This window comes from Kitasatospora sp. NPDC087314 (assembly GCF_044744365.1).
GTDB lineage: Bacteria > Actinomycetota > Actinomycetes > Streptomycetales > Streptomycetaceae > Kitasatospora.
Genome location: NZ_JBIUYE010000003.1, coordinates 398,315 through 453,400 on the forward strand (window position 1 = coordinate 398,315; position 55,086 = coordinate 453,400).

Below are 55,086 nucleotides of genomic sequence, written 5' to 3' on the forward strand. Positions count from 1 at the left end.
CAGGCAGACGGCGGCGCGCTCCAGCGGGGTGGCGGCGGCCCAGCCGGGCCGGGCGGCGCCGAGCGCGGCGATCAGCGCGTCCGACTCGGCGTGCGGGTAGCCGATGCCCAGCTCGATGCCGTACGGGGAGGCCTCGCCGCCGACCAGGTCGCCGTCGGCGGGGTGGCCGTCGAGGGTGAACGGCTTGCCGAGCAGGGCGTCGAAGGCGGCCTTGCCGTCCGTGGGGCCGCTCTCGCCGTACGCCTTCGGGAACTCGGGGTAGGGCGACCAGTAGTCGCGCTTGGCGGCGGCGTCGAGGGCGGCGTCCAGGGTGGCCTGGTGGCGCTCGACCAGCTCGCTGACGAGGGGGTGGGTGACCGCTGCGGACATCTGTGCGCTCCTCAGGAGGGAGGACGGGACACGTCACAGAGTAACCGAACGATCGGTCGGCTCACGAGGGTGCGGGGGGACGGAATCCGGGAGAACGCGCGGGACGGAGCCGGGAGAACGCGCGGGACGGAGCCGGGAGAACGCGCGGGGGCGCGTCCGTGGCGGACGCGCCCCCCGGGGCCGGTTCGGGCAGGGTCTACGGCACGCCCAGCTCGAAGATGACGTACCCGGCGTACCAGCCGGAGGCGACCGCGCCCGAGCCCAGTACCGCGGCCAGCACCGGCCAGCTGAGCTTGCGCATCGCCACCGCGAGCGCGATGAGCAGCGGGAACGCCGGCAGCAGGTAGCGCGAGACGTTGCCGAAGATGCCCAGGCTCCCGAGCACCGAGACGATCGTGGCCAGCGTGTAGGCGGTCAGCACCAGCGGCGGGCGCAGCCGGACCAGCAGCACGATCAGCACCGGCAGGGTGAGCACGATCAGGGTGGCGAAGAGGTCCGGCACCGGGAACGCGAACGGGTAGTCGTTGCGGCCCAGCAGCACGCCGCGGATCGCGTGCCAGGTGCCCTGGCCCCAGTCGAAGTAGTGCAGCCAGGCGTCGTGCTGGAGCCGGAAGTAGCCGCCCCACTCGCCCATCCGCCAGCCCACCCAGGCCACGTAGCCGAGCAGGCCGACCGGGGCCATCAGCATCGCCGCCAGCGGGCGGACGACGCCGCTCTCCCGCCGGTACAGCTCGACCAGCGCGGCCAGCCCGACCGCGCCGATCAGAGCCGCGGCGGTCGGCCGGTTGAGCCCGGCGACCAGGGTGATCACACCGGCCGCGACCCACTGCTTGGTCATCACGCAGTAGCAGGCCCAGGCGGCCAACGCGACGAAGGTGGAGTCCGAGTAGACCGCCCACTCGGCGCCCGAGCCCGGGGCGATCGCCCAGATCCCGGCCGCGATCACGCCCGCCCGGGGGCCGGCCATCCGGTCCACCACGGCGTAGATCCCGGCGGCGGCGAACAGCGAGGCCACCACCGACACCAGCATCCCGGCGCCGTACAGGCCGAGGCCGGTGACGTCCGAGGTCATCCGCATCAGGCCCGGGTAGAGCGGGAAGAAGGCGGCGGAGTTCTGCTCGACGGAGAAGCCGACCGGGCCGTTCGGGATCTCGATCAGCGCCGGGTGGTAGCCGAACTGGGCCACCTGCTGGTACCACCAGCCGTCCCAGCTGGCCAGCACGTCCCAGGGGTTGGCGCCGCCGCCGAAGCGGGCGGGCTTCTTGAGGTACTCGCCGGAGAAGGAGAGCAGCTTCATGAAGACGGTGAAGCCGATCAGCTTCAGCACCGCGTAGCACCACACCGCCGGCCCGAACCGGACCACCAGGGCGCGGGCGCCTTCCCGCCAGGCCCTGCCGGGCACCCCCTCCGCTTCCTCGCTGCGCTGCTCGGGCGCGTCGGAGGCGACGGCCGGTATTGCGTTCATCGGACTGGACCCCACCCTGCTGGACGTGGACGATCGTCCGCCGAGTCTAGGGCGTGTCCGAGAATTCCCGCCTGCGCGGTGACGCCGGGGCACGGGGACTGGTGTGGACCAACCGGACCCGACCGCGTAGGGCTGCGGGCGGCCGGGGATACTCGGAGGATGGCCGATCACACCACGCGTACCGCCTACACCGTGGAGTCACTGCTCGCGGTGACCGTCGACGTGTTCAACGAGCGCGGCTACGACGGCACCTCGATGGAGGACCTGTCCCGGGCCGCCGGGATCTCCAAGTCCTCCATCTACCACCACGTCCGCGGCAAGGAGGAGCTGCTGCGGCTGGCCGTCGGGCGGGCGCTGGACGGGCTGTTCGGGATCCTGGCCGAGCCGGCGGCGGTGCGGGGCCCGGCGGTGGAGCGGCTGGAGCACGTGGTGCGGCGCACCGCCGAGGTGCTGCTCGCGGAGCTGCCGTACGTGACGCTGCTGCTGCGGGTGCGCGGCAACACCGCCACCGAGCAGTGGGCGCTGGAGCGGCGCCGGGAGTTCGACCACCAGGTCGCCGAGCTGCTGCGGGCGGCCGTCGCGGACGGCGCGCTGCGGGCGGACGTCGAGCCGCGGCTGGCCACCCGGCTGCTGTTCGGGATGATCAACTCGATCGTTGAGTGGTACCGGCCGGGCCTCAAGGCCGCCGACGGCGTCGCGGACGCGGTCGTCCACCTGGCCTTCGACGGGCTGCGCGCGCGGTAGCGGGCGGTCGGGCGGTCGGTCTGGCTTTCGGTCCGGGCGGTCCGGGCGGTCAGTCCGGCGGGACCTGGTCGGTCTCCTCGAAGATCAGCATGGTCCGGGTGCCGAGCACCTGGGGGATGGACTGGATGCTGCCCAGCACCAGCTCCCGCAGAGCGTGGTTGTCGGCGGTGTGCACCAGTAGCAGCACGTCGAAGTCCCCGCCGACCAGCGCGATGTGGGCGACCCCCGGGAGCTTCAGCAACTGCTCCCGGACCGTACGCCAGGAGTTCTGGACGATTTTCAGGGTGATGTACGCGGATGCGCCCTGACCTGCCCGTTCGTGGTCGACCCGGGCGGTGAAGCCGCGAATGACGCCGTCCTCGACCATCCTGGAGATCCGGGCGTACGCGTTGGCCCGGGACACGTGCACCCGCTCGGCCACCGAGCGGATGGAGGCGCGGCCGTCCTGCTGCAGCAGCCGCAGGATCGAACGGTCGACCCGGTCGAGTCTGGACATCTGTTCAGCCGACATGACCCCCCACCCTCGCCGATTGGACGTACTGCCACCAGTCGACCGCCGCTCAGGCCGAATGTCCACCACCTTGTCACGCTTCTGGTCAAGATGAACAGACGACCGAACAATCGGTAGGGAGCCCCCGCCACCCCTGGAGGTGCCCCGAGATGACCGTTCTCGACCACAGACACCACACGGCGGTGCCCGGCTGGATGCCGGGGGCCACCGCCCCGCGCACCGACCCGGCCCCCCTGCTCCCGGACGCAGCCCCGGTCCGGGTGCTCGGCACTCCCGCGCTGGAGAAGCAGGACCCGGCGCTGCTGCGCGAGCTGTACCGCCGCCTGGTGGTCGGCCGCCGCTACAACCAGCAGGCCACCACCCTCACCAAGCAGGGCCGGCTCGCCGTCTACCCGGCGTCCACCGGCCAGGAGGCCTGCCAGGTCGCCGCCGCGCTGGCGCTCGGCGAGCGCGACTGGCTCTTCCCCAGCTACCGCGACACCCTCGCGGTGGTCTCCCGGGGCGTCGACCCGCTGGAGGCGCTGACCCTGCTGCGCGGCAACGCCCACACCGGCTACGATCCGCGCGCCACCCGCACCGCCCCGCTCTGCACCCCGCTGGCCACCCAGGCCCCGCACGCCGTCGGGCTGGCCCACGCCGCCCGGCTGGGCGGCGAGCCGGTGGTCGCGCTGGCCATGCTCGGCGACGGCGGCACCAGCGAGGGCGACTTCCACGAGGCGCTGAACTTCGCCGCGGTGCTCCAGGCCCCGGTGGTCTTCCTGGTGCAGAACAACGGCTACGCGATATCCGTCCCGCTCAGCGCGCAGTCCGCCGCGCCCACCCTGGCCCACAAGGCCGTCGGCTACGGCATGCCGGGCCGGCTGGTGGACGGCAACGACGCGCCCGCCGTGCACGGCGTCCTGGCCGAGGCGGTCGAGCGCGCCCGGACCGGCGGCGGCCCGACCCTGGTCGAGGCGCTGACCTACCGGGTCGAGGCGCACACCAACGCCGACGACGCGACCCGCTACCGCACCGAGCCCGAGGTGGCCGCCTGGCGCGAGCACGACCCGATCCTGCTGATGGAACGCTCGCTGCGCGGACTCGGCGTCCTCGACGACGCGCTGGTGCGGGAGGCGGCGGACGAGGCGGAGGCGCTGGCGGCCCGGATGCGGGCCGAGTTCCACGCCGAACCCGAGCTGGACCCGATGTCGCTGTTCACCCACGTCTTCGCCGAACCGACCCAGCAACTGCGGGAACAGGCCGCCCAGTTGTCCGCCGAACTGGCCGCCGAAGCCGAGGTGCAGCAGTGAGTACGGCAACCCCGACCCGCACCGCCACGATGGCGCAGGCCCTCAACGCCGCGCTGCGCGACGCCCTGCGGGAGGACCCGGCGGTGCACGTGCTCGGCGAGGACGTCGGCGCGCTCGGCGGTGTCTTCCGGATCACCGACGGGCTGACCGCCGAGTTCGGCCCGGACCGCTGCCTGGACACCCCGCTGGCCGAGGCCGGCATCCTCGGCACCGCGATCGGCATGGCGATGTACGGGCTGCGCCCGGTGGTCGAGATGCAGTTCGACGCCTTCGCCTACCCCGCGCTGGAACAGCTGTTCTCGCACGTCGCCAAGATGCGCAACCGCACCGCCGGGAAGCTCCCGCTGCCGATCACCGTCCGCATCCCGTACGGCGGCGGCATCGGCGGGGTCGAGCACCACAGCGACGCCTCCGAGGCGTACTACGCCGCCACCCCCGGGCTGCACGTGGTCACCCCGGCGACGGTGGCCGACGCGTACGGGCTGCTGCGCGCCTCGATCGCCTCCGACGATCCGGTGGTGTTCCTGGAGCCCAAGCGGCTCTACTGGGGCAAGGCCGGGTTCGACCCGGCGGCGCAGGTCGAGCCGATCGGCAAGGCCGTGCTGCGGCGCACCGGCACCTCCGCCGTGCTGATCACCTACGGGCCCTCGCTGCCGGTCTGCCTGGACGCGGCCGAGGCGGCCGCCGCCGAGGGCTGGGACCTCGCGGTGCTGGACCTGCGCACCCTGGTGCCGTTCGACGACGAGACGGTCTGCCGGGTGGTGCGCTCGCTCGGCCGGGCCGTGGTGGTGCACGAGGCGAGCGGCTTCGGCGGCACCGGCGCGGAGATCGCCGCACGGGTCACCGAGCGTTGCTTCCATCACCTGGCCGCGCCCGTGCTGCGGGTGACCGGCTTCGACATCCCGTACCCGCCGCCGATGCTGGAGCACCACCACCTGCCCGGGGTGGACCGGATCCTGGACGCGGTCGCCCGGCTGCAGTGGGAGGACCGAGGATGATGCCCGTCGTGCGCGAGTTCCGGCTGCCCGACCTCGGTGAGGGTCTCACCGGGGCGGAGGTGGTGCGCTGGATGGTCGAGGTCGGCGAGGTGATCGCGATCGACCAGCCGGTGGTGGAGGTGGAGACCGCCAAGGCCGTGGTGGAGGTGCCCTGCCCGTACGGCGGGGTGGTCACCGCCCGGTACGGCGAGCCGGGCGAGGAGGTCGCCGTGGGCGCGCCGCTGGTCACGGTCGCGGTGGCCCCGGCGGAGGGGCCGTTGGCGGCCGGGTCGCCGGCAGGGTCTTCGGCGGGTTCTTCGTCCGGGGCTTCGGTAGGGGCTTCGGCGTCTTCGGCGCGGGTCGAGGCGGCGGCGGAGGTGGAGCGGCCGCTGGTCGGCTACGGGGTGGCCGAGCCCGGGAAGGGCGGGCGGCGGCGCCGGGTGGGGGTGGCCGCTCCTGGGCTTGCGTCTGCTCCTGCTCCCGTGGTGCGGATCGTCCCGGTCGTGGTGCCGGTGATCTCGCCGCTGGTGCGGCGGTTGGCCCGGGAGCAGGGGGTCGACCTGGCCGCGCTCGCGGGCAGCGGTCCGGACGGGCTGATCATGCGTGCGGACGTCGAACGGGCCGTCGCGGCCCAGGTGGTGGCGCAGGCGGCCCCGGCGCCGATGGCGCGGGAGGACGTCGTCCCGCTGCGCGGCCTGCGCAAGACGGTGGCCGAGAAGCTCAGCCGCAGTCACCGGGAGATCCCCGCCGTGACCTGCTGGGTGGATGCGGACGCCACCGAACTGATGTCCCTGCGGCGGCAGTTGAACGCCGCGCCGGGCCCGAAGGTGAGCGTGCTGGCGCTGCTCGCCCGGATCTGCACGGTCGCGCTGGCGCGCTTTCCCGATCTCAACTCCAGTGTGACGGACGATGGTTCGGGCATCGTCCGGCACTCGGCGGTGCATCTGGGCTTCGCCGCGGAGGGCCGACGGGGCCTGGTCGTCCCGGTGGTACGGGACGCCCACACCCGGACCACCGGCCAACTCTGCGAGGAGCTGGGACGGTTGACCGAGAGCGCGCGCGACGGATCGCTCTCCCCGGCCGAACTGACCGGCGGCACCTTCACGTTGAACAACTACGGGGTGTTCGGGGTGGACGGCTCCACCCCGATCCTCAACCACCCCGAGGCGGCGATGCTCGGGGTCGGCCGGATCGTGGCCAAACCCTGGGTCCACGAAGGGGAGTTGGCGGTGCGCGAGGTGGTGCAGCTCTCGTTCACCTTCGACCACCGGGTCTGCGACGGCGGGACGGCGGGCGGCTTCCTGCGCTTCGTCGCGGACTGCGTCGAGCGGCCGGGGACGTTGCTGCGGCAGCTCTGAGCACGGCCGGGTCGCCCTGGGTGCGGGGAACGCCACCCAGGGCGACGGGTCGCGAATCGGGTGAGAGTAGCGCGTCCCGGGCCCAGGTGTCCGGGCTTCGCGTGATTTGTCGGATGAGCAGTTCGGGCGTGCCACGCTGCCTAGGCGTCAGCAGAGACAAGCCAGGTGGTGGCGCAGGCCGGCCGGAGGCGAAACGATTCTCTTGGGTACTCGAAACGTTGCGGTGAAGTCCCGCAGAACACTTCTGGTCCGTACCGGGCACGGCTCGGCGGGGGTCGCCTCCGTCCCGGGCCTGCCGGAGTCCCCGCCGGCCGCGGTGGCGGGAGGGCCGGCGGGCGGGGTGGCGCCCGAACGGCCGCCGATGCCGCTGGACCCGCCCGCCCTCCCGCCGCAGGCTCCGGCGGAGGCGCCCACGGCCGTCCTCCCGGTGGTGCCGGACCACGCGCCGGTGCCGGTGTACGAGGCGGCCCCCGCGTCCGCGCACCCGGCGTTCCCCGACCCGCCGGCCCAGCCGCCGGCCGTCCCCGCGCCCAGCTACCCGGAGCCGCCTGTCGCTCCGCCCGCCGCGCCCGCGTTCCGTCCGCTGTTCACCGACGCGCCCGGGCTCAACTGGGCTGGTCCCGGAGACAGTTGGAGTCGATCCTGGGAGGCTCGGCCACTCGCCGACGGTCGGCCGGCCCCGCTGCCCGCGCCCGACCGGAGCAGCTCCGCCGTCGAGCAGCCGCCCACCGCACGGGACGTCGAACTGATCCGGGCCAGCCTGGCGGTCGTCGAGCCGGTCGCCGACCGGGCCACCGCGCACTTCTACGCGTTGATCTTCCTGCACCACCCCGAGGTCCGGGCGCTCTTCCCGGCCGCCATGGACGTCCAGCGCGACCGCCTGTTCCGCGCCCTGCTGGCCGCCGCCCGCAGCGCCGACGACCCGGACGGCCTGCGGGTCTACCTGAGTGCGCTCGGTCGGGGCCACCGCCGGTACGGCACGCTGACCGGCCACTACGGCCCGGTGGGCGAGTGCCTGGTGCAGGCGCTGGCCAGGTACGCGGGCTCCCGCTGGGACGCCGAGACCGAGCTGGCCTGGCGCCGGGTCTACCGGCTGGTCTCCTCGATCATGATCGAGGCCGCCGAGGAGGCCGCCCGCACCTCGCCGCCGTGGTGGCAGGGCGAGGTGGTGCGGCACGAGCGCCGTACCCGGGACGTCGCGGTGATCACGGTCAGGCCGGACCAGGCGTACCCGTACCGGGCCGGGCAGTACACCAGCCTGGAGACGCCCTGGTGGCCGCGGGTCTGGCGGCACTTCTCGTTCGCCTCGGCCCCCCGCCCGGACGGGCTGCTGACCTTCCACGTGAAGGCCGTCCAGGCCGGCTGGGTGAGCAACGCGCTGGTGCACCGGGCCGCGCCCGGGGACGTCCTACGGCTGGGCCCGGCGGCCGGCTCGATGACCTTCGACCACGCCGCCGGTGCGGACCTGCTCTGTCTCGGCGGCGGGACGGGCATCGCGCCGATCCGCGCGCTGGTCGAGGAGGTGGCCGAGCGCGGCACGCCGGTCCGGGCCGTCGACGTGTTCTACGGGGCCCGCCGCGCCGCCGACCTGTACGAGCTGGACGGGCTGGACGAGTTGGCCCGGCGCCATCCGTGGCTCACCGTGCGGCCGGTGCTCTCCGGCATCGGGCCGGCCGACGGCGCGCTGACCGGCGAACTGCCGGAGGTGATGGGCCGGTTCGGGCCGTGGGCCGGTCGGGAGGCGTTCCTCAGCGGGCCGCCCGCGATGGTCCGCCGGGGCGTCGGGGTGCTGCTGCGGTCCGGCGTGCCGGCCGAGCGGATCCGGCACGACCTGGTGGGAGACCTCGCAGCGGTCTGACCGGCGGGGCCGGTCACCCCAGGTCCGGGGCGAGCAGTGCGCGGATGCCCTCGATGTTGGCCGCCAGGTACGCCCGCAGCCGGGGCGGGACGACGTTGACGGAGGTCACGCCCTCGCGCGTGAACGGCAGCCGGACCACCTCGTACTCGCCGTTGGGCTCGTCCACCTCGGGCCCGTGCCGCCGGCTGAGGTCCATCGAGGCGAGCCGGCAGACGAAGAAGTGCTGCACCTTGACCCCGTGCGGGTGGAGCAGCGTGCCGTCGTCGTGGTGGGTGTGGCTGATGGTGTCGACGAAGGCGGGCACCACGTCGACGATCTTGCCGCCGAGCTCCTCGTCCACCTCACGGTGCAGGGCCTCGACCACCGTGCGGTCGCCGCGTTCGACCCCGCCGCCGGGGGTGATCCAGTACGGCCGGGGCGAGCCGGGCCGGACCCGCCGGATCAGCACGATCGAGGCCGGGCCGTACGGGTCCTGCGGGTCGAGCTCCAGCAGGATCGCCCGCGCGGTGCGCTTCACGACCGGGCGGGGCGGCGGGGTTCGGTTGTCGGGGCCCATGGCGACCTCCGGGGCTGGAGCGTTGTGCGGGAGTCTCCCGCGGGGCGGTCCGGGCGAAACCCGTCCGAACCGGTGCGTCCGTTCGGGGGCAGGGAGTAACCAGGGATGGATCTTGGATAACGAAGGTGAATCTTAAACCGATCTTGCAATTATTGATCGATTCTGACAATTTACCTTTGATTTGAAGGATTTTGCCGAGTGAACTGCATGAGAGTGATTGCAGGGAGGTCGTCCCTGTGCTGCAATGAGCCACTATCGGGCAGATCGGAGTGCTTCGCTCCGGATGCCCTTTCTGTGCATTGACTCGGGCTGGGGGATGGACGTGGCCATGGATCAGATCGCAGAGCCGTCCAGGACGGTCCGCACCGGGCGCGTCGCCAGGTCGCCGACGCCCACCTCGCCGCCGGGCAAGAAGGGCCGCGGCCCCACCCTGATCGGCTCCGTCCAGCGGGCGCTGCGGCTGCTGGAGGCGGTCGGGGGCTTCCGGCAGGGCGCGACCGCCAAACAACTGGCCCGCGCCGCCGGGCTGCCGCTCGGCACCGCGTACCACCTGCTGCGGACCCTCACCCACGAGGGCTACCTCCGGAGGGTCGACGGCCGGTTCGTCTACGGGGAGTCGGTGGACGGCATAGGTCGGGCCGAAGGCCGGCAGGCCGACCGGTACGACCTGCGGGCGCGGATGCAGCGGTTACGGGACGAAGTCGGGGCCGCCGTCTACTTCGCGCTCTACCGGGACGGTGAGATCCACGTGGTGGACATCGTGGACGACCCCGGCCGCCCCGCCGTCGAACCCTGGGCCGACCTCCGGGCCACCGCCCACGCGCACGCCATCGGCCAGTGCCTGCTCGGCCAACTGCCCGAGGAGGAGCGCCGTGACCACCTCACCCGCCACCCGCCGACCGGGCTCACCCCCTCCACCCTCACCAGTGGGGCCGCCGTGCTCCGCCGCCTCGCCTCCCTGCGGCCGACCATGCCCGTCCTGGAGCGCCAGGAGTACGCGCTCGGCACCGTCTGTGCGGCCGTCCCCATCACCATCGGGCCGGTGGTCGCCACCATCGCCCTCTCGCTGCCGGTCGAACAGGCCGACCGGCTGACCGCCGTGGCCGGCCAACTGCGGCGCAGCGTGGGCGCGATGAGCCCGTCGTTCGTCCTCTGACGCTCCTTGCGCCAGCGCGGATCCCGTTCGTTCACCATTTGAAAAAGCACACCTTGTCCACTACGTCCCCAAACATGGACGATGAGGATCGAACAGGGATCGGTTGCACAAAACCGTCAAAAAGGCCGGACGACCCACCCGGCCGCTCTCACCCCACATCCCGGCGAAATGTCAGCGAACTGCATGTCCGGCCGCCGGCGGACCCACAGCACGCCAACGGTCGGGCAGAACGAGAGGTACTGGCGCCATGCAGCAGAGCACAGTCCAGGGTCACCTGGTGATGAACCTCGTGGTCTCGCACGAGCTCTCCTTCCGCATCGTGGTGGACCTGGAGTACGACCCCGGTGACCCGTACGCCCTCCGGTTCACCTTCCACCTGCCCGGCGACGAACCCGTCACCTGGGTGTTCGCACGCGAGCTGCTGCTCGACGGCTTCAGCCGGCCCTCCGGCGAGGGCGACGTGCACATCCACCCGGTCGGCGGGGAGCTCGCGGAGGTCTGCGTCGTGCTGCACTCCCCCGACGGGGACGCCCTGCTGCGGGCCCCGGTGCCGCCGCTGATCGCCTTCCTGACCCGCACCGACCGGCTGGTGCCGATGGGTCAGGAGATCACCGGGAGGGAACTCGACGCCCAGCTCGCGGACATCCTCAGAGGATGTGAGAACGCGGGGTGAGCGGCCGCGCCGCCACCACCGACGAGGGGCCCGCGCCGGGTGGTCCACCCGGCGCGGGCCCCTCTCGTGTTCGGTCTCGTGTCCGACCGGACTCAGTCGTCGTCCAGGGCCAGGTGCAGGCCCCAGGAGACCAGGCTGATGATCAGCGAGCCGAGCAGCGCCGGCACGAAGCCGGTGACGTGGAAGTCCAGGTTCAGCTTCCCCGACGCCCAGGAGGTCAGCCAGAGCATCAGGGCGTTGATCACGAAGGTGATCAGGCCCAGGGTGAGGATGAACAGCGGGAACGAGAACAGCTTCACGACCGGCTTGATCAGGAAGTTGACCACGCCGAAGACCAGGGCGACGGCGACCACCGTCAGGGCCTTGTGCTGCCAGTCGGCCTTGCCGTCGGTGAGTTGGATACCGTTGACGATCCAGGCGGCGACCCAGATGGCCACCGCGTTGATCAGTGTCTTGATGAGGAAACCCTTCATGACGCCCAAGCCTGGCAGGCGCCGCCGTCCCGGGGGAAGCTCTCCTCGGCCATGTTGGCGCCGGTGGTGTTGGATGCCCCTGGCGGAGGGCAGCCCGGACAGCGGACGGACGAAGGAGGAGGGCAGCGGTGCAGCTGTTCCGGCTGGACGAACTGGACACCGAACGCGCGGCGAACGACGGCGCGTACCTGCGCTTCCTGCGCGAACCGCGGATGTCCGCCGGGCTCTACGCGCTCTCCCCCGGCGACACCGACCCGCAGACCGCGCACGACCAGGACGAGATCTACCAGGTGATCAGCGGCCGCGCCGAACTGACCGTCGGCGCCGAGACCGCCACGGTCGGGCGCGGCACCGTCGTCTACGTCCCGGCCGGCACCCCGCACCGCTTCCACCACATCACCGAGGAGCTCCGGGTGCTGGTGGTGTTCTCCCCTCCGGAGGCCTGACCGTCCGGGGCCTGACCGTCTAGGGTCCTGGGCATGAGCAAGAGCCTGACGGAAGAACTCTGGGCGGCCATCGAGCCGGTGTACGCCGAGATCCTCGCCCACCCCTTCATCGGCGGCCTCACCGACGGCACCCTGCCGCGCGCGGCCTTCCGCCACTTCGTCGTCCAGGACTCGCACTACCTGCGCGACTACGCCCGCGCGCTCGCCGTCTGCGCCGCCAAGGCGCCCGGCGAGGAGGACGTGCGGGCCTTCGCCGACGACGCGGTCGGCGCGCTGGCCGCCGAGCAGGGCATGCACGCCGAGTTCCTGACCGCCTTCGGCGGCAGCGCCGAACAGGCCGCCGCCGAGCCGGTGCTGCCCACCACCCGCGCCTACACCAGTTACCTGCTGGCCACCGTCTACGGCGGCTCCTTCGCCGAGGCCGTCGGCGCGGTGCTGCCCTGCTACTGGATCTACGCCCGGGTCGGCGAGGCGCTGCTCGCCCAGGGCTCCCCCGACCCGCTGTACGCCAAGTGGATCGCCACCTACGGCGACGAGGCCTTCCAGTCCGTCGTCCGCCGGGTACTGGCACTCACCGACCGGCTCGGTGAGGAGATCTCCCCGGCCGAACGGCGTCGGGTCGTCGAGCACTTCACGACCACCTCGCGCTACGAGTGGATGTTCTGGGACGCGGCCTGGCGCGGGGAGCGCTGGCCGGTCTGACCAGCTCATGGCCGGGTGGGCCCGGGGCCGGGACGGTCAGGGTCGGGGCCTCGGGGGTGGTGACGGTGCGGTCAGGCGTGGCTGAATCCCCCAAGTAGCCGTGGTGCAGGGGCAGTTCCGGAGAGTCCGACATCTCCTGGACGCGTGGGGCCGGCCCGGTTCTCAGGTCGCTCCGAGGATTTCCCGGGGGCCTTCCCGGAGGTCCGGGCGGGGTCTTTCCCCGGGGCCCGGGTCGGGGTGATCTAGGGGTTCTCTCCGGGCCGTCGGGCCTCGTTACGGCACTGGCGTCCCCGTACGATCGAAGTACCGAAGCAAGCGGGATGCGGCACCGGACGGCAGCCGACCCCACGGGGAGAGAAGGAACGGACATGGCTGAGCTCTGGAAGTCGCTGCCCGCCTGGGTGCGCAACATCGTCATCCCGGTGCTGGTCCTGGTGCTGCTCTGGAACATCGTGGGATTCGTCTTCGGTGTCGTCGGTGCGCTGCTGAGCATAGTGATCAAGGTGCTGGTGGTCGTCGGTATCGCGGCCGCCGTGGTGGTCCTGGTGAAGAAGGCCGCCAAGGGCTGAGGGAACGCCCGAGGCCCGGCACCCCGCGACGGGGCGCCGGGCCTCGGGCGTTTCGGCGTGCTGCCACCGGCTGCCGGATCCCCTCCGTGGACCCCCTCTGGACCTGCGGCGATCGGCTCGCTACCGTGTTGGGCGTCGTGTGCAGGCAACACCGCCTGTGGACGCGGGAGCTCGGAGCACCGGGCTGAGAGGGCGCTGACCGGGACGTCGACGGACGGACCGACGGCTGCGTCGACCGCAGGAACCTGACCGGGTAATGCCGGCGTAGGGAGTAGAGGTCAGATGACCACGTTCGAAGCACAGCCGCAGTCTGCCCGGAACAGCGCCGTCACCAGCGCGGGCACCGGCTACCCGACCCCGGCCTGGCGCAAGGCCTACCGCGAGGGGTCCCGGCCCGACCTGCGGGTCCCGTACCGCGAGGTGCAGCTCACCAACGGCCGGACCGTCCCGCTGTACGACACCTCCGGCCCGTACACCGACCAGGCCTACGAGCCCGACGTGCGGCGCGGCCTGCCCGCCCTGCGCGACGCCTGGATCCGCCAGCGCGGCGACGTCGAGGAGTACGACGGCCGCGAGGCGCGCCCCGAGGACGACGGGATCAAGCACACCTCGCCGCGCGGCGGAAACCTGCGCAACCTGGACGCGGTGTTCCCCGGCCGCCCGCGCCGTCCGCTGCGCGGCCGCGGTGGTGCCGCCGTCACCCAACTCGCCTACGCCAAGCGGGGCGTGGTCACCCCCGAGATGGAGTTCGTGGCGCTGCGGGAGGGCCTCGCCCCCGAGTACGTGCGGGCCGAGGTGGCCCGCGGACGGGCCGTCATCCCGGTCAACGTGAACCACCCCGAGGTGGAGCCGGCCGTCATCGGCACCAACTTCCTGGTGAAGATCAACGCCAACATCGGCAACTCCGCCGTCACCTCCTCGATCGAGGAGGAGGTGGAGAAGATGACCTGGGCCACCCGCTGGGGCGCCGACACCGTCATGGACCTCTCCACCGGCCGCAACATCCACACCACCCGCGAGTGGATCCTGCGCAACTCCCCCGTGCCGATCGGCACCGTGCCGCTCTACCAGGCCCTGGAGAAGGTCGACGGCAAGGCCGAGGAGCTGAGCTGGGAGGTGTACCGGGACACCATCGTCGAGCAGTGCGAACAGGGCGTCGACTACATGACCGTCCATGCCGGCGTCCTGCTGCGGTACGTCCCGCTGACCGCCCGCCGCAAGACCGGCATCGTCTCGCGCGGCGGCTCGATCATGGCCGCCTGGTGCCTGGCGCACCACCAGGAGAACTTCCTCTACACGAACTTCGAGGAGCTCTGCGACATCCTCGCGAGCTACGACGTCACCTTCTCGCTCGGCGACGGCCTGCGTCCTGGCTCCATCGCGGACGCCAACGACGAGGCGCAGTTCGCCGAACTGCAGACCCTCGGCGAGCTCGGCCGGATCGCCCGCGAGCGCGACGTCCAGGTGATGATCGAGGGCCCGGGCCACGTCCCGATGAACAAGATCAAGGAGAACATGGATCTCCAGAAGGAGATCTGCGACGAGGCGCCGTTCTACACCCTCGGCCCGCTCACCACCGACGTCGCCCCCGGCTACGACCACATCACCTCGGGCATCGGCGCCGCCATGATCGCCTGGTGGGGCACCGCGATGCTCTGCTACGTCACGCCCAAGGAGCACCTGGGCCTGCCCAACCGCGACGACGTCAAGACCGGCGTGATCACCTACAAGATCGCCGCCCACGCCGCCGACCTCGCCAAGGGCCACCCCGGCGCCCAGGCCTGGGACGACGCCCTGTCCGACGCCCGCTTCGAGTTCCGCTGGGAGGACCAGTTCAACCTGGCCCTCGACCCGGAGACCGCCCGCGCCTTCCACGACGAGACCCTCCCCGCCGAACCCGCCAAGACGGCCCACTTCTGCTCCATGTGCGGCCCGAAGTTCTGCTCGATGAAGATCAGCAAATCCATCAATGAGAAGTTCGGCGGCGGCGAGGCCTCGCCGGAGTACGACGAGGCCGCTGTCGAGGGCATGAAGGCCATGTCCGAGGAGTTCAAGGCTCAGGGGAACAAGGTCTACCTGCCGATGGCGGACTGACACACCACACCCGAGTGCCGCCCTGAGAGCTCTACGCTTCTCGGGGCGGCGCTCTGCTGTCGCTGGGCCGCACGGCGTTGATGTTGTTCGGATTTCGGCGGAGACGGTCATCAAGGGTGATGTGGGTGGCCCCGGAAGTTGCCCCCTCCCCCCGCACCCGCGCCGTGCGGAGGACCTCATCGTCGCTGATGGTCGGCGTTCGGAGTCGTGCACAGAGCGTCGTCGACCAGCCTGCTCTCGGCCTGTTCCACGCGTAGGACGTCGTCCGCGGAATCGGCTTGGACACCCGACAGTGAGACGGTGACGCTGCGCTGGCCGTCGGCGGTGACGCCGTCGGCGGTGATCCAGCCGGAATCGCCGCCCTCGTGGCCCCAGTACACCCCGCCGCAGGACAGCGGGCGTGAGAAGAGTCCCAACCCGTCACGGGCGCCCGGCATGAGCTGCTCGAATTCCTTGCTGACCGGGACGGTCTGTTCCATCAGCGTCAGCTGCGCCGGCGGCAGGAGCCGGCCGCCGAGCAGGGCACGGAAGAATCGGTCGAGATCGGCGGTGGTGGAGACGAGCCCGGCCTCCCCGTTGGTGCCCTGGCCGACCTGCTCGGTGACGTCCACGAGCGGCTCGCCGGCCTTGAACCTCTGATAGGTCTCGGCATGTGGCTGGGGCAGTGTGGGTGAGGTACCCGGCCAGAAGGTGTGATCGAGGCCGAGCGGCCGGACGATCCGGTCCATTACCTCCTCATGCCAGGGGTGCCCGGTGACCCGCTCGATGATCATGCCGAGCAGGACGTAGCCGGTGTTGCTGTAGCTCCAGCCCGCGCCGGGCTGGAAGTCCGGGCGGTGGAACATCGCCCGGGCGACGGTCTGCTCGGGTGTGTAGGTGTCGTACCGGTGCTGGCGGAAGTCTTCCGCCGAGGTGTAGTCCGGGTAGTCGTCGTGGATACCGCTGGTGTGCTGGAGCAGTTGGCGAATGGTGATCGCGCGACCGTCGTTACCGTTTCCGGACACCAGGCCGGGCAACCAGCGCTCGACCGGGTCATCCAGGGAGAGCCTGCGGTCGCCGGCGAGTTGCAGGGTCACTGTGGCCACGAACGTCTTGGTGACGCTGGCTATCCGGAAGTAACCATCCCGGGGGACCGGCTGGCCGGCTGTCAGGTCGGCGGCGCCGCTGGTGACGGTCAGGTACCGGTTGTCCGAGGTGACCAGGAGGGACTGCACTCCCGTCACGCCGACCGCGGTGATCGCGTCCGCGTCGCGCTGGAGCTGGGTTTGGTCGTCATGTGGCACGGCGGCCCGCTCGCCGGGTGCACAGGCGGAAAGGGTTCCAGCCACGACAGCGGCCAGCGCCAGGCTCCGTCCGATGGATCGGCCGCGCCGCCGTGGTGGACGAGTCGGTGAACTTGTCATGGGCGTTGACCCTAGGTCTGGCTGAGGTGCGCAGGCGCTACCGCTCACCAGTGTGAAAAAGGGGTAGTGGGCTGTAGTGTCGGGATAGGTGACGATAACTCAGACTCGTGTGAGTGAATCACCAAGAAACCAGAGGGTTTTCGGCGATGTGGCGCGGTCTGGGTTATCTCCTGGGAAGCCTGTCGACCGCTGTGGTCGCCCTGTTCGCGTTGCCCGTGCTCATCGTCCCGACGGCGACTCGCGCCTGGGCGTCCTGGCATCGTCGCCGCGCTGACCGGCTGCTGCTCTGCCCGCGTTCCGATCCCGTCCGTTGCGGTACCTGGCGCGTTCTCGCGTGGTTGTGCACACACATCATGACCAGTCTGGCGTTCGGGGTCGTCGTGGCGCTGTGCGCGGGCAACGCGGTAGCCACAGCCGTCACGGTGCCCTTGTGGTGGGCCTTGCCCGCCGGCACCCGCGCGGGCGGCTTCGCCGCCGGTGCTCCACTGTCCGGGTGGGGCACGGCATTGACCCTGGGGACCGCACAAGCCGTCGTCTTCGCGGCCCTGACCTACTGGTTGGTTCCACCGCTGGCGCGCCTACACGCCCGGATCTGTGGTGTGTTGCTGTCCCCCTCGGCCACCGAGAGATTGGCGCGGCGCGTGGAGACGCTGGCCGAGACGCGGGCCGACGCCATGAAGGCGCACGGCGCGGAACTCCGCCGGATCGAACGTGACCTGCACGACGGCACCCAGGCCCGGCTGGTGGCCATCGCGATGCGGCTGGGCGTGGCCCGTGAGGTGCTGAGCGAGGACCCCCAGACGGTGGCCAGACTCTTGGAGGAAGCGCATGAGAGTACCGAGGAGGCCATGGCGGAGCTTCGTGCGGTGATCCGGACGATCTACCCGCCGATCCTCGCCGATCGCGGCCTCGCCGGGGCGCTGGCCGCACTGGGGGCCCGATCGGCGATCGACACCACCCTCGACATCGGCAATCTCGGCGCGATACCCGCCGCGGTCGAGGCCGTGGCGTACTTCACGATCGCCGAGGCGCTCACCAACGCTGCCAAGCACGGCCGGGCCACCCAGATCAACGTCCGTGTCGCACGCGACGATGACCGGCTGTCGATCGAGGTCACCGACGACGGAGTCGGCGGCGCCGACGAGACGCTGGGTACCGGCATCGCCGGAATCCGCCGGCGCGTCCTGGCGCTCGATGGCACCACCCGTATCCACAGCCCCGGCGGCGGCCCCACTGCGATCACCGTGAGCCTGGCGTGCGGGTCGTGATCGCCGAGGACAACATTCTGTTGTCCAATGGGCTGGAACTCCTGTTGACCGCCAAGGGTTTTCACGTTGCCGCGATCACCCAGGACGCCCCCGGCTTCGTCGCCGCCGTCACCGAACACCGACCGGACGTCACCATCGTCGACGTACGGCTACCGCCGACCTTTCGCGACGAGGGTATCCACGCCGCCATCCACGCCCGCCGCCGGCACCCCGGCCTGCCTGTGCTCGTTCTCTCCCAATACGTCGAGCAGCAGTACGCCGGCGAGCTGATCTCCGATGGACGCGGCGGCGTCGGCTACCTTCTCAAGGACCGGGTGAGCAGGGTCAGCGAGTTCATCGACGCGCTGCGACGGGTCGCCGCCGGCGGTACTGTCATGGACCCCGAGGTGATCGGGCAGCTCCTCACCCGCCCCGCCCACGACCCGATTGCCGCCCTCACGCCACGCGAACGCGAAGTTCTCGCCCTGATGGCCGAAGGAAAGGACAACGCCACGATCGCGGCCCGGCTCGTCATCACCGACAACGCCGTCCACAAACACATCGGCAACATCTTCGCCAAGCTCGGACTCTCGCCGACCGACAGTGGCCACCGCCGCGTCTTGGCAGTCCTCACCTATCTCAGCCGCCATTGACCGCTTCTGGCGTCCAATGTGCCCTCTTCGGACTGAAGTTGTCGTCGATGAAGATCCGCGACGAGCACCGCGACGGCTCCACCGCCGTGGACACCGGGTACGACGCGGAGGCCGTGGCCGGCATGAAGGCCAAGCCGGAGGAGTTCGCGGAGTGCGGCAACCGGGTGTACCTCCCGCTCGCCGACTGACATCGCAAACCGTACGGGCGGCCGTTCCGGGGATCGATGCCCTGGAACGGCCGCCCGTACGTGGTCAGCTCAGGTGCCCGGCCATGGGTGCTGGGCCGTTCACCGACCGGCCACTGATCTTCCGGTCTTCGAGCGCGATGAGGACGTGTGCCGGGACATCGCCACACCGACGAGTCCCTTGATCAGGGCGCCGGTGGACCCGGTCGTCGTTGTCGGCCATCACGCCGTGGATCGGACAGCCCTAGGCCGGATTCCCCCGGAGTGTCTTGATCAACTCCTCGCGTGCCGCCATGTGCGGGTTCTCTCGACAGATCAGGCAGGCAGCAGATCGGCCGATGCCGCTTGATGGAGATCTCGCAGAAGATCCGCGACGAGCGCGGCGACGGCTCCACCGTGGTGGCCACCGAGTTCGACGCCGAGGCCGTGGCCGGCATGCGGGCCATGTCCGAGGAGTTCAAGGCCCAGGAGGTCGGGCCCACCTCCCGCTCGCCGACTGGCGGCAGGTGCCGAGGCGATGGGCTGGGATCCCGGAAGGGGTGTCCGGCGCAGCGCCGCCGGGACGCGGCCAAGAGGAAAAACGTTACTGCTGTTGCGCTGGTGACGGCCTGGGCAGCCGGCGGCGGACGGCGGACGCGGAGGGAACCCGGCATTCGGCATGCAGGCGAACGACATGCTGGAGCGGGGGAAATTCCGCGATCGGCGCTGGTGCGTCACTCCGTTGCATCTTTACGAGTCTCTTCCTTTTATGTTGTTGTAGCGCAGTGTAGTGCGTCGGTGACTCTCCATCACTTCGCCTGGCTGGCAGTCGCTCTTCGTGGCCCCTCCGGCGCGAGTGCGAGGGCGTGTTGCCGGATCGGGAACTCACCAGCGGTGCTCTGAATCCCCTCTTCGGGTGACGGAGTTCAGTGGCGACAAGAAAGGTCTTTGTCCTATGGCAGTCGATGCCATGTTGTCCGCTCCACCAGGACGAGGGCGTAAACGCTCTCGGCTCGCGGGGGCGTCCGTCCTGCTGTCCGGATTGACGTTGCTTGCGTCGGCCGGTCTGGTCACGAGTCCCGCGCATGCCGCAGCGGCACCAGTGGGGCTGGGGACCGACACCAGCTATGCGGTCCTGGCGGGCTCAACCGTCACCAACACCGGCTCCAGCACCATCAACGGCGACCTGGGGCTCTTCCCGGGCACCAGCGTCACGGGCTTTCCGCCCGGAACCGTGAACGGGGTCCAGCACGTCAACGACGCGCAGGCTGGGCAGGCCCAGTCCGACCTGGTCACCGCCTACAACGACGCCGCCGGTCGGGCCCCCACGGCCATCCTGACCTCTCCCGGCGACATCGGCGGACTGACGCTGACGCCCGGCGTCTACAAGGCGAGCTCGTCGCTGAACCTCACCGGGACCGTCACGCTCGACGCCATGGGCGACCCGAACGCCGTCTTCATCTTCCAGATCGGCTCCACCTTGATCACGGCTCCGTCGAGCGTCGTCAGCCTGGTCAACGGAGCACAGCCCTGCAATGTGTTCTGGCAGGTGGGTAGCTCCGCCACCATCGACGTCAACTCCTTCTTCAAGGGCAACATCCTGGCCCTCACGTCCATCAGTGTGAACCACGCCTCGGTGATCGAAGGTCGCGCCCTGGCGCGCAACGGCGCCGTCACGCTCGACGACAACACCATCACGCGGGCGGCCTGCACCGTCGGCCCGCCTGGACCGAGTGGTCCGCCTGGACCGAGTGGGCCTGCCGGCCCTCCTGGTGCTGCCGGTTCTCCGGGTGCGCCTGGTCCTAATGGTGCGCCTGGTCCTAACGGTTCGCCGGGCGCTCCGGGTGCGCCTGGTCCTAATGGTGCGCCTGGTCCTAACGGTTCGCCGGGCGCTCCGGGTGCTCCCGGTCCCAACGGCGCACCGGGTGCTCCTGGCGTCCCCGGTGCGCCTGGTCCTAATGGTGCGCCTGGTCCTAACGGTTCGCCGGGCGCTCCGGGTGCCCCCGGTCCCAACGGCGCACCGGGTGCTCCTGGTGCCAATGGCTTGCCCGGTGCAAACGGTGCTCCTGGTGCCAATGGCTTGCCCGGTGCAAGCGGTTCGCCCGGTGCCAACGGTTCGCCCGGTGCCAATGGCTTGCCCGGTGCAAACGGTTCGCCCGGTGCCAACGGTTCGCCCGGTGCCAATGGCTCGCCCGGTGCAAACGGTTCGCCCGGGCCTGCCGGGCCCGCCGGCCCTGCTGGCCCTCCTGGCCCCGCCGGTCCGGCAGGGCCGCCCCAGCATCCAGGCGGTCACGGCGGTCATGAGCACGGCGGTCATGAGCACGGCGGCCATGAGCAAGGTGATCACGGCAACGGCCAGGGCAACCACGGCAACGGCCAGGGCGGTCACGGCAACGGCCAGGGCGGTCACGGCAACGGCCAGGGCAACCACGGCAACGGTCAGGGCGGTCACGAGCAGGGTGGACCGGCCGGACATCCGAAGGAGGCGGGGCAGGTACTCGCCGCCACTGGTTCCGGCACATCGATTGGCATGGCGGTTGGTTCGGCGGCCGCCATCGCCCTTGGAGGCTCGGTCCTCATCCTCGTGAGGCGTAGCGGACGAGCTGCAGCCCGCCGCCGGCACTAGCCCTCGCAGGGATGAGCGTCGAGCGTCCCGAGCGGATCCACTTCCCGCCGCCGGACTGACGTGTCAGCTGACGGGCGCTGTTCCGCAGGGCTGTGCAGGCCTCTCGGAGCAGCGCCCCGTCGGCTTGTTCGAGCATCATCCATCAGTCAGCCAACAGTGATGTCTCCGTCGGGCGTACCAATCCCCCCATGCGCGGCCTGAAGTGCCCAACTTGACCAGGTAGCCGCAGACTCGGTGCCGATTGCGCGGGCGAGGCGGGTTGTCCCGGTTCGGTTCATGTTCTGCTCGATGAAGATCAGTCAGAAAATCCGCGACGAGCACGGCGACGGTTCGACGGCCGTCTCCAGCGGCTTCGACGCCGAGGCCCTGGCCGGCATGCAGGCCAAGTCCGAGGAGCACGCGGAGCGAGGCAACCGGGTTTACCTCCCGCTCGCTGACTGATCACTGCCGCACGACGGGGTGCTGGCGTGGGGTGCCCGAGATCCCCGGAGAGCACCCCGTCGCGTCTTCGGGGGCTTCTGCCGGTACGGTGCTTCTTCGGGGCCGGGGAAGCCCGGCCCCGCGACGTGGCTCGGCGTGCAGTGGGCAGTCGGGCTGTGCACCGTCTACGACGTCGCCACCGCCGGCGAAGCGCGTGACGGTCGCTCAGCTCCCGGCGTTGTCGGCCGGGCGGCCCCGTTGGGCGGGCACCCGCGGCGTCGCGGTGTTCTGCTCCTCGCCGGGCTGGCGGGTGGGCGGGACTCCGAACCGGGCACGTAACGCGTCGGCTTCGGCCAGGGCCTGCGGGGACGGCGGACGCGGTGTGTTCCGTCGGCAGAACGGGGCGTCGGTGGGCGCCGGTGTCGGGTGCCGCTCCAGTACGGCGATGGCGCTGCTGGGATCGACGACCGTCAGCCCGGCCCCCGCCGGGGCGAGCAGGCAGCGGGCGATGACGGCTCCGGCGGGTGTGGCGATGGACAGGTGGGGCTGGTCGAGGCGCTGGTGGACCTCCACCGGGGCGCCGGCCAGGTGGTCCGGGATGGCGTAGAAGTTGCCGCGGAAGGGCACCAGGCCCTGGGCGGTGACGGTACGGCGGGCTCGGACGCGGACTGGGTAGGGCGTGGCGGGCAGCTCCCGAAGTGCTCTGGTGCCTGTGTGCGGGCCGCCGACCGCAGGGTGTGCGTCGTCGGTGCTCCCGCCCCGGGTGTTCAGGCGCGCGGCGAACCGGCCCAGGCTGTGCCAGGCGTCCTGGAGGGTGCTGTCCTTCGTCTCCGCGCGCCACCAGGAGCGGAGTGCCTCGTCCAGGGTCCGGCGCGTGTACGAACGGCGTTCGGCCGGCAGGCGACACTCGACGCGCACGCCGTAGTGTCTGGCCACCTGCCCGAACGCCGGTGTCACCCGGTCGGTCCGCGGGCACCACACGGTCGGCGTCCGGCCGAACCGCCAGCACCCGGCGGTGCCGCCGAGCCGTCTCAGCACGAGGTCGACGGCTTCCACGAGGTGGGGCAGTTCCTGGTCCTCCGCCAACGCTACTGACCAACGGCCGATGCCGTTGCCGAGGCCCGTACCGGTGAGCGAGCCCAGTAGCAGGCACGCCCGGTTGCCGTAGCCCCAACTCGCCGGCGGCTCGGGAAGCCGCAGCCAGTCGAACTCGACGGCCACCTCGCTCCGCTCGGAAGCGGATCGGCTGCTCGCGGCCGTAGCCGCATCCTGGCACTGCTCGCAGCGCGGCCGGGCCTGGTGTCTCCGCAGGGCCCGGGTGAGCGTCGAATAGGCGCCCGGATAGCCGAGGTCGACGACCTCGTCGAAGAGGACGGTCGCGGCAAGGTGCGGGTCCTCCGCAAGGCGCTGGCGGCAGTACGGCAGGAACCGGAGGAAGCCGTCCTGGGAGGAAATTCGGATGCCCGGGGTCCGCTCGCCGTGAAGGTAGGACCTCACCGTTTTCCGATCACGCCCGAGGTGTCGGGAGATCCTGATTATCGACCATCCTTGGCGATGAAGCCTCGCCGCTTCCAGATATTCCTTCCAGCTGAGCAAGAAGCCTCCCAGGGGCGAAGTCGGCTCGGCGCAAGTCGATGAATATGCCAAGGGCAAACTGGAAACATAGCACCTCGCAAAAAGGAGAAACGTTTCTCTTGTCATGGTTTTGCATGGGGATTTTCGGAGAGCATCGTCGATGGCGAGTATAGAATTACCTTCGCTCTGCCTCTTTGGGTGAGTTCTGTGGTCGACGGAAAAATATTCACCCCTCGCGCCCCCTCCTGGGTAGTTTCGTAGAGCATCTCCGGTATCGAATATGGAAGGACGCCCGGATGCCGTAAGAACCGAGCTCGCCGCTTCTCGTTGATGAACCCGTGACTTCACCATGCCTGCCCTACGCCTCGTCGCTTCCCGTGCGGGAGCCGGTCGCTCCGCTCGGGACATGGCTCTTCGTCCCCGACCGCCGGAACGCCGTGGGCGACGTGTCCACCGGCTACCTGTCGCGCAACGGCGAGCGCGTCGTCCTGTCGTACACCTCGCGCCCGTTGGCCGACCTCGTACGGACGATCAGCCAGTTGGAGAGCGACTTCGCCACGCGGATCGGCTCCCTGCTCTTCTCGGACGAATCATGACGCCGCCGGTCGCACCGAGATCCCCGGCACTGGCCCGGGCCGGTGACCGGATCAAGCCGCAGCCAGGCGACCGCGTGGGGAGCATGCCGTGTACGACCGTGTGACCGGGCTTCTCAGCCCATACGGGGACCGTGGCTACGGCGAGCCGGATGACGAGGCATGGACCACGCCCCGTGACCGTGTCCGCGAGGCGACCCGTCCGGCGGACGACTGGTACGACGGCGGCTTCGCCCGTGACCTCGGCCTCGCGTACGGCGACGCGCAGGCGTTCAGCTCCATCGTCACATCGGCCGGCAATTGGGAGGACGAGACGGCGTTCGTGCCGCCTCCGCGAGCACCGGTCGACCCGTCCGGCTCGCCCGGGGCCGGTCGACCGGTCGGCCCGTCGGCCTCTCGGCATCGCCGACGGTCTGCTCTTCCCCGCCCGGCCTGGCCCCACCTGATCAGCTCCGTGTTCGGCGCACTGACGGCGGTGACGGTGACCGCGGCCTGCGTACTGGGCTGGGTGTTCTCCTACGGCCCCTTGCAGGAACTGGCGTTCTCAAGCGTGCCGCGCGGACTGTCGCAGTTGTGGCCGGTGGTCGTTTACGGACCGTGGCTCGCGGGTTGTCTGTCGGTCCTGCGCGCCGTCCAGCACGGACGTCAGCCGTTCCACGCCTGGGTCGTAGTCGTGCTCTTCTCCGGCCTCGCGGCCGGACTGTGCGTCGCCGGCGTCCCCTGGACGCTGTCCGCCGTCGTCGTCGCCGGGCTGCCCCCGATCACCGGCGTCATCTCACTCCATCAGCTGGTGCGCCAACTCACCGCCGCCCGGGGCGCGCGCCAAGGTCTCGACCGTCAGGCCGGGCACAGGGCGCGCCGGTGAACCGCGGCAACCGGTCGCAGGTCGACGGCTGAAGCCGCGGTCGAAGGTCCGCCGGTGTCCGTGATCAGTTGCCACTCGGTGGTTGCTCAGCCGACCTCGATTCTTCAGCCGCCCGCGGTCGGTGATCGTCTCGGCGGTTGGCCCGTAATGTCACGATGTTCGACGCCGAGGCCGAGGCGGGCGTCCCTACCTGTGGGCGAGCCCTCTTCCGGAAGCCGGGAGAGGGCTCGCCGCTTGAACCGGTGCCGGCCCGCTCCGGGAGCTGGATGGGCTTCCCGGAGCAGGGTCTGCCGGGCTGTCCTTCACCAGGAACGAAGCCGGAACGGGTACCGGAATGCGGGATGCCCTGGATCACTTCGAGCCTGCTCCCGTGGCGAGCGGCCCGGGGAGGACCGCTGCGGAGTAGCGTGGGAGACAACCGAGGACATTTCGCACACCGGCATCAGCGCCGACGTCGCCCTGGGTCGTGATGGGTCCCTCGTGGACCGGACGGGCGGCTTCGTATGATGCCGATTCCTTTCCCCACCTTCTCCTCTCCCGGGTCGTGGTCGGTGCCCGGCACCCCGCTGCTGCCGCGGCTGGAACTGGAGCCGACGATGTCGCGGGAGGGCGTCTTCGACGGCGCCTGGTGGCCCCGCTCGAACCACGTCCTCGCCGAACTGCCGGACCTGATCACCGCGCTCGGCGCCCACTTCGGGCGCATCGTCCGGGTCGGCCTCGACACCACGGCCTGGGACGGCGTGCCCCGGTCCGTCGCGGCGAACGGCCTGACGATCAGGATCAACTGGTTCCCCGGCAGCGATGCGACGATCAGCGTCACCCGGGGCTTCCAGGACCACTTCCTGCTGCTGGTGGTACCGCCCGGCACCGACCCGGTGACGGCCGCCTCGGCGATGGTCGGCGCCTCGGCGACCGGAAACCACACCCCGGCGGCAGAACTCCTGGTCGGCTGACCGACGGCCGTCATCGCGCCCGGGCGGATCCAGGGCCGAAGCCGTGCTCGATGAAGATCAGCAGATCCCGCCGGCCGACCGACACGCTCTGAGCGCCGTCCCGAGGGTGTCTCCGATCCCCGGGGCGGCGCTCAGCCGTCGTGTCATCGAGCCGAGGCCGAGGCAGGGGCCGGCCCGGTCGGGTCCGGTCCGGTCGGGGCCGAGGAAGCGGCCTCCAGCGTGCGGCGGATCACCGCCGAACCGTGCTCGACGAACTCGGCGATCGGTGCGGCCAGAGCGTCGGGCAGGACGTCGGTGTGCCAGACGAATCTCGTGCGACCGCCGGCCTCCGGAAGGGCCTGCATGGAAGCGTGGTGGTGGGACGGGTGGAGGCTGCCGCCGATGACCGTGTAGGCGACCCGCATCGCCTCGTGGTCGAGGTCGACGAGCCGTTCGAGCACGATCGTGCCATCGGCGAAGGCGACGGTGCGGGTGTCCGAGCTCAGACGGGTGTCGGTGACGAACCCGGGCACCAGCCGCTCGTGCACCGCGCCGTAGTCGCTGAGCACCGCCCACACCGCTTCGGGGCGGGCGTCGATGACGAGTTCCTTGTGGATCGAGGCCATGGGTGATCGACTCCTGGTCAGGCCGAAGCGATGCAGAACAGGTGGCCCTCGGGGTCGGCGAGAACGGTCCACTCGCCTTCGCCGGGTTGGAACTCCGGCTTGGTCGCTCCCGCCGCGAGCAGTTCCTTCACCGCGACCTCAGGATCGGCGACCGTGAAGTCGAGATGGGCGTGCTTCGCGGCGTCGGGCCAGCCGGGCCCCCGGTAGCCGGTGATCCGCTGGAAGGCCAACCCGACTGGCCCCCTGCCGAGTTGGACGAAGTCGTCGTCGGCCTGCCCGACGTCCCAGCCGGTGACCTTGCGGTAGAACTCGGCGAGGGCCCGGGGATCGGCGCAGTCGATGGTGATCGCGGTGAGCTCTGCGTGGACGGCCATGGATGGCTCCCTTCGTGTCGTCACGTGGGTCCCAGCATCCGGGGCGACGGCGCCGAAGGTCTTGAAGATCCTTGCGGGCCGTTCTGTCCTACCCGGCCGGTACCGTTCGCGGCATGCTGTCCGCTTCGATCCTCGCCGCCCGGCCGGAGTTCACCGTGGCAGTGGTGGGGTGCCGCTCCGACCACACGCGGTGGTCACAGCCGGAGACCCGCGACGACCACCGCCTGGTGCTGGTGCAACGCGGTAGGTTCCGGCGATCGGCCGACGGCACCGACGCCGATCTGGACCCGACCATGGCCTACTTGGGCGTGCCCGGGGAGGAGGAGCGCTTTGCGCACCCGCTCGGCGGTGACGTCTGCACGTCGGTCAGCTTCGAGCCCTTCCTCCTCGGGCGCCCGTCCGCCGTGACGACGGTGTACGTGGACGCGCGCGTCGATCTCGCCCACCGCCGTCTGGTCGCCGCCGCGGGCACCGGCGACATCGACTACGCGGTGACGGAGGAACTGCTCCGCCTCGTGGCGGCCGCGGCCGGCGAGTCGGCTGTCCGCTCCCGGCCCGCCGATCGGGAGCTGGCCGCCGCGGCGCGGGAGGCGATCACCGAAGAGGTCCCGGAGGCCGGAGGGCTCTGCGCACTGGCCGCGCTGTTGGAGGTGTCGCCCTACCGACTGAGCCGGGCGTTCTCGCGGGAGACGGGTGTCTCGCTGACCCGCTACCGCAACCGCGTGCGCGTCACCCGGGCCATGGACCGGATCGCCGAGGGCGCCCCCAGCCTCGCCGATCTGGCGGCACAGCTCGGCTTCGCCGACCAGGCGCACCTGACCCGCACCATCCGCGAGCACGTGGGGCACACACCCACGGTGCTGCGTCGGCTGCTCGCCCCCGGTTCGCGCCCGTCGTGAGCCAGGGACGGGTGAATGTGCTGTCCACAGGCTGAAGTTGTCGTCGATGAAGACGGATGCGCCGTGTTGGGACGTGCAGGGGCTTCCCGGCACTGCGCTCAGGCTGCCTGCCCGGCGCCGTAAATGATCGTTATGGGCAGGTGCCGCCCGTCGAGGCGGTTCGCATCCCCGGCTTCGCTCGCAGCCACGACGGGGTCGCGCCCGCCTCTGCCGAACGTCCTGGGAACGGCCGGTACCCCGGGCGGCCTTCGCTGTCCGGGGCACCGGTGTCGGTCAGTTCTGGGCGGTGGAGGTGGACGGGACGGGGGTGCCGTCCACGGTCACCAACGCCTTCACGGTGGTGTCGACCGGGCCCTGGTCGGTGTCCGGAGCGAGGCTGAGCCAGTCGGAAGTGAGGATGACCCCCTGCTGCACGGTGAAGTCGGCGAGTGACAGCCGCACCTTGTAGTGCTGGCTCGCACCCTTGCCGAGACCGCCGACCACCGGCGGCAGCTTCCAGACGTTGTCCGAGCCGGGGACCGTGACCCACCGTCCGTCCTGCAACACGTCCAGCTTGAGGGTGGCCGGGCTCGGGCGGGAACCGTCGCCGAAGCGGAGCGTCGGGTTGATCGTCGAGTCGATGCCCGCGCCGTTGTTGGTCAGGTTGAGATCGGTCTCGAACGACTGCTTGTACGAGACGGTGCCCCAGTTGGTGAAGTTTTGGACGAGGGCGCCGGTGGGGGAGGCGACCGGCAGCGTCAGCGGGTCGCTGTTGGTGCTGTCGTTCAGGTCGTTCGCCAGCCCGACCTTCACGGCGGTGTCGTCCGCCGGGAGGGCGGCTTTCAGCTTGAAGGAGACCGCCCAGCTATAGGTCGCGTGGGCCGGCACCGTGAAGGGCGCGGAGGACATGTGGTTCTCGGGCACGACGGCGCCGGCGAAACCGTTGGAGCCCCAAGTCGCCACGCCGGAGGTGGCCGGCGCGGAGATCGCCTTGGCGCTGAAGTCGATCCAGTTCCATCCGTTCGGGGCGGAGCCCACCGGCGTGACGGTCACCGCCGGGTGGAACGGCTGGTCCTGGTCGGAGTTGTTGGTGACGGTCATCGTCAGGTCCGCGCCGTTGCCACCGCGGGTCAGCGGCGCCTGCCCCGCAATCGGCTCCAGGGTGGCTACCAGGGGCTTGGCGTTGCTCGGTGCGGGTGTGTCGGCGAAGGCGGTCGCCGGGGCGAGCGCGGCGGTGCCGGTGGCGGCCACCAGCGTGGCGGCGGCGAGCAGGCGGGAACGGCGGGTGGACGAGTGCGCGAGCATGGGTGATTTCCCCCCCAGAGGAACCAAATGCAGACGTCTGCTGTGGTCGGTCCGCCTCTTCGTTGCGGACCCAGCGGCTGCGATGTGAAGATTTTCTCAGGTGAATCGTTTGCTCACCATCATGGAACCGTCACCGCCATGTAACGAGGCGTCAGGCCGTTGCGATCGACGGGATCCACAGCTGCGAGTCCTCCCCGCACGGCCTCCCGTGCGTTTTCGGGGCCCGGGTTGAGGGGGGTGGAGGAGGCCCCAGTAGGCGGCCCAGGGGGGGTGAAGACGGCGTCGTCGGTGTCAGGTGACGTCGTCGGGGCTGGTGAAGGACGGGGAGCTGTAGCCGGGGCCGGTGAAGTCGGGGGTGGTGAAGGCCGCCGGGCGCGGCTCGTGGCCTTCGGGGCCGGGGCTGGTGAAGGACGGGGAGCTGTAACCGGGCCCGGTGAAGTCCGGGCTGCTGAAGTCCGGTCCGGCTCGCCCGGCGCCGGGGACGGCGGGGAGGTTGGCGTGCAGGTAGGGGAGCAGTCCGCGTTCGCGCAGCGCGGTGCGCCACTCGCGGTGGGCGTCCGCGAGTTCGGCGGCGAGTTCGGGGTCGGTGCCGGCCGGGGCGGCGGCGCCGTCGCGTATGGCGGTGAGGACGAGCCCGATGATGCCGACGGCCATCGCGGCGACCCCGGCGGCGAGCGCGGCCCAGCCGGCGGTGACGAGGGAGCGGGCGAGGGTGAGGTCGGGGTTGGCGGCGCGCAGCAGGTAACCGAGGAGCAGCAGGACCAGGGCGGCGGCCCAGGCGAGGATCGGGGTGAGCACGGTGAGGACGGGGAAGAGCCCGGCGCCGCCGTTGGCGGAGCGCAGCTGGGTGAGTAGCCCGGGGGCGATCGGCTCGGTGCCTTCGGGCGGCGGCGGTGTGGCGCGCAGGCTCTCGCGCAGCCGGGTGTAGTGGAGGTACTCGGTGGTGGCCGCGGCGGCGATGGCGTCGGCGTCGCGCAGGGCGCGGATGCGCAGCTGGTCGGCGGTGAGCGCGCCGGGAGCGCGCAGGGCGGTGAGGATGGTGCGGTCGCGCAGGGCTTCGGCGAGGAGGCGCTCGTATTCCGGGCGGTCCTCGGCGAGCAGCGGCGGGGGGTTGGTCATGGGGACCCCGTTCGTGCGGACCCCGTTCGCTCCGCCCCAGGGGGCCGCTGGACCCTCAGGGGCGCCGAAACGGGCGCGGAGGCGGGCCGCCGGACGGGCGGCCGGGTGTGGTGTGCCTCATGGTAGGGGCGGGCGTGGCCGTGCTGACAGTCGGTTTCCGGAATTTCGCGCCCCGGGCCGCGCGCGTGCGGCGGCCCGGGCGCCGGGAACATCCGTTCGGTACGGGCCCCGGGTGGGGCCTCAGTTGACGGGGAGTCGGGCGACGAGCAGGCGCCCTTCCATGGTGACGCCGCCGTCCATGGCCACCGCGAGGTCGTCCGCGTAGACGTAGGGGCCGGGGATGTGCGGCGGCACACCGTCGTCGGCGTGCACCGCGCCGGTCAGGTACGGGATGGGGCTGTGCCCGTGCACGATCCGGGTGCCGCCGTAGGTGTCGAGCAGCTCGTGGACGGCCGTCGGGCCGGCGTCGCCGCGGAAGGCGAAGCGCTTGGTGAAGCGGCGGAAGCAGTCCCACCACTCGTCCACACCCTCGTCGGCGAGCAGGCTGTGGACGGCGTCGTTGACGTCGGGGATGGACTCGCCGTACTCCAGGTACGCGGTGGTGTCGGAGTGCAGCAGCAGGTGGCCGTCCTCCAGCGCGATGGCAGGGAGCCGGGAGAGCCAGCTGATGTGGTGCGCCTCCAGGCGGTCCAGGTCGTGCTGCTGGCCGCCGTTGAGCCGCCAGGCGGCGAGGAAGGAGGCGGTGCCGGCGGTGGACTGGACGGGTTCGTCGCCGTACCTGGCGGCGCCGAGGAAGAGGAGTTCGTGATTGCCCATCAGGGCGCGGCAGTAGCCGCCGGCGGCGGCGGCTTCGGCGGCGAGCTGCATCACGAGGTCGATGACGCCGATGCCGTCGGGGCCGCGGTCGGTGAAGTCGCCGAGGAACCAGATCCGGGAGCGGCCGGCGGACCAGTGGCCGTCGGCGTCGATCAGGCCCTGGTGGCGCAGCTCGGCGCGCAGCTCCTCCAGGTAGCCGTGCACGTCGCCGACGACGTAGAGCGGGCCGGGGGGCTCACCGGGGCCGGGGGCCGGGTACGGGTAGGTGGGTGCGGCGGGATCGGGCAGCGGCGGGCCGAGCTCGATGGTCGGCGGGTCGTCGCGGCCGGGGACCTGGAGGGCGGGGGAGGGCTGGTCGGGCAGGGTCGGCTCGTAGCCGGGGTGGTCCTGCTGGGAGAACTCCTGGGCGTGCACGGGGTGGTCCTGGTGGGAGAACTCCTGGCCCTGTTCCGGGGCGTGCGCGGGGTGGTCCTGGTGGGGGAACTCCTGGCCCTGTTCCGGGGCGTGCACGGGGTGGTCCTGGTGGGGGAACTCCTGGCCCTGTTCCGGGGCGTGCACGGTGTGGCCCTGGCCGTCGGAGGGCCAGTGTTGTTCCAGGTAGCGGGCGCCGCCGTAGCCGCTGTAGGTCTCCGCCTCGTACGGCGCGCCGCCGTAGCCGGGGGCGGACTCCGGTTCGTAGTAGGTGCCGTAGGGCAGCACGTCGAGGTCCGGCTGGTGGCGGGGGCCTGAGTCGGGGTGTTCAGGCCCGGGGAAGCGGTCCTCGGGTGTCATTCGCCCATCATAGGAAGACCACTCTCCCGGCGTCGTCACCTGGTGGGTATCCAATCCTCCGGAGCGTCAGCCGGGCCGTCCCGCAAGGTCCGTTTTGTCCCGGCTCGGTATGGTCTAGACCTCGCCCGGGGGCCGGGGAGGGCTGACGGTGGTGCGCGGGCTCCGGCGCTGGGAGGACGCGCGGACGATCAGTTCGGTCGGCATCAGGGTGCCCGGCGGCGGGCCGGTGCCGGCGGTGCGGAAGCGCGGCGGGAAGAGCCGGGCGATGTCGACGCCCGTCCCGGAGTCGACGCCCTCGATGGCGTCGATGAGCAGGTTGACCACGGTGGTGCCGATCCGCCGGGGCTTGAGGGAGAGCGTGGTGATCGGCGGTTCGGTGGTGGCGTAGACGTCGCTCTCGCTGCAGCAGACCAGCAGCAGGTCGTCGGGGACCCGCAGGCCGTAGCGGCGGGCGGCGGCGAGCAGGTCGGTGCCGTTGGGGTCGAACAGGCCGTAGACGGCGTCGGGCCGGTCGGGGCGGGCGAGCAGCCGGTCGGCGGCGACGGCGCCGGCGGCCGGGTCGTGCGCGGGGTAGGCCTCGTAGACCGGCTCCTGGCCGACCTTGGCGCACCAGCCGAGGTAGGCCTCGGTGGAGAGCCGGGTGTAGGTGTCGGTGCTGGTGCCGGTGAGCAGGCCGATCCGGCGGGCGCCGGCCTCGGAGAGGTGGTCGAGGATGCCGAGCACGGCGGCCTCGTGGTCGTTGTCGACCCAGGCGGTGACCGGGCAGTTGCCCGGCTTGCCGTCGCTGACGACCGGGACGCCGGACCGGTACAGCTCGCTGACCAGCGGGTCCTGGTCGGGCGGGTCGATCACCACGGTGCCGTCCAGGGCGATGTTGCCCCAGACGTCGTGGCGGGAGGAGGCGGGCAGCACCACCAGCGCATAGCCGCGGCCGAGGGCGGCGCTGGTGGCGGCCCGGGCCATCTCGGCGAAGTACGCGAACTCGGTGAAGGTGAACGGTTCCTCGCCGTAGGTCGTGACGGTCAGCCCGATCAGGCCGGACCGTCCGGTGCGCAGGGTGCGGGCGGCCGCCGAGGGGCGGTAGCCGAGGCGCTCGGCGACCTCGCGCACCCGGCTGCGGGTCTCGTCGGGCAGGCGGCCCTTTCCGTTCAGCGCGTCGGAGACGGTGGTGATCGACACTCCGGCGGCTGCTGCCACATCCCGGATGCCGGCCCGCTCCAGACGCCGTGAGGTGGTGGGACGCCGACCGCTCTGGTTGGCTGCTGCTGTCATGGCGGACCGATCGTATGGCTCCTGACAAGGGTCTGTGACCGGCGCATCGGGAGCCCTTGGAGATACGTTTCTCCAAGAGTGAGCCGGGGTGCGCCCCTTCGATACCCGCACGAAACCAGCCTTCTTACCTCTGACATGTGCCAAAGGAACCCTGCAGAATGGCTGATCTGCACTCGTCACCCGACCGGGTATCTCACCCCTACGGGTGAGGGTGGTCGGTATCGTTCAAGGCACCCGACCGGGGTGGTCCGGGCGCGTTCCGAGAGTCCGGGCACGGTGGCGATCCCACGGGTGGCGGGGCGATCGCACCGGAGCACCGCATCGGGCACCGGAGCATCGCATCGGGGCACCGCACCGGGGCATCGGCACCGGAGCGCCGCACCGGAGAGAGCATCGAGAAGGAGTAGGACCGTGACTGGTACTGGTACGTCGGCGCAGGGCCCGCGGCTGCGGCCGAACCTGGACGGCATCCCGACCTACAAGCCCGGCAAGCCGGCCGGCGCCGACGCCTACAAGCTGTCCTCCAACGAGAACCCCTACGACCCGCTGCCCGGCGTGCTGGAGGCGGCGGTCGCCGCGGCCGGCTCGCTCAACCGCTACCCGGACATGGCGGTCGGCGAGTTGACCGAGGTGCTGGCCGAGCGCTTCGGCGTGCCCGTCGAGCACATCGCCACCGGCACCGGCTCGGTCGGCGTCGCCCAGTCGCTGATCCTCGCCACGGCCGGCCCCGGCGACGAGGTGGTCTTCGCCTGGCGCTCCTTCGAGGCGTACCCGATCATCACCCAGGTCGCCGGTGCCACCCCCGTCCCGGTGCCGATCACCGAGGCGGGCGACCACGACCTGGACGCGATGCTCGCCGCGATCACCCCGAGGACCCGGCTGGTCTTCGTCTGCAACCCCAACAACCCCACCGGCAACGTGATCCACCGCGCCGAGCTGGAGCGCTTCCTGGACGCCGTGCCGGCCGACGTCCTGGTGGTCGTCGACGAGGCGTACATCGAGTTCATCCGCGACCCCGAGGTGCCCAACGGCGTCGACCTCTACCGGAACCGCCCGAACGTCTGCGTGCTGCGCACCTTCTCCAAGGCGTACGGCCTCGCGGGCATGCGGGTCGGGTTCGCGATCGCGCACGAGCCGGTGGCGAACGCGCTGCGCAAGACCGCCGTCCCGTTCGGCGTCAACCAGCTCGCCCAGAACGCCGCCGTCGCCTCGCTGCGCGCCGAGCAGGCGCTGCTGGAGCGGGTGGACGCGCTGGTCGAGGAGCGCGCCCGGGTGGTGGCCGGGCTGCGCTCCCAGGGGTGGGAGATCCCGGACTCGCAGGCCAACTTCGTCTGGCTGGGCCTCGGCGAGCGCTCCCAGGAGTTCGCCGCCGCGTGCGCCGAGGCCGGGGTGATCGTCCGGCCGTTCCCGGAGGGCGTCCGGATCTCGATCGGCGAGGCCGAGGGCAACTCGATCTTCCTCTCGGTGGCCGAGGCGTTCCGCAAGACGCTCTGACCCCTCCCGTTTCCGCCGGGGCGCACCGTTCGCGGTGCGCCCCGGCGGCGTTTCCGGGGTCTTCGGTGGTGGGCCCCGGGGCGCTGCCGGATGGCTGGGGATCCCTGGGAGCCTGCTGGGAGTTCGGCCAACGACTGCCCACGGCGCGGCCAAGGTGCCCGCGTGAACGGGGCGGTATATCCGGAATGCCCGGATCCGATCGGTCAGTCTTCTCCCAGCCCGCGCCCAGGGCTCCGCAAGAGCGCCCAGGAAAGCTGTCCGGCATGAAGGTGCTCCCGCGACGGCGAGGCGTCGTCCTCGTCAACTCCGCGCTCGGCGTGGCTCTCCTGGGCGGTGCCGCCCTGGTGTACGCCACCGTGAACGGCGGCACCAGTGCCGCCGCAGGCAAGACCCCGGTCCGGACCGCGACCGTGGCCAAGGGAACGGTCCTGGCCACCGTGTCCGGAACCGGCACCCTGGTCTCACCGACCGACGCGGCCCAGGACTTCGCCACCGGCGGCCGGCTCACCTCGGTCAAGGTCGCGGTCGGGGACGCCGTGAAGAAGGGCCAGGTGCTCGCCACCGTCGACACCACGGCCGCCCAACAGCAGGTGGACGCCGCCCAGGCGGCCCTCACCACGGCCAACGCCAACCTCGCCAAGGCCCAGGCCGGCGTCACCACCACGACCACCGAGCCGCTGCCAGGCGGCGCGGGGGCGTCCCCCGGGTCCGCCACGGGATCCGGGGGGCAGGGGGGCCGCGGAGCGGGCGCGAACAGCACGCCCGCTCCGCAGACCACCACCATCACCACCACCAAGGTGGACGACGCCGCCGTCGCCCAGGCCCAGCAGCAGGTCGCCACCGCGCAGACCACCCTCGCCAACGCCCAGGCGGCGCTGACCGGCACCACCCTGACCGCCTCGGTGGACGGCACCGTCGCGGCCGTCTCGGCGAAGGTCGGCGACACCGTCGGCAGCGGCGGCTCGGCCGGCTCCTCCGGCTCCACCGGGACGGCCGCCAAGTCGAGCACCGGCAGCACCGGTTCGAGCGGTACGCCGAGCGGCTTCATCGTGCTGACCAACCCGACCGGGATGCAGGTCACCGCCAACTTCTCCGAGCTGGACTCGCTCAAGCTCAAGAAGGGCGAGGCGGCCACCGTCACCCTGAACGCGCAGTCCGACACCAAGCTCAACGCCACCGTCCTGTCGGTCAGTTCGCTGCCCAGTAGCAGCGGCGGCAGCGCCGGATCGACGGCCGTCCAGTACGCCGCCACGCTGCAACTCGGCGGCGACACCAGCACGTTGCGCACCGGCCTCAGCGCCACCGTCCAGGTGATCACCGGCGAGGCGGACAGCGCGCTCTCGCTGCCCACCTCCGCGCTCTCCGGCACCGGCACCAGCCGCACCGCGACCGTGGTGCACCCGGACGGCTCCAGCGAGCGGGTCACCGTCGGGGTCGGTGTCGAGGGCGACAGCACGGTGCAGGTGCTCTCCGGGCTGAAGGAGGGCGACAAGGTCGAACTCCCCACCACCAGCGGCGGCAACGGCTTCCCGAACGCCTCCTTCCCGGGCCTCGGCGGCGCGGGCGGCGGCCGGGGCGGCGGGGCCGGCGGCGGCCTGGCGGGCGTCGGCGGTGGCGGCAACGGCGGCGGCGGGGCCGGCCGGGGCGGTAAGGGCTGAGCATGCGTCACGTCATCGACAAGCGCGTCCCGGCGGCGCCCCCGCCGGTCATCCAGCTGCGCCGGATCACCAAGGCGTACGGGCACGGCGACGCCGTCGTGCACGCGCTGCACGGCCCGGAGGACCCGGCCACCGGCGGCCCGCTCGGCGTCAGCCTGGACATCGGGCAGGGCGACTTCGTCGCGGTGATGGGCAGCTCCGGCTCCGGGAAGTCCACCCTGATGAACATCCTCGGCTGCCTGGACGTCCCGACCGCCGGCCGCTACCTGCTGGACGGCATCGACGTCGGCCACCTCGACGAGGGGCAGCTCGCACTGGTCCGCAACCGCAAGATCGGCTTCGTCTTCCAGTCCTTCAACCTGATCCCGCGCACCACCGCGCTCGCCCAGGTCGAGCTGCCGCTCGCCTACGCGGGCGTCCGGGCCGCCGAACGGCGCCGCCGGGCCCTGGCCGCGCTCTCGCTGGTCGGCCTCGCCGAGCGCTCCGGGCACCGGCCCAACCAGCTCTCCGGCGGCCAGCAGCAGCGCGTCGCGGTGGCCCGGGCGCTGGTCACCGCGCCCGCGATGCTGCTCGCCGACGAACCGACCGGCAACCTGGACAGCCGCTCCACCGAGGAGGTGCTCGACCTCGTCGACGCGCTCAACGCCACCGGCCGCACGGTCGTCCTGATCACCCACGAGGACGAGGTCGCGCGGCACGCCAAGCGGGTGCTGCGGCTGGTCGACGGCCGGATCGTCGACGACGTCCGGCAGGCCCCGGTGGACGGTCCGCCGCCGCTGCTGCGCGATCTGGGGGTGACGGCGTGATCCTCTGGCAGATGCTCCGCTTCGCGGCCGGCGGCCTGGCCGCCAACAAGGTGCGCTCGGCGCTCACCATGCTCGGGGTGCTGATCGGCGTCGCCTCGGTGATCCTGCTGCTGGCCGTCGGCAACGGCTCCTCGGTCGCGGTCAAGGAGTCGATCACCTCACTCGGCACCAACTCGCTCACCGTCAGCGCCGGTTCGGCGTACGGCGGGGCGCGCGGCGCCGGCTCGGCGAAGAAGCTCACGGTCGCCGACGCCAAGGCGCTGGCCGCCGACACCGACTCGACCGCGATCAGGTCGGTCGCCCCGGTGGTCACCACCAGCGGCACCGCGCTGTACGGGGACATCTCGTACAGCCCCGGCTCGATCGTCGGCACCTACCCGGCGTACTTCGAGACCGCCAACCAGAAGGTCGCGCACGGCGAGTACTTCACCGACGACGACGTGCTCGGTTCGCGCAAGGTCGCGGTGCTCGGCGCCACCACCGCCAAGCAGCTGTTCGCCACCGAGGACCCGGTCGGCAAGCGGATCGTCCTCGGCGGGACCCCGTTCACCGTGGTCGGCGTGCTGGAGGCCAAGGGCGGGACGGGCTTCACCGACCCCGACGACGTGGTGATCGCGCCGCTGCCCACCGTGCAGAACGTGTTCACCGGGTTCGGCCCGGTCAACCAGATCCTGGTGCAGGCCGGCTCGGCCGACACCACGACCGCGGCCCAGGCGGAGGTCACCCGGGTGCTGCTCGGCACCCACGCGATCGCCGACCCGACCAAGGCCGACTTCCGGATCACCAACCAGGCCTCGCTGCTCACCGCCCGGGAGAGCACCACCAAGACCTTCACCGTGCTGCTCGGCGCGGTCGCGGCGATCTCGCTGCTGGTCGGCGGGATCGGCATCACCAACATCATGCTGGTCACGGTCACCGAGCGGACCAGGGAGATCGGCATCCGCAAGGCGCTCGGCGCCCCGCGCGCGGTGATCCTCGGGCAGTTCCTGACCGAGTCCACCCTGCTCTCGGTGCTCGGCGCCGGGCTGGGGGTGGCCGTCGGGATCGCCGGCTCGCACTTCAGCATCGTCGGCATCAAACCCGTGGTGATCCCCGAGTCCGTGCTCGGCGCGTTCGGTATCGCCGTCGCCATCGGACTGTTCTTCGGCAGCTACCCCGCCAACCGGGCCGCCTCGCTGCGGCCGATCGACGCCCTCCGGCACGAGTAGGACCTTCCATGAGTCAAGAGATCGCGACGGTCAGCAGCCCGGCCGAGCAGGTCGCGCTGCTCGCCACCCCACCGGACGCCCGGGACGTCACCGCCGAACTGGCCGCGCCGCCGCGCCGCAAGCTGCCGTGGCTCTCGCTGGTCCTGGCCGGCGGGGTGATCGCCACGGGCGCGTTCGCGGGCGGCGTCTGGTACCAGCAGGGGCAGGGCTCCAGCGGGAAGTCCTCCCGGCCCGCCGCTGCCGCTGCCGCCGGTGCTGCTCAGCGTCCCGCCTCCGGGTACGGGCAGGGCGGCGGCGGGCAGAACGGCTCGCGCCGTGGGGGTGGCCAGGGGCAGGGCGGTGCTCAGGGCCAGGGCGGCCAGCCCGGCTTCACCCGGGGCACGGTCAAGGCCGTCGACGGCAGCACCGTCTACCTCACCGACGCCAACGGCAACACCGTCAAGGTCACCACCGGCGACGCGACGAAGGTCCAGCTCAACAAGGACGGCAAGGTCACCGACCTGCAGCCCGGGCAGAGCGTGACCGTCGTCGGCACCCCCGACGCCAACGGCGGCTACGCGGCCAGTCAGCTCGTCGAAGGCGCGGCTGCCGGCGCGGGCGGCTTCGGTGGTGGCTTCGGCGGTGCGGGCGGCGCCAGGAACTCGTCCGGAGGCTGACCCCGCAGCCCCGGACGCCTGCGAGGCCCTCGCCCATCCCTGGGGCGAGGGCCTTCGCATGTGCTCAGCGCTGTTCGTCGCGGTCGTCGGGGCGCGGCATCCTGAGCGTCGCGATCGCACCGAGGGCCACGATGACGATCGCGAGCGCGAGGAGGGTGACGAGGGCCGCGCCGACGAGGAAGTTCAGCACTCCCACGCCTCGTTCCGTTCCGCGTCGCGGAGCAGATGCAGGAGGTTCAGCAGGGTGCTCACGGGGGCGTTGCCGAAGTCGACGAGGATGCGGCCGTCGAGGGTGGTCTCGTGAGGGAAGGCGGAGCCCCAGAGGAGGCCGTAGGAGCGTCCGCGCCGGTGCACCTCGCCGAGCAGGGCGATGAGTTGGGGCTTGGTGTAGTCGCGCATGCGGGGGTCGTCCGGCGCGATGGGTTCGCGGGCGGTGCTCACGCGGCGGAGTCCAGCTCGTACCAGACGATCTTGCCGCGCTTCTGGGGGTCCACGCCCCACCGGTGGGTGAGGCCGGTGACGAGCTGGAGACCACGGCCGGTCTCGACGGTGCCGGCGGGGGTCTGCTCCTGGGGGATCGCGTCGTTCTCGTCCGAGACGCAGACCCGGAGGGTGCAGCCGAGAAGGGAGAAGTAGACGACGGGCGCGGGGGTGGCGCCGTGGCGCCAGGCGTTGACGAGCAGCTCGGAGAGGGCGAGTTCGGCGTTGAAGATGGTCTCGGGGTCCCAGCCGGAGCGGGTCAGGGCGTCCCGGAGGGCCTGTCGGGTGAGGGTGAGCGAGGGGGTGTTACGGGTGCACACGGGAACCTCCATGAGGCGGCGGTGTGGAGAGAGCAGTCGTCTACTGCCCAGGGAACAGGCAGTGCTGACGATCCGTCGGATCGATCTGAGACCGACCATAGCGCATCCGCTCTTAAAGTTAATTCGAATGTGGGAAGGTTCCTCCTTCAGTGGGACACTGGCTCCTGGACTTGCAGAGAGGACGCCATGGCCCTTCGAACCCCAACCCTCCGTCAGCGTCGTCTTGGCACCGAACTGCGGAGGATGCGAGAGCAAGCTGGCTTCGGTGGCAGCCACCTCGCCCGGTTGCTCGGGGTGACGCCTGCCCTGGTGACCCAGATGGAGAACGGGAAGTCCGCTGTCGCCCCGGAGCGCCTGCGCGAGATCGCGGCGGCCTGCATGTGTGCCAACGAACCCTTGATCGGTGCGCTCGAAGCCATGACCAGGGAGCGGGAGACCGGCTGGTGGGAGGAGTACAGCCGCAACCTGACCACCGACCTGCTTGATGTGGCCGCGATCGAGGCCCATGCCCGGCGGATTTCCACCTTCTCGCTTACCTTCATGCCTGGGCTGCTTCAGACGCCTGCCTATGCGGCTTCAGTATTCGCTCGGGCGATCCCGCCACTTCCGCGCTCTGACGTTGACCTCCGGTTGGCCTTCCGTCTGCGGAGGCAGCAGATCATCCGGGCAGGTGGGACGCCCTACACGGCGTTCATCCATGAAGCCGCACTACGCATGCAGTTCAGCGGGCCGGAGGCGCTTGCCGAACAGCTCGGTGTCCTCATCGACGACTCCGAGAGTCCGGGGATCTCAGTCCGAGTCGTGCCGTTCAGCATCGAGTCGTTGCCCGGACCCAGCGAGAACTTCGTCTACACGGAGGGCCCGGTTCCCGAGTTGGACACCGTGCAGATCGACATCAGCTTCGGGTGCCCACTCTTCGACGCTCCCTCCGACCTGGCAAGTTACCGCGAGATCCTCGTCCGCATGGGGTCCGTAGCCCTCTCGGAAGAGGACTCGCGAGACTTCATCCGATCCATCAAGAAGGAGATAGAGGGCAATCATGAATAGCCCCGCATGGCAGAAGTCCAGTTACTCCGGCTCAAGCAACGCATGCGTCGAGGTACGTACTGTCGCCGGGCTGATCGAACTCCGCGAGTCCGACGAGGGCGACGTCATCGTCCGCACCACTGCCCGCAAGTTCTCCGCGTTCCTCCAGGGCGCGAAGGCCGGCGAGTTCGACCACCTCCTCCCCGGCGCGTAGCGAATCGTTCTGGCGGCCCCTTGCTGCTCGCAAGGGGCCGCCGGAACGACCGCTGTCAGTGCTGCTGGGCGTTCGGGTCGGCCGGGGGCGTGGCTCCGCCGGTCTGGTTGGCGTTGGGATCGGTCTTGGGGGCCGGGTCGGGGATGTCGGCCATCGGCAGGGACTGCTTGGGCGTGCCACGCAGGGCCTGGTTCATGGCGTCCCGCCAGATCGGGCCGGGGCCGTCGGCGCCGAACACCTCGGTGTGGTACTTCCCGTTGATGGTGATGTTGCGCATCTCGACGCCGCCGTCGGGGCCGCCGAGCCAGACCGAGGTGGCGAGCTGCGGGGTGTAGCCGCTGAACCAGGCGGCCCGCTTGCGGTCCGAGGTGCCGGTCTTGCCGGCGATCTGCCGGTTGTCCTCCAGGCTGAGCGCCGCGCCGGTGCCGTTGTTCTCGGTCACGCCGTTCAGGACGGTGTTCATTGCCCGCGCCGTGTCGTCGGAGAACGCCTTCTCGCACTGGCCGGCCGGGACGGGGACGTCCTTGCCGTCGACCGTGGTGATCTTGTTGATGGCGAGCGGGGCACAATGCGTGCCCTGGGCGGCGAAGGTCGCGTAGACGTTGGCCATGGTCAGCGGGCTCATCTCCTCCACTCCCAGGGCCATCGCGGGGACCTCTTCCAGCGGCTTGCCGCTGGCCTTGCTGGTCACGCCAAGCTTGTTGGCCATCTGCTTGACCGCGCAGAGGCCGATCTCCTCCTCCATCTGCACGAAGTACGTGTTGACCGAGAGCGCCATCGCCTGCTTCAGCTGGTAGGGGCCCTTCTCGCTCGCGGATTCGTTGGGCACCACCGTCTTGGGCCGGGCCTGGTTCTTCCAGGTCCCCTCGCAGGTCTTCATCGTCGGGTACTCGAGCTTGTTCGGAGCCGAGTACTCCTGGGTCGCCGGCAGGCCCGCCTCCAGTGCCGCGGCCGCGACGACCGGCTTGAAGGTCGAGCCGGGCTGGAAGCCGTTGCCGCCGCCCATCGCCGCGTCGACGTTGAGGTTGACGACGGTCTGGTTCTTGTTCGTGTCCAGGCCGTACGGGCGGGTCTGGGCCATGGCGAGGATCTTGCCGGTGCCCGGCTCGACCATGGTGGCGGCGGCCGAGACGCTGTCGGTGGTCCGCACGTTGGTGCTCACCGCGTTCTGGGCGGCGGCCTGCTTGTCCGGGTCGAGGGTGGTGTAGATGTTCAGGCCGCCCTGGTCCCAGAACTTCTTGCGGTCGGCGGCGTTCTGGCCGAAGGCCGGGTCCTGCTTGACCACGCGCCGGACGTAGTCGCAGAAGAAGCCCATGCCGGCCTGGGCGGTGATGCAACCGTTCTGCGGGGCCTTGAAGTTGAGGCCCAGCGGGGCGGCCTTCGCCTCCTTGGCCTGGTCCGCGGTGATGTGCTTGTTCTCGACCATCTTGTCGATGACGGTGTCCCGGCGCTTCTGCGCGGCCTGCGGGTGAAGCTTCGGGTCGTACTGGGACGGGTTCTGCACCAACCCGGCCAGGGTGGCGGCCTCGGCGACGGTCAGGTCCTTGTTGCTCTTGCTGAAGTAGCGCTGGGAGGCGGCCTCCACGCCGTAGGCGCCGTTCCCGTAGTACGTGATGTTGAGGTAGTTGGTGAGGATCTGGTCCTTCGACAGATCCTCCTCCAGCTTGATCGCGACCTTGAGCTCCTGGATCTTGCGGCCCAGGGTCTTGCGCTGCGCCTCCAGGACGGCGGCCTGGTCCTCGCCGGCCTTCTCGACGTTGACGTTCTTCACGTACTGCTGGGTCAGCGTCGAGGCGCCCTGTGAGGCGGTGCCGCTCTCGGCGTTCTTGCTGATCGCGCGGAGCACGCCCTTGAGGTCGACGGCGCCGTGCTCGTAGAACCGGGCGTCCTCGATGTCGACTTGAGCCTGTCGCATGAACGGCGACATCTGCTCAGGCGCGAGGACGGTGCGGTCACGCTCGTACACCTTGGCGATCAGGCCGCCCTTGGCGTCGAAGATCTGCGTCGCCTGGGTGAGCGGCGGAGTCTTGAAGTCGTTGGGGATGTCCTCGAAGCCCTCCGCCGTGCCCTTGGCGGTCAGCCCGATGCCGCCGACGGCGGGCAGGGCGAGGCCTGCCAGCATGACTCCGGACACCACACTCACACCCAGGAACGTCACACCGAAGCGGGCCAGCCGAAGCGGCCCATTGCGGGCCGGGCGGGGAGCCGCGCTATCGGAGGAATTCCATATCGGAGGGAGATTCGATTCCATCTCGGAATGCTAGCCCTCGCACCCCGGGGGTCGAACGATTTTTCGTGCGAGGCTGTCACGGCTGTGCAACAGATGCTGGAATTCGACTCCAGCACGTCAAATCGCATACGCACCAAATGAACGCAATAAAGAATTCGGGCCACCTGCTGTTGATTCGGCTCCCCCGGTGGTGTGGCCCGGGCGACTCCGCCGACGGTGACCGCGCGCATCCGTGGCTCCGCCCCCCGACGCCCCCCTCTCGCGACCCTGACACCTCTTTGATGCCGTGAGCGGGCCGAAAGGTTGCGTACGGCTTGGACCCCGAACCGGCCCCGCCCGGCCCGCCGTCCACCCGCCCCCTCGCCCTGCCCCGCCCTGCCGGTGACGGCGCCCGTCCTGATCAGGAGCCACGGCGCCGGCGGAGCCCCCCTCGGTGCAGGAAGTCGGCCGGCCCGACTTCCTGCACCGAAGCCACCCGGGAACCCGGCGGCCCGTCGCACTCCGCAAGGGGCCGCCGACAACCATGCGTGACCTGCGTCGATGGCGACGATCCTGCCGTCGGGCGTGGGTACGCTCGGGGTGCCGGTCTCGCTCCGATCATCGCCTGCCGCCACCGTTGCGGCACCCCGGACTGCGTCGTCGGAGGAGGCTGGACCTACCACGGGGGAGCCCGCCGCGCGGCTCACGAACGGCGAGTCCGTGAGCCGCGCGCGGGTACCGCCCCGCACCGAGCCTTCGGCCTACGCCCCGGACACCGCGCGCGACAGGCGCAGCGGCGCCTCGACGGCGTCGGCGGCGCCGAGTTCGCGCACCGCCTCCCGCCGCGTCGCCGCGACCGGAGTCGCGAGCTGAGCCAGGGTCGCCGCCGGGGCGTGGACCGTCAGCTCGAAGTCGCGGCGCGTCTTGGCGTCCGGGGCGAGCGGCAGGCGGATGCGGCCGCCCGCGACCATCCGGCGGACCCGGCTGCGGCTGAGGCCGAGGCCGGACATGAGCAGGCGTTCGACCCGGACCGGGACCGGCAACTCGAAGCTCACCAGCACCGTCAGCGGGGTCGGATCGTCGATCGCGTGGAGCGGCGTGCGTGCCTCCAGCTCCCAGGTGCCGCTCCAGTCCAGGCTGTAGCCGTTCTTGGCGGCGAGCGACGCACTCATCGTCAGTTCCCGCACCACGGCGAGGTCGTTGTTCTCGTACGCCTCCCTGCGGGCGGGTTCCAGCGACGACGTGTGGACGCGCTCGTGGACGGGCACCTTCGAGGTCCGGTCGCAGCCCGCGCAGCTGAGCAGCAGCCAGACGTCGAGGAGCTTGCCGTTGGCGTTTACACGGATCTTGCCCGAGGGCCGGTGCCGCGTGCTGGAGCAGTCCGGGCAGCTGCGGACGACGGTGGGCAGCGCGGACTGGCGCACGGCCCAGCGGGCCTTGCGTTCGGTATGCATGGTGGTCTGTTTCCTGGTTCAGCAGGAACGCGCGCAGGCCGGATCGGTTGGATCGGCCGGGGCTCCTGGGATCTGACGAGTGCTCACGAGGGCGCGTGTCATCGCCTCGGGGCGGGTGGCCGCATGGCGGGCGTCCCGAGGTCGATCGCGCAACAGGTCGTGTCTCTCCGTGGCAACTCGCGACAGCGCGTCTCATCGCCTCGGGACATGGCCTCATGGCCACATGGCCGAGCGCCGAGGGCGGTCGATCGCGTGAGCGCGCGTGTCGTCGCCTCAGCGCGCGGCCGGTGGCCCGGCGCAGAGGTCGATCGCGTAGGGGTGAGTTGCTACGTGGCAGTCGTCAGCACAGGTACATGCCGCACATCGTGATCTGGGCCGCGCTCCCTCGCAACCGGTTTTTTTAGACCAAGGCCGTCAGACCAACACCGTCAGACCAGCGCCGCCAGTTCCCCGCGCGAGCCGACGCCGAGCTTCGGATAGGCCTTGTAGAGGTGGTAGCCGACCGTTCGCGAGCTCAGGAAGAGCTGGGCGGCGATGTCCCGGTTGGACATCCCCTGGGCGGCGAAGCGGACGATCTGCGTCTCCTGGGGCGTCAGGCCGGCGCAGTGCTCTGGTGATGCACACGGCGGTCGTCACCCGCCAGGTTGGAGCGCCGGCCTTGACCAGCCGGTTCGCTGCCCCGGGCGGTGACAACCGCCGTGACCAGGCGAGGCAGGTGACAACAATCTCGACCACTTGGTGACAGCTAGCGCGACCACGGCGAGGCGAACGCGCAGGTCGTAGGGCGCCCCGGGTGACAACTACCTCGACCAGTCACCATGTGAATCTCTTGCCCTGCCATGGCCGGCTTGGGAAACCTCATGACGACACCGAGCGATCAAGGGGGCAATGGTGGAGCTGACAGGGCTTGTGGGTCACAAGCCCTCAAGGTCAGACCGGCGGCATCAGATCGCTCTCGCTGATGGTGTACGTCAGCAGGGGGTAGATGAAGTCCGTTTCCTTGTTCTCTCGGCGCCGTAGTTGGTAGAACTCGCGCCTCTGCTCATCGTCGGCCGGCATGAGGCGCGCACCCTGCGGGAGGTGTGCATGTCCGTCGTGAAACCGGACGAAGGTCTTTGACGTTCGAAAGGTTATGCCCAGCCATTGGTCATCCGCCGTCTGGACGGGTTTGTCTGCCACGATCTTGTGCCTGAGTCGCCGATTCGAGTCGACGGAAAACGCGACGATACTGTGGTGGGCGAGGGGGATCTCGAACTTCTCGCCACCGGACCCCTTCGATTCGAAGATCAGCTTCCTCGGCGGGCTCGCTTCGGGATGTTGGTAGCAGGAGAAGACGGCGATGAACGACCCGTCGGCCAGATCGAGGGCCTGGTCGGAATGGCTGCCCATGGTCGTGTAAGCGTTCGTGTAGGTCTCGATGAGGGCGTTGTTGAAGCCGACCGAAAGCGCCGCACGTTCCTGAATCTGGTGCGCCAGTCGTTCGTGGACCGCCCGGAAGCGCTGCGGCGGGCTGCTGTATCGAGTGGTGGTACGTACGAGAGGCACGTCGTCCGCCTCGTCGATCTTGGTGAGCGTGGCGCCTCGCCGGCCCTTTCCCACGTCTTCCAGGAGAGCCGATGCGGACAGCTCCGCAAAGAGGTTCCCCTCGGTCGGCAGAGTGCACGAGAGGATCTCATCCGAGATCCTAGGCTCGGGGGGCACTGTAGTCTCCCGTGTTCATGCTGAAGGGAAATGCGTCGCCGTAGTCAATGAAGGACGAGGTCCTGTTCTCCTCGGCGTACAGCCTGCGCAGCTCGTTCATGCCGGCCGGTGTGGGTGGCCCCATCCGCACCAGATCTCCGGCCGCTTTGAGGAACGTGTGGCCGTTCTTGTGAACGGCTTCGGCGCTCGAACAGCGCACCACGTATCCCAGGCGGGTCGGGAGCAATTCGGCGGCCAATGTCGAGGGCCGGATTTCATGCGTGTACAGGCGGTTGGTGGACAGCGGCATGAAGAAAACGGAGCCGGGGTGGAGCGTCAGGGTGAACTGCGGGGGGAGCGCGATCCCGTCGCGTCGCTCGGTCGGCTCCTTGAGGCGGAAGTGGAGTTTGGTCAGCCCGCTGGCACCCTTCACGCCGTAGTCGAAGGTGTCTTCGGCCAGGGGCTGCAGCTTGTCGAGCCGGTCATAGAAGGTGCAGAAGGCCATGATGCCGTTGACGGGCATGTCCTTGGTCTTGTCGGCATGGGCCGAGATCCTGGCCTTGGACTGCTTGCGCTCGGCCGTGGCAAGGGTGTTGTGGTAGATCTGAGCGAGGACGTGGTTCAGCGGGGCCTGGTTCCGGAAGATGGCGGCGGCCTCGCGGTTCAGCGCCTCGACGATGCGCGTGTCGGTCGGGCGAAAGTTCTCGGTCGGCCCCGAGAGATTCGTGGAGCACCGGAGCAGGCGGAAATGCAGTTCGTCACCGTTTCGGGTGACGGGCGTCAGATAGATTCCGCTGCGATGGGCTGTTCCAGGCTTGGTGGACTCCGTCAGGGACTGGAACGCGTGCTCCGCACGGATCCGTCCGAAGTGATCGGCGCCGGGGTCGAAGAAGCGGCGGTAGTACACGCCGGCGCCGTGTACGCGGATGGGGACTCGGCCGAGGTCGACGAGGGTCCAAGGTTCGTCGCCGTCCCCGTGGTAACCGTGTGACAGCTCCCGGACGACGAACACCCGGGCCGCCGCACGCAGTTGGCGGCCGCTGATCCCGGATACGTCGCCACACAGGTAGACGGTCTTCTGCGCGAGGTCGGGCGCACCGGAAGCAAGGTGCTCTGGCGTGATCGTGGACCCGAAGAAGTCCCTGACCACGTCATTGTCCTGCAGCGTCGAAGGCGCGACCAAGGTGTTGCCCGCATCCTCGATGCAGGCTTCCGCCGACTCTGTCGTGTACATCAAACCGCACCTGCCATTCACACTCTGAGGTCCTGGAGATCGGTACCGGGCCGGGCTGCGACGCCGCTCCGGTCTGTCACTTCCCCGGCAGCAGGCCGATGTCGGAGACCGGGCCGAGGTGGCGGAGCTTGTCGGGGTTGTTCACCGCGTGGACGGCCTGGATGGCGCCGTCGGCGATCTCCAGCACCAGCACGCTGGCGATGCGGCCCTCGGCGTCGTAGAGCACGGAGCCCGGGCGGCCGTTGACCGTGGCCGGCCGGCGGGAGACGCCGAGCTTCCGGTTGCGGCGGAGTCCGCCGATGAGGAGTTGGGCGACGCGGCGGATGCCGGTCAGCGACTTGCCGAGGGCCCGGGCCTTGCCGCCGCCGTCGCCGTGGAAGACGACGCCGGGGGCGAGCAGGTCGAGGAGGGCGTCCAGGTCGCCGCCCTCGGTGGCGGCGAAGAAGCGGCGGGCGAGTTCGTCGCCCTCCGTGCGTCGGACCGGGGGCGGCGGGAGGTCGACCGGCTGACCGGCGGGGGCGAGGTGCTTGCGGGCGCGGGCGAAGATCTGCCGGCAGTTCGCCTCGGACTTCCCGACCATCTCGGCCACCTCCGGGTAGCCGTACCCGAAGGCCTCGCGGAGCAGGAACACCGCCCGCTCCACGGGGGACAGGGCCTCCAGCAGGAGGAGGAAGGCCATCGACAGCGAGTCGGCCAGTTCGGCGTACTCGGCCGGCCCCGGGCGGTCGGCGGTCACGACGACGGGCTCGGGCAGCCACTCGCCCACGTAGGTCTCGCGCCGCACCCGCGCCGAACCGAGGTGGTTGATACCCAGCCGGGTCACCGACGTGGTTAGGTACGCCTTCAGGTTGGTGATCGAGGTCCCGGTCTGGTCGGCCTTGGTCAGGTTGAGGAACGTGTCCTGGACGAGGTCCTCGGCGTCGCCCACGGAACCGGTCATCCCGTAGGCGATGGAGAACAGCAGCGGCCGGTAGCCGACCGCGTCCGCCGCAGCTGCTGAACCCGGCATGGAACCCCTCCCTCGGATCGACCAGCAGGGTAGCCGAGGGAGGTCCGGGGCGTGCGCGGGGGTGAGACGCGGGTCACGTTCGCGGCTGTCACAGTCCGCCGGGGTGCCCTGTCTCAGAGGGCACCAGCGGAACAACGACACAGGAGCGACTCATGGAACCCCGCCTGAACCCCTTCGCCAGCCCGGTCCTGGGCAAGGTCTTCAAGCACCTCATCGCGGCGAACCAGCCGATCGTGGACTCGACCCTGCCGTTCGCGACGCAGGAGCTGGTGAAGCTGCGCGCCAGCCAGATCAACGGCTGCGGCTTCTGCGTCGACATGCACGCCAAGGACGCCGCGCACGCCGGGGAGACCTCGACCCGCCTCAACCTGGTCGCGGTCTGGCGCGAGGCGACGGTGTTCACCGACGCCGAGCGCGCCGCCCTGGAGCTGGCGGAGCAGGGCACCCGCCTCGCCGACGCGGCCGGCGGGGTCACGGACGAGGCCTGGGCGAACGCGGCCGAGCACTACGACGAGGAGCAGCTCGCGGCGCTGGTGGCCCTCATCGCCGTCATCAACGCCTTCAACCGCGGGAACGTCATGCTCAAGATGCCCGCCGGCGACTACCGGCCCGGCCAGCACGGCTGATCGGTCGACCCGGCTGACCAGCCGACCCGGCCGCCTGGCCGAAGCCCCCCCATGCCCCTCACGCCCCCCACGTACAACCCCGCTAGGGAGAGAGACCATGAACCTCGCGCTGTGGATCGTCGCCGGACTGCTGGCCGCCGCCTACCTGGTCGGCGGCAGCCTCAAGATGATCACCCCGAAGGAGAAGATCGCCGCCGCCGGGCACGCCGGTCGGTGGGTCGAGGACTTCAGCTCCGGCGGAGTGAAGGCCATCGGGGCCCTGGAGGCACTGGCCGCGGTGGGTCTGGTCCTGCCCGCCGTGCTCGACATCGCGCCGGTTCTGGTGCCGCTGGCCGCCCTCGGCCTGGTGCTGATCATGATCGGTGCGGCGATCGTCCGGATCCGGCGGCACGAGTACAAGCTCGTGGTGGTGGATCTGGCCTACCTCCTCCTGGCCGGCTTCGTGATGTGGGGCCGCTTCGGTCCGGAGCCCTTCCTCAGCTGACCGGAAACCGATCCGGAGCCCTTCCTCACCTGATCCGGAGCCCTTCCCCAGCCGGGCGGGGCGGAACATCGACGGCCGGGAGGACCACTTCCCGGCCGTCCGCGTTCACCGGGCGCCCCGTCCGTGCGCACACCACCCAGCCCACGCCGGAGGCCTTGTCACCGCAAAACCGACCGATAAGGTGTTAATCCAACATTCATTCATGCCGCATAGCCTCCGGGGGCTAGCCTCATGCTGAACGCCATCGTCCGACCGGGAGGCAGAACCCCCGTGCAAGGCACTGTCACCACACCAGGCGGGCCCACGGTGGCCGGCGGCCCGGGCGAGGCCTTCCTCCTCGTCGTCGACGACGAACCCAACATCCGCGAACTGCTCGCCGCCTCGCTGCGCTTCTCCGGCTTCCGGGTCGCCTCCGCCGCCAGCGGCACCGAGGCCCTCGACCTGGTCGCCGCCGAACGCCCCGACCTCGTCGTCCTCGACGTGATGCTCCCCGACCTCGACGGCTTCACCGTCGTCGAGAAGCTGCGCGAGCGGACCAGCCGCGGCCAGATCGCCGGGCCCGCGCACGGCCACCCCGGCGACCACCTCCCGGTGCTCTTCCTCACCGCCAAGGACGGCGTCGGCGACAAGGTCCAGGGCCTCGCCGCGGGCGCCGACGACTACGTCACCAAGCCGTTCAGCCTGGAGGAGCTGATCGCCCGGATCCGCGCGATCCTGCGCCGCTCCGGCGGGCCCGCCGAGGACGGTCGGCTGATCGTCGCCGACCTCAGCCTCGACCCGGTCGCCCACGAGGTCACCCGCGCCGGCATCCCCGTCGCGCTGTCCCCGACCGAGTTCAAGCTGCTGCACTACCTGATGGCCAACGTCGGCCGGGTCGTCTCCAAGGCGCAGATCCTCGACCACGTCTGGGCCTACGACTTCGGCGGCGACCTCTCCATCGTCGAGTCCTACATCTCCTACCTGCGCCGCAAGCTCGACTCCGGCCCGGCCCACGGCCCCAAGCTGATCCACACCGTGCGCGGCATCGGCTACGCGCTGCGCCGCCCCCCGCAGGGCTGACCGGTCCGCCCCGTGTTCGCCCGGTTCTCCCCCTTCCGGCTGTCCCTGCGCGCCCGGCTGCTGGTGCTCGCGCTCGTGCTGGTCACCACCGGGCTGGCGGTCAGCGACACCGTCGTGCTCGGGACCGTCCGGATGCAGCTGGTCGAGCAACTCGACGAGCAGCTCCAGCGGTACGGGCTGCCGCTGTCCCGCAAGGGCCCGGTGCGGGTCGGCACCCCGGACGTCGGGCGGCCCGCCGTCACCGCCAAGCGCAGCACCCTGCCCAGCCAGTACCTGGTCCAGTACCTCTCCTCGGACGGCAAGGTGCAGGCTGTCATGCGCCAGCCCGTCTCGGACACCGACCCGGCGCCCCAGCTGGCCGGACTCGACCCGACCCGCACCGCCCCCGACGTCCCCTTCGACCTGCCCGACCAGCGCGGCCACCACAGTTGGCGGGTGCTCGTCCTGCCGCTCCAGGCGCCCCGGACCGCCGCCGCGAACCCCAGCGAGTACGCCTCGCCGGCCACCACCGCGACCTACGTCATGGTGGCCGTCTCCCGCGAGGACATCGACGCCACCATCGGCCGGCTGCGCTCCTCCTTCCTGGCGATCGGCGGCGCCGTCCTGGTGCTGATCGCCGCGCTCGGCTTCTTCGCCGTCCGGGCCGGACTGCGGCCACTGCGGCGGATCGAGGCGGGAGCCGCGCGGATCGCCGCCGGCGAACTCTCCCACCGGATGCCGGAACTCTCCCCCGGCACCGAGGTCGGGCGGCTGTCCATCGCGCTCAACGGCATGCTCACCCAGATCGAGGCCGCCTTCGCCGCCCGCGCCGAATCCGAGGCCCGGATGCGGCGGTTCGTCGCCGACGCCTCGCACGAGCTGCGCACCCCGCTCGCCGGGATCCGCGGCTTCACCGAGCTCTACCGGATGGGCGCGCTGCCCACCGACGCGGACGTCAAGCGCACCATGACCCGGATCGAGAGCGAGGCCGTCCGGATGGGCGCCCTGGTCGAGGACCTGCTGGTGCTCGCCCGGCTCGACGAGGAGCGCCCGCTCGACCTCGCCCCGATGGACCTGCGCACCCTCGCGGCGGACGCGCTGCACGACCTCACCGCCCTCGACCCGACCCGGCCGGTCGCGCTCACCGGCCCGTCCGGCACCGGCGCCCCCGGCGCGGCCCCGGTCCTCGGCGACGAGGCCCGGCTCCGCCAGGTGGTCACCAACCTGGTCGGCAACGCGGTCAAGCACACCCCGCCCGGCACCCCGGTGCGGATCGGCGTCGGCGGCGCGGGCGGCGTCTGCCTGCTGGAGGTCGCCGACGCCGGACCGGGCCTCACCGAGGGGCAGGCACAGCGGGTCTTCGACCGCTTCTACCGGGTCGACGCCTCGCGCAGCCGGCACGACGGCGGCGGCGCCGGACTCGGCCTCGCCATCGCCACCGCGCTCACCCGCGCGCACGGCGGCACCCTCACCCTGGACACCACCCCCGGCGCGGGCGCCACGTTCCGGGTCGAACTGCCCACCAACGGTGACCGGGTTTCGTGACGTCATTGTCGACTCGTCAATTCCCTTGCTGACCAGGCAATAAGAGGCCCTTTTCCTTTCCGGAAGTCGGCATGGAGCGTAAAGAATCCGTGTGCCTATGATCATCCCCGTCGGGCCGTCAACCACCGCCCGGCACACGGCTTTTGCTTTCTTACCGACCCGAAAGAGGTCATCGTGAAACTCCGCCGTACGCTGGTCTCGGCCGCCCTCGTCGCCGCCGTGATCTCGCCCGTAGCCATGCTCTCCGCGGCACCCGCCTTCGCGGAGTCGGCTTCGACGGCGCAGACCCAGAACGACACCGGCTCGATCGCGGACCTGGAGAAGGCCGCCGCTGACGCGGCCAAGGCCTACCAGGCCGCCGTCGCCGCCGAGGCCGCCGGGCAGGCCGAGGCCAAGGCCTTCATGGACAACCCGCAGCCCTACCTCGGCAAGCTCCAGGAGGCCCAGGCCGCCGCCAAGAAGGCCGCCGCGGCCCACGAGAAGACCTACAACGAGGCCGTGGAGGCATCGGCCGCGTACCGCTCCGCGAAGCCGGAGGAGTTGGAAGCGGCCAGGGTGCGGATGTTGGCGGCGTTCGACGCCGCCAACGCCGCCACCGACGCGGACACCAAGGCCAAGGCCGCCGTGACCGCCGCCGGCACGGCGCTGGACGACGCCAAGGTCGCGGCGATGCGCAAGCTCGCCGGGCAGCAGGAGGCCACCAAGACCGCGGCCGCCGCGAAGGCCACCGCGGACAAGGCCCTCGCCGACGCCAAGGCCGCCGCCGAGAAGCCGGTCGAGAAGCCGGTCGAGAAGCCCGCGGACAAGCCCGCCGACATGCCGAGCGAGAAGCCGGTCGAGCAACCCGTCCCGGCCCCGACCGAGAAGCCGGTCGAGCAGCCCGCCGCCGTCACCCCGGTCTCGGACACCACCGCGACCACCACCGCGACCACCAACACCGGCACCGGTACCGGTAACGGCACCGAGGCGAGCACCTCGACCACCCCGACCAAGTCGACGACCGCCACCACGGTCCAGGCCACCACCGGCTCGTCCACCGAACTCGCCGAGACCGGTTCCAACCCGGCCACCCCGTACCTCGCCCTCGGCTCCGGCCTCGCCATCAGCCTGGGCGCCGCCGCCCGCTTCGTCTCCCGCCGCAAGCCGGCCCGCTCCACCTCCTGACCCACCCGGTTCGCGCCCGCTCGGGAGGAGGACGCGAACCCCTCGGCACCCCGCACCGCAGGGCAGGCCCCCTCCCGGCCCGCCCTGCGGTTTCGCGTCTCCGGGCCCGAAACGCCCCGATCGAGTGAACCTGTCGCCGTTCACCCGGTCGGCCGCTCGGTCGCGTGCAACGGTTCCCGTGGGAGCGAGACGCCGGGAGGGTGACTGTGAGCCTTGACCTTGATCAGAGGTGGCGGGAGACGTGGAAGACCACGGCCTTCCCGGAACACGCCCGGGCGGAGATCGAACATCCGGAGGGCGTGGGTCCGTCGGCCGCTGGAATTCCCCTGGCCGGCGAGCGTCGTGGCTGACCCGGTGGGTTCGTTCCGGCGGGACCTGTCCGAGTGGCGGATCGCGCTGGTGGCCTGGCGGCTGCTGGTGCTGCAGGCGGCGGATCCGGTGGTGGGGGCCGGGATGGCGGAGCACTCGACGTACCAGGCGCATCCGTGGCGGCGGGTGGAGCACACGCTGGGGAGCGGGCGGCGGCTGTTCTACCAGGACGCGGAGGCGCTGCGGCGGGAGGTCGCGCGGCTGGACCGGGCACACAAGCGGATCCGCGGGACGGCGCCGGACGGGCGCTCGTACGACGCCGGGGACGCGGCGACCAGGGCGTGGGTGCTGCTGACGCTCTTCGAGTGCGTGGCCGCCATGCGGCGGTTGGGCGGGGACCCGTACGACGCGGCTCAACTGGAGCTGGCGTACGAGGAGTTCACCGGTACGGTCGCTGCCTTCGACCTGCCCGAGGGGGAACTTCCTGGCAGCGTGGCCGAGTTGCCCGGCTACTTCGCCCGGATGGCGCGCGAGCGGCTGGAGTTCACCGAGGCGGCCCGCTATCTGCTGTTCGACATCCTGCACGAGGCGCCGCGGCCGCGCCGGCTCTGGTTCCTCGGCGACGCCGGCTGGCGGCTGGTGCGGGCGGTGGTGGCCCGGGTGGTCACCGCGCTGACGGTGGCGGACCTGCCGCCGGCGGTGCGGGAGCGGTTCGGGCTGGTCCGGACGAGGCGGGCCGCGCTGCTGTCCTGGCTGCTGCACCGCGGCGCCGGTGCCGCGGTGCCGCTGCTGCCGGACCGGCTGCGCTACCGCTCCCCGGAGCAGCACGGCCCGTCCCGCTGGCGCCCGCCGCGCCGGGACACCCGCGAACCCCGGCTGGACCGCTTCTTCCGCGAGGTGCTGGACCAGACCGGCGACGGCTTCATCACCGTGCACGACCTGCGGGCGATGGCGCACAACGTGTGCTGGCAGCTGGACCTGGACGAGGCCGCCGAGGCCCGGGTGTACGAGGCCTTCGACGGCTGGTGGGAGCAGCTGCGCGTGGCCATGGACGCCAACGGGGACGGCCAGGTCAGCCGGGAGGAGTTCGTGGCGGCCACCGTCGCCGGCTGCGACCGCGACCCGGCCTACCTGGAGCAGGGGCTGCTGCCCGCGCTACGGGCCGTGTTCACCGCCGCGGACACCGACGGCAGCGGCTTCCTGGAGGCCGACGAGTACCGGGCGGTGTTCGGTGGGCCGCGCGTCCACCCGGCCGAACTCTCCCACGGGTTCCGCCAGTTGGACGTGGACGGGGACGGCCGGATCACCCTGGAGGAGTTCCTGCACGGCTTCACCGAGTTCTTCACCGCCCGCGCCGAGTCCACCCCGGGCAGCCAACTCCTCGGCCGGGCCTAGGGCTTACTCCTCCCGCAGGGCCGCCACGGTGTCGGCGACCAGGGTGCGGGACTCGGCGACGCTGGCGGTCAGGGCCTCGGGCCCGGTGCCGAGGCTGGACAGCAGGGCCCCGGCGCGCCGGGCGAACCAGGGCGGGGTGGCGGCGAGGGCGCCCTTCTCGTTGAGGCACCAGCGCCGGGTGTCCGCGTGCAGGGCCTG

Annotated in this window: 55 protein-coding genes, 1 pseudogene and 1 riboswitch (2 of these 57 only partly in view); of the genes and pseudogenes, 33 read left to right on the forward strand and 23 right to left on the reverse strand. The window is 71.0% G+C overall.

Going from position 1 to position 55,086, the window contains the following annotated elements:
* On the reverse strand, positions 1-369 hold the beginning of the coding sequence (paaN, locus tag ACIO5E_RS08280) for a phenylacetic acid degradation protein PaaN (protein ID WP_400664946.1). The gene continues 1,332 nt to the left of window position 1, outside the view; only the first 369 of its 1,701 coding nucleotides appear in the window; the start codon lies at positions 367-369; the stop codon falls past the left edge of the window.
* 196 nt (positions 370-565) lie between these two features.
* Complete coding sequence (locus ACIO5E_RS08285; RefSeq protein WP_400664947.1) at positions 566-1,834, reverse strand: hypothetical protein; 1,269 nt, start codon at positions 1,832-1,834, stop codon at positions 566-568.
* A gap of 159 nt (positions 1,835-1,993) precedes the next feature.
* On the opposite strand from ACIO5E_RS08285, the gene ACIO5E_RS08290 reads away from it, so the two are divergent.
* Entirely contained in the window at positions 1,994-2,578 is a 585-nt protein-coding gene (locus ACIO5E_RS08290; RefSeq protein WP_280673937.1) for a TetR/AcrR family transcriptional regulator, read from the forward strand.
* Positions 2,579-2,627: 49 nt separating this feature from the next.
* On the opposite strand, the gene ACIO5E_RS08295 is transcribed toward ACIO5E_RS08290, so the two are convergent.
* Positions 2,628-3,074, reverse strand: coding sequence for an Lrp/AsnC family transcriptional regulator (locus ACIO5E_RS08295; RefSeq protein ID WP_400664949.1), 447 nt, complete (start codon positions 3,072-3,074; stop codon positions 2,628-2,630).
* Between the two features lie 164 nt (positions 3,075-3,238).
* Here ACIO5E_RS08295 and pdhA point away from each other — a divergent pair, with 164 nt between their 5' ends.
* From pdhA to ACIO5E_RS08315, 4 genes are all read left to right on the forward strand, one after another.
* A complete protein-coding gene (pdhA, locus tag ACIO5E_RS08300) occupies positions 3,239-4,378 on the forward strand; it encodes a pyruvate dehydrogenase (acetyl-transferring) E1 component subunit alpha (protein WP_400664951.1) in 1,140 nt (379 codons plus the stop codon).
* 29 nt (positions 4,379-4,407) lie between these two features.
* A complete protein-coding gene (locus tag ACIO5E_RS08305; protein ID WP_400665360.1) occupies positions 4,408-5,376 on the forward strand; it encodes an alpha-ketoacid dehydrogenase subunit beta in 969 nt (322 codons plus the stop codon).
* On the forward strand, positions 5,376-6,713 hold the full coding sequence (locus tag ACIO5E_RS08310; RefSeq protein WP_400665362.1) for a dihydrolipoamide acetyltransferase family protein: 1,338 nt from the start codon (positions 5,376-5,378) through the stop codon (positions 6,711-6,713). The genes ACIO5E_RS08305 and ACIO5E_RS08310 overlap by 1 nt, the downstream gene beginning before the upstream one ends.
* 223 nt (positions 6,714-6,936) lie before the next feature.
* Positions 6,937-8,571: a globin domain-containing protein gene (locus ACIO5E_RS08315; RefSeq protein WP_400664952.1), complete on the forward strand. Its 1,635-nt coding sequence runs from the start codon at positions 6,937-6,939 to the stop codon at positions 8,569-8,571.
* A 13-nt stretch (positions 8,572-8,584) separates the two neighbouring features.
* On the opposite strand, the gene ACIO5E_RS08320 is transcribed toward ACIO5E_RS08315, so the two are convergent.
* Positions 8,585-9,127: an NUDIX domain-containing protein gene (locus ACIO5E_RS08320; RefSeq protein ID WP_280673940.1), complete on the reverse strand. Its 543-nt coding sequence runs from the start codon at positions 9,125-9,127 to the stop codon at positions 8,585-8,587.
* A gap of 328 nt (positions 9,128-9,455) precedes the next feature.
* Between ACIO5E_RS08320 and ACIO5E_RS08325 the strand changes: the two genes are divergently transcribed.
* On the forward strand, positions 9,456-10,283 hold the full coding sequence (locus ACIO5E_RS08325; RefSeq protein WP_400664954.1) for an IclR family transcriptional regulator: 828 nt from the start codon (positions 9,456-9,458) through the stop codon (positions 10,281-10,283).
* Between the two features lie 247 nt (positions 10,284-10,530).
* Positions 10,531-10,956: an SsgA family sporulation/cell division regulator gene (locus tag ACIO5E_RS08330; protein WP_400664956.1), complete on the forward strand. Its 426-nt coding sequence runs from the start codon at positions 10,531-10,533 to the stop codon at positions 10,954-10,956.
* Positions 10,957-11,048: 92 nt separating this feature from the next.
* On the opposite strand, the gene ACIO5E_RS08335 is transcribed toward ACIO5E_RS08330, so the two are convergent.
* On the reverse strand, positions 11,049-11,429 hold the full coding sequence (locus ACIO5E_RS08335) for a phage holin family protein (RefSeq protein ID WP_280673943.1): 381 nt from the start codon (positions 11,427-11,429) through the stop codon (positions 11,049-11,051).
* Between the two features lie 128 nt (positions 11,430-11,557).
* On the opposite strand from ACIO5E_RS08335, the gene ACIO5E_RS08340 reads away from it, so the two are divergent.
* The 4 genes from ACIO5E_RS08340 (at position 11,558) to thiC (ending at position 15,240) form a co-directional block, all read left to right on the forward strand.
* Positions 11,558-11,875 (forward strand): cupin domain-containing protein, encoded by a 318-nt coding sequence (locus tag ACIO5E_RS08340; protein WP_280673944.1) that lies wholly within the window; start codon positions 11,558-11,560, stop codon positions 11,873-11,875.
* A gap of 33 nt (positions 11,876-11,908) precedes the next feature.
* Positions 11,909-12,577, forward strand: coding sequence for a thiaminase II (tenA, locus tag ACIO5E_RS08345; protein WP_063348422.1), 669 nt, complete (start codon positions 11,909-11,911; stop codon positions 12,575-12,577).
* A gap of 368 nt (positions 12,578-12,945) precedes the next feature.
* The gene (locus tag ACIO5E_RS08350) at positions 12,946-13,146 is read left to right on the forward strand and encodes a DUF5326 family protein (protein WP_280673945.1); all 201 of its coding nucleotides are present in this window, start codon (positions 12,946-12,948) and stop codon (positions 13,144-13,146) included.
* Positions 13,147-13,299: 153 nt separating this feature from the next.
* A riboswitch (TPP riboswitch) is annotated at positions 13,300-13,434 on the forward strand.
* Complete coding sequence (gene thiC, locus ACIO5E_RS08355) at positions 13,429-15,240, forward strand: phosphomethylpyrimidine synthase ThiC (RefSeq protein ID WP_400664957.1); 1,812 nt, start codon at positions 13,429-13,431, stop codon at positions 15,238-15,240. (Overlaps the previous riboswitch by 6 nt.)
* Positions 15,241-15,416: 176 nt before the next feature.
* On the opposite strand, the gene ACIO5E_RS08360 is transcribed toward thiC, so the two are convergent.
* The gene (locus ACIO5E_RS08360) at positions 15,417-16,523 is read right to left on the reverse strand and encodes a serine hydrolase domain-containing protein (protein ID WP_400664958.1); all 1,107 of its coding nucleotides are present in this window, start codon (positions 16,521-16,523) and stop codon (positions 15,417-15,419) included.
* Between the two features lie 335 nt (positions 16,524-16,858).
* Here ACIO5E_RS08360 and ACIO5E_RS08365 point away from each other — a divergent pair, with 335 nt between their 5' ends.
* The 5 genes from ACIO5E_RS08365 to ACIO5E_RS08385 all read left to right on the forward strand — a co-directional run bounded on the left by ACIO5E_RS08365 (position 16,859) and on the right by ACIO5E_RS08385 (position 21,774).
* Positions 16,859-17,911, forward strand: coding sequence for a histidine kinase (locus tag ACIO5E_RS08365; RefSeq protein WP_400665364.1), 1,053 nt, complete (start codon positions 16,859-16,861; stop codon positions 17,909-17,911).
* Positions 17,899-18,543 (forward strand): LuxR C-terminal-related transcriptional regulator, encoded by a 645-nt coding sequence (locus tag ACIO5E_RS08370; protein WP_400664960.1) that lies wholly within the window; start codon positions 17,899-17,901, stop codon positions 18,541-18,543. The genes ACIO5E_RS08365 and ACIO5E_RS08370 overlap by 13 nt, the downstream gene beginning before the upstream one ends.
* Before the next feature lie 47 nt (positions 18,544-18,590).
* On the forward strand, positions 18,591-18,731 hold the full coding sequence (locus tag ACIO5E_RS08375) for a thiamine biosynthesis protein ThiC (protein WP_400664961.1): 141 nt from the start codon (positions 18,591-18,593) through the stop codon (positions 18,729-18,731).
* Positions 18,732-19,677: 946 nt separating this feature from the next.
* Positions 19,678-21,333, forward strand: coding sequence for an ice-binding family protein (locus ACIO5E_RS08380; RefSeq protein WP_400665366.1), 1,656 nt, complete (start codon positions 19,678-19,680; stop codon positions 21,331-21,333).
* 288 nt (positions 21,334-21,621) lie between these two features.
* Positions 21,622-21,774 carry a thiamine biosynthesis protein ThiC gene (locus ACIO5E_RS08385; protein WP_400664962.1) on the forward strand — a complete coding sequence of 51 codons (153 nt, stop codon included), beginning with the start codon at positions 21,622-21,624 and terminating at the stop codon, positions 21,772-21,774.
* A gap of 204 nt (positions 21,775-21,978) precedes the next feature.
* On the opposite strand, the gene ACIO5E_RS08390 is transcribed toward ACIO5E_RS08385, so the two are convergent.
* The gene (locus tag ACIO5E_RS08390; protein ID WP_400664963.1) at positions 21,979-23,736 is read right to left on the reverse strand and encodes a Mu transposase domain-containing protein; all 1,758 of its coding nucleotides are present in this window, start codon (positions 23,734-23,736) and stop codon (positions 21,979-21,981) included.
* On the opposite strand from ACIO5E_RS08390, the gene ACIO5E_RS08395 reads away from it, so the two are divergent.
* The 3 genes from ACIO5E_RS08395 (at position 23,667) to ACIO5E_RS08405 (ending at position 25,739) form a co-directional block, all read left to right on the forward strand.
* Complete coding sequence (locus ACIO5E_RS08395) at positions 23,667-23,924, forward strand: hypothetical protein (RefSeq protein ID WP_400665372.1); 258 nt, start codon at positions 23,667-23,669, stop codon at positions 23,922-23,924. The two genes, ACIO5E_RS08390 and ACIO5E_RS08395, sit on opposite strands and share 70 nt — an antisense overlap.
* An 88-nt stretch (positions 23,925-24,012) precedes the next feature.
* Positions 24,013-24,786, forward strand: a complete 774-nt coding sequence (locus ACIO5E_RS08400; RefSeq protein WP_400664965.1) for a hypothetical protein — start codon at positions 24,013-24,015, stop codon at positions 24,784-24,786.
* A 506-nt stretch (positions 24,787-25,292) separates the two neighbouring features.
* On the forward strand, positions 25,293-25,739 hold the full coding sequence (locus tag ACIO5E_RS08405) for a DUF5994 family protein (protein ID WP_400664967.1): 447 nt from the start codon (positions 25,293-25,295) through the stop codon (positions 25,737-25,739).
* 143 nt (positions 25,740-25,882) lie between these two features.
* Here the strand turns inward: ACIO5E_RS08405 and ACIO5E_RS08410 are convergent, their stop codons facing one another.
* Positions 25,883-26,344: an SRPBCC family protein gene (locus ACIO5E_RS08410; RefSeq protein ID WP_400664969.1), complete on the reverse strand. Its 462-nt coding sequence runs from the start codon at positions 26,342-26,344 to the stop codon at positions 25,883-25,885.
* 17 nt (positions 26,345-26,361) lie between these two features.
* On the reverse strand, positions 26,362-26,718 hold the full coding sequence (locus ACIO5E_RS08415; RefSeq protein ID WP_400664971.1) for a VOC family protein: 357 nt from the start codon (positions 26,716-26,718) through the stop codon (positions 26,362-26,364).
* A 113-nt stretch (positions 26,719-26,831) separates the two neighbouring features.
* On the opposite strand from ACIO5E_RS08415, the gene ACIO5E_RS08420 reads away from it, so the two are divergent.
* A complete protein-coding gene (locus ACIO5E_RS08420; RefSeq protein WP_400664972.1) occupies positions 26,832-27,617 on the forward strand; it encodes a helix-turn-helix transcriptional regulator in 786 nt (261 codons plus the stop codon).
* A gap of 273 nt (positions 27,618-27,890) precedes the next feature.
* Here ACIO5E_RS08420 and ACIO5E_RS08425 read toward each other — a convergent pair whose 3' ends face one another.
* From ACIO5E_RS08425 to ACIO5E_RS08440, 4 genes are all read right to left on the reverse strand, one after another.
* Positions 27,891-28,901: a hypothetical protein gene (locus ACIO5E_RS08425; protein ID WP_400664974.1), complete on the reverse strand. Its 1,011-nt coding sequence runs from the start codon at positions 28,899-28,901 to the stop codon at positions 27,891-27,893.
* Between the two features lie 291 nt (positions 28,902-29,192).
* The gene (locus tag ACIO5E_RS08430) at positions 29,193-30,020 is read right to left on the reverse strand and encodes a hypothetical protein (protein WP_400664976.1); all 828 of its coding nucleotides are present in this window, start codon (positions 30,018-30,020) and stop codon (positions 29,193-29,195) included.
* Positions 30,021-30,260: 240 nt separating this feature from the next.
* Positions 30,261-31,607: a metallophosphoesterase gene (locus ACIO5E_RS08435; protein ID WP_400664977.1), complete on the reverse strand. Its 1,347-nt coding sequence runs from the start codon at positions 31,605-31,607 to the stop codon at positions 30,261-30,263.
* Positions 31,608-31,721: 114 nt separating this feature from the next.
* Positions 31,722-32,879, reverse strand: a complete 1,158-nt coding sequence (locus ACIO5E_RS08440) for a LacI family DNA-binding transcriptional regulator (protein ID WP_051838156.1) — start codon at positions 32,877-32,879, stop codon at positions 31,722-31,724.
* Between the two features lie 411 nt (positions 32,880-33,290).
* Between ACIO5E_RS08440 and hisC the strand changes: the two genes are divergently transcribed.
* From hisC to ACIO5E_RS08465, 5 genes are all read left to right on the forward strand, one after another.
* A complete protein-coding gene (gene hisC, locus ACIO5E_RS08445) occupies positions 33,291-34,373 on the forward strand; it encodes a histidinol-phosphate transaminase (protein ID WP_400664979.1) in 1,083 nt (360 codons plus the stop codon).
* 263 nt (positions 34,374-34,636) lie between these two features.
* Positions 34,637-36,031 (forward strand): efflux RND transporter periplasmic adaptor subunit, encoded by a 1,395-nt coding sequence (locus tag ACIO5E_RS08450; protein WP_400664980.1) that lies wholly within the window; start codon positions 34,637-34,639, stop codon positions 36,029-36,031.
* A 2-nt stretch (positions 36,032-36,033) separates the two neighbouring features.
* On the forward strand, positions 36,034-36,837 hold the full coding sequence (locus ACIO5E_RS08455) for an ABC transporter ATP-binding protein (RefSeq protein WP_400664982.1): 804 nt from the start codon (positions 36,034-36,036) through the stop codon (positions 36,835-36,837).
* Positions 36,834-38,045 (forward strand): ABC transporter permease, encoded by a 1,212-nt coding sequence (locus ACIO5E_RS08460; protein ID WP_400664983.1) that lies wholly within the window; start codon positions 36,834-36,836, stop codon positions 38,043-38,045. Before ACIO5E_RS08455 ends, ACIO5E_RS08460 begins: the two co-directional genes overlap by 4 nt.
* A gap of 8 nt (positions 38,046-38,053) precedes the next feature.
* Complete coding sequence (locus ACIO5E_RS08465) at positions 38,054-38,701, forward strand: hypothetical protein (RefSeq protein ID WP_400664985.1); 648 nt, start codon at positions 38,054-38,056, stop codon at positions 38,699-38,701.
* A gap of 64 nt (positions 38,702-38,765) precedes the next feature.
* Here ACIO5E_RS08465 and ACIO5E_RS08470 read toward each other — a convergent pair whose 3' ends face one another.
* Genes ACIO5E_RS08470 through ACIO5E_RS08480 form a run of 3 tightly spaced genes read right to left on the reverse strand, consistent with a single transcriptional unit; the run spans position 38,766 to position 39,501 of the window.
* Positions 38,766-38,891, reverse strand: coding sequence for a hypothetical protein (locus ACIO5E_RS08470; RefSeq protein ID WP_400664987.1), 126 nt, complete (start codon positions 38,889-38,891; stop codon positions 38,766-38,768).
* Positions 38,885-39,142: a hypothetical protein gene (locus ACIO5E_RS08475; protein WP_400664988.1), complete on the reverse strand. Its 258-nt coding sequence runs from the start codon at positions 39,140-39,142 to the stop codon at positions 38,885-38,887. Before ACIO5E_RS08475 ends, ACIO5E_RS08470 begins: the two co-directional genes overlap by 7 nt.
* The gene (locus tag ACIO5E_RS08480; protein WP_400664989.1) at positions 39,139-39,501 is read right to left on the reverse strand and encodes an ATP-binding protein; all 363 of its coding nucleotides are present in this window, start codon (positions 39,499-39,501) and stop codon (positions 39,139-39,141) included. Before ACIO5E_RS08480 ends, ACIO5E_RS08475 begins: the two co-directional genes overlap by 4 nt.
* A gap of 186 nt (positions 39,502-39,687) precedes the next feature.
* On the opposite strand from ACIO5E_RS08480, the gene ACIO5E_RS08485 reads away from it, so the two are divergent.
* Positions 39,688-40,548, forward strand: a complete 861-nt coding sequence (locus ACIO5E_RS08485; protein WP_280673962.1) for a helix-turn-helix transcriptional regulator — start codon at positions 39,688-39,690, stop codon at positions 40,546-40,548.
* Entirely contained in the window at positions 40,541-40,741 is a 201-nt protein-coding gene (locus tag ACIO5E_RS08490) for a DUF397 domain-containing protein (protein ID WP_400664991.1), read from the forward strand. Before ACIO5E_RS08485 ends, ACIO5E_RS08490 begins: the two co-directional genes overlap by 8 nt.
* A 55-nt stretch (positions 40,742-40,796) precedes the next feature.
* On the opposite strand, the gene ACIO5E_RS08495 is transcribed toward ACIO5E_RS08490, so the two are convergent.
* From ACIO5E_RS08495 to ACIO5E_RS08520, 6 genes and pseudogenes are all read right to left on the reverse strand, one after another.
* Positions 40,797-42,863, reverse strand: coding sequence for a transglycosylase domain-containing protein (locus ACIO5E_RS08495; RefSeq protein WP_400664993.1), 2,067 nt, complete (start codon positions 42,861-42,863; stop codon positions 40,797-40,799).
* An 848-nt stretch (positions 42,864-43,711) separates the two neighbouring features.
* On the reverse strand, positions 43,712-44,404 hold the full coding sequence (locus ACIO5E_RS08500) for a DUF1062 domain-containing protein (RefSeq protein ID WP_400664994.1): 693 nt from the start codon (positions 44,402-44,404) through the stop codon (positions 43,712-43,714).
* 428 nt (positions 44,405-44,832) lie between these two features.
* Positions 44,833-45,003 (reverse strand): annotated as a pseudogene (locus tag ACIO5E_RS08505) (helix-turn-helix transcriptional regulator); the annotation flags it as partial.
* A 331-nt stretch (positions 45,004-45,334) separates the two neighbouring features.
* Entirely contained in the window at positions 45,335-46,105 is a 771-nt protein-coding gene (locus ACIO5E_RS08510; RefSeq protein ID WP_400664996.1) for a hypothetical protein, read from the reverse strand.
* Positions 46,089-47,318, reverse strand: a complete 1,230-nt coding sequence (locus ACIO5E_RS08515) for a hypothetical protein (RefSeq protein ID WP_400664997.1) — start codon at positions 47,316-47,318, stop codon at positions 46,089-46,091. Before ACIO5E_RS08515 ends, ACIO5E_RS08510 begins: the two co-directional genes overlap by 17 nt.
* Positions 47,319-47,394: 76 nt before the next feature.
* Positions 47,395-48,327, reverse strand: coding sequence for an RNA polymerase sigma-70 factor (locus tag ACIO5E_RS08520; protein ID WP_400664998.1), 933 nt, complete (start codon positions 48,325-48,327; stop codon positions 47,395-47,397).
* Positions 48,328-48,479: 152 nt separating this feature from the next.
* Here ACIO5E_RS08520 and ACIO5E_RS08525 point away from each other — a divergent pair, with 152 nt between their 5' ends.
* The 6 genes from ACIO5E_RS08525 (at position 48,480) to ACIO5E_RS08550 (ending at position 54,888) form a co-directional block, all read left to right on the forward strand.
* Positions 48,480-48,953, forward strand: coding sequence for a carboxymuconolactone decarboxylase family protein (locus ACIO5E_RS08525; RefSeq protein WP_400665000.1), 474 nt, complete (start codon positions 48,480-48,482; stop codon positions 48,951-48,953).
* A gap of 97 nt (positions 48,954-49,050) precedes the next feature.
* Positions 49,051-49,437: a DoxX family protein gene (locus tag ACIO5E_RS08530; RefSeq protein WP_400665002.1), complete on the forward strand. Its 387-nt coding sequence runs from the start codon at positions 49,051-49,053 to the stop codon at positions 49,435-49,437.
* A gap of 270 nt (positions 49,438-49,707) precedes the next feature.
* Complete coding sequence (locus ACIO5E_RS08535) at positions 49,708-50,496, forward strand: response regulator transcription factor (RefSeq protein ID WP_400665004.1); 789 nt, start codon at positions 49,708-49,710, stop codon at positions 50,494-50,496.
* 12 nt (positions 50,497-50,508) lie between these two features.
* Entirely contained in the window at positions 50,509-52,020 is a 1,512-nt protein-coding gene (locus ACIO5E_RS08540; RefSeq protein ID WP_400665006.1) for a sensor histidine kinase, read from the forward strand.
* A gap of 174 nt (positions 52,021-52,194) precedes the next feature.
* Positions 52,195-53,184, forward strand: a complete 990-nt coding sequence (locus tag ACIO5E_RS08545; protein ID WP_400665008.1) for an LAETG motif-containing sortase-dependent surface protein — start codon at positions 52,195-52,197, stop codon at positions 53,182-53,184.
* Between the two features lie 342 nt (positions 53,185-53,526).
* Positions 53,527-54,888 carry an oxygenase MpaB family protein gene (locus ACIO5E_RS08550; protein ID WP_400665009.1) on the forward strand — a complete coding sequence of 454 codons (1,362 nt, stop codon included), beginning with the start codon at positions 53,527-53,529 and terminating at the stop codon, positions 54,886-54,888.
* 3 nt (positions 54,889-54,891) lie between these two features.
* Here ACIO5E_RS08550 and ACIO5E_RS08555 read toward each other — a convergent pair whose 3' ends face one another.
* Positions 54,892-55,086: the end of a nucleotidyltransferase domain-containing protein gene (locus tag ACIO5E_RS08555; protein WP_400665011.1), read on the reverse strand. Its footprint extends 594 nt past the window's final position; only the last 195 of its 789 coding nucleotides appear in the window; the start codon falls outside the window, past its right edge; the stop codon is at positions 54,892-54,894.

Excerpts from the sequence above, each read along its gene's own strand:
- ACIO5E_RS08350 (WP_280673945.1), top strand. The coding sequence starts at position 12,946 with ATGGCTGAGCTCTGGAAGTCGCTGCCCGCCTGGGTGCGCAACATCGTC.
- ACIO5E_RS08380 (WP_400665366.1), top strand. The coding sequence starts at position 19,678 with ATGTTGTCCGCTCCACCAGGACGAGGGCGTAAACGCTCTCGGCTCGCG.
- pdhA (WP_400664951.1), top strand. The coding sequence starts at position 3,239 with ATGACCGTTCTCGACCACAGACACCACACGGCGGTGCCCGGCTGGATG.
- ACIO5E_RS08305 (WP_400665360.1), top strand. The coding sequence starts at position 4,408 with ATGGCGCAGGCCCTCAACGCCGCGCTGCGCGACGCCCTGCGGGAGGAC.
- ACIO5E_RS08295 (WP_400664949.1), bottom strand. The coding sequence starts at position 3,074 with ATGTCCAGACTCGACCGGGTCGACCGTTCGATCCTGCGGCTGCTGCAG.
- ACIO5E_RS08530 (WP_400665002.1), top strand. The coding sequence starts at position 49,051 with ATGAACCTCGCGCTGTGGATCGTCGCCGGACTGCTGGCCGCCGCCTAC.
- ACIO5E_RS08485 (WP_280673962.1), top strand. The coding sequence starts at position 39,688 with ATGGCCCTTCGAACCCCAACCCTCCGTCAGCGTCGTCTTGGCACCGAA.
- ACIO5E_RS08490 (WP_400664991.1), top strand. The coding sequence starts at position 40,541 with ATGAATAGCCCCGCATGGCAGAAGTCCAGTTACTCCGGCTCAAGCAAC.
- ACIO5E_RS08440 (WP_051838156.1), bottom strand. The coding sequence starts at position 32,879 with ATGACAGCAGCAGCCAACCAGAGCGGTCGGCGTCCCACCACCTCACGG.
- thiC (WP_400664957.1), top strand. The coding sequence starts at position 13,429 with ATGACCACGTTCGAAGCACAGCCGCAGTCTGCCCGGAACAGCGCCGTC.
- ACIO5E_RS08420 (WP_400664972.1), top strand. The coding sequence starts at position 26,832 with ATGCTGTCCGCTTCGATCCTCGCCGCCCGGCCGGAGTTCACCGTGGCA.
- ACIO5E_RS08465 (WP_400664985.1), top strand. The coding sequence starts at position 38,054 with ATGAGTCAAGAGATCGCGACGGTCAGCAGCCCGGCCGAGCAGGTCGCG.
- ACIO5E_RS08435 (WP_400664977.1), bottom strand. The coding sequence starts at position 31,607 with ATGACACCCGAGGACCGCTTCCCCGGGCCTGAACACCCCGACTCAGGC.
- ACIO5E_RS08495 (WP_400664993.1), bottom strand. The coding sequence starts at position 42,863 with ATGCTGGCAGGCCTCGCCCTGCCCGCCGTCGGCGGCATCGGGCTGACC.
- tenA (WP_063348422.1), top strand. The coding sequence starts at position 11,909 with ATGAGCAAGAGCCTGACGGAAGAACTCTGGGCGGCCATCGAGCCGGTG.
- ACIO5E_RS08515 (WP_400664997.1), bottom strand. The coding sequence starts at position 47,318 with ATGTACACGACAGAGTCGGCGGAAGCCTGCATCGAGGATGCGGGCAAC.
- ACIO5E_RS08375 (WP_400664961.1), top strand. The coding sequence starts at position 18,591 with ATGAAGATCCGCGACGAGCACCGCGACGGCTCCACCGCCGTGGACACC.
- ACIO5E_RS08410 (WP_400664969.1), bottom strand. The coding sequence starts at position 26,344 with ATGGCCTCGATCCACAAGGAACTCGTCATCGACGCCCGCCCCGAAGCG.
- ACIO5E_RS08500 (WP_400664994.1), bottom strand. The coding sequence starts at position 44,404 with ATGCATACCGAACGCAAGGCCCGCTGGGCCGTGCGCCAGTCCGCGCTG.
- ACIO5E_RS08325 (WP_400664954.1), top strand. The coding sequence starts at position 9,456 with ATGGATCAGATCGCAGAGCCGTCCAGGACGGTCCGCACCGGGCGCGTC.
- ACIO5E_RS08285 (WP_400664947.1), bottom strand. The coding sequence starts at position 1,834 with ATGAACGCAATACCGGCCGTCGCCTCCGACGCGCCCGAGCAGCGCAGC.
- ACIO5E_RS08385 (WP_400664962.1), top strand. The coding sequence starts at position 21,622 with ATGAAGATCAGTCAGAAAATCCGCGACGAGCACGGCGACGGTTCGACG.
- ACIO5E_RS08430 (WP_400664976.1), bottom strand. The coding sequence starts at position 30,020 with ATGACCAACCCCCCGCCGCTGCTCGCCGAGGACCGCCCGGAATACGAG.
- ACIO5E_RS08290 (WP_280673937.1), top strand. The coding sequence starts at position 1,994 with ATGGCCGATCACACCACGCGTACCGCCTACACCGTGGAGTCACTGCTC.
- ACIO5E_RS08330 (WP_400664956.1), top strand. The coding sequence starts at position 10,531 with ATGCAGCAGAGCACAGTCCAGGGTCACCTGGTGATGAACCTCGTGGTC.
- ACIO5E_RS08455 (WP_400664982.1), top strand. The coding sequence starts at position 36,034 with ATGCGTCACGTCATCGACAAGCGCGTCCCGGCGGCGCCCCCGCCGGTC.
- ACIO5E_RS08320 (WP_280673940.1), bottom strand. The coding sequence starts at position 9,127 with ATGGGCCCCGACAACCGAACCCCGCCGCCCCGCCCGGTCGTGAAGCGC.
- ACIO5E_RS08415 (WP_400664971.1), bottom strand. The coding sequence starts at position 26,718 with ATGGCCGTCCACGCAGAGCTCACCGCGATCACCATCGACTGCGCCGAT.
- ACIO5E_RS08335 (WP_280673943.1), bottom strand. The coding sequence starts at position 11,429 with ATGAAGGGTTTCCTCATCAAGACACTGATCAACGCGGTGGCCATCTGG.
- ACIO5E_RS08405 (WP_400664967.1), top strand. The coding sequence starts at position 25,293 with ATGCCGATTCCTTTCCCCACCTTCTCCTCTCCCGGGTCGTGGTCGGTG.
- ACIO5E_RS08310 (WP_400665362.1), top strand. The coding sequence starts at position 5,376 with ATGCCCGTCGTGCGCGAGTTCCGGCTGCCCGACCTCGGTGAGGGTCTC.
- ACIO5E_RS08525 (WP_400665000.1), top strand. The coding sequence starts at position 48,480 with ATGGAACCCCGCCTGAACCCCTTCGCCAGCCCGGTCCTGGGCAAGGTC.
- ACIO5E_RS08425 (WP_400664974.1), bottom strand. The coding sequence starts at position 28,901 with ATGCTCGCGCACTCGTCCACCCGCCGTTCCCGCCTGCTCGCCGCCGCC.
- ACIO5E_RS08390 (WP_400664963.1), bottom strand. The coding sequence starts at position 23,736 with ATGTCCCGAGCGGAGCGACCGGCTCCCGCACGGGAAGCGACGAGGCGT.
- ACIO5E_RS08450 (WP_400664980.1), top strand. The coding sequence starts at position 34,637 with ATGAAGGTGCTCCCGCGACGGCGAGGCGTCGTCCTCGTCAACTCCGCG.
- ACIO5E_RS08520 (WP_400664998.1), bottom strand. The coding sequence starts at position 48,327 with ATGCCGGGTTCAGCAGCTGCGGCGGACGCGGTCGGCTACCGGCCGCTG.